This is a genomic window from Desulfobacterales bacterium (genome assembly GCA_021647905.1).
Taxonomy (GTDB): domain Bacteria; phylum Desulfobacterota; class Desulfobulbia; order Desulfobulbales; family BM004; genus JAKITW01.
The window spans coordinates 1-46,465 of sequence record JAKITW010000014.1 but is presented as its reverse complement, the minus strand read 5'-3'; the positions used below and the strand labels follow the sequence as shown (position 1 = coordinate 46,465).

Annotated in this window: 43 protein-coding genes; 15 read left to right on the top strand and 28 right to left on the bottom strand. The window is 58.1% G+C overall.

What is annotated here, in order from left to right; translation table 11 throughout:
- Positions 1–85 precede the first annotated feature (85 nt).
- From L3J03_04090 to L3J03_04075, 4 genes are all read right to left on the bottom strand, one after another.
- Positions 86–2,005, bottom strand: coding sequence for a molybdopterin biosynthesis protein (locus L3J03_04090; GenBank protein MCF6290159.1), 1,920 nt, complete (start codon positions 2,003–2,005; stop codon positions 86–88).
- Positions 2,006–2,094: 89 nt separating this feature from the next.
- Positions 2,095–3,402 (bottom strand): molybdopterin molybdotransferase MoeA, encoded by a 1,308-nt coding sequence (locus L3J03_04085; protein ID MCF6290158.1) that lies wholly within the window; start codon positions 3,400–3,402, stop codon positions 2,095–2,097.
- Positions 3,386–4,204: a formate dehydrogenase accessory sulfurtransferase FdhD gene (gene fdhD, locus L3J03_04080; GenBank protein ID MCF6290157.1), complete on the bottom strand. Its 819-nt coding sequence runs from the start codon at positions 4,202–4,204 to the stop codon at positions 3,386–3,388. The genes L3J03_04085 and fdhD overlap by 17 nt, the downstream gene beginning before the upstream one ends.
- Positions 4,205–4,214: 10 nt before the next feature.
- Positions 4,215–4,433, bottom strand: a complete 219-nt coding sequence (locus L3J03_04075) for a hypothetical protein (GenBank protein ID MCF6290156.1) — start codon at positions 4,431–4,433, stop codon at positions 4,215–4,217.
- A 138-nt stretch (positions 4,434–4,571) separates the two neighbouring features.
- On the opposite strand from L3J03_04075, the gene nrfD reads away from it, so the two are divergent.
- Entirely contained in the window at positions 4,572–4,835 is a 264-nt protein-coding gene (gene nrfD, locus L3J03_04070; protein ID MCF6290155.1) for a polysulfide reductase NrfD, read from the top strand.
- Positions 4,836–4,900: 65 nt separating this feature from the next.
- Complete coding sequence (locus L3J03_04065) at positions 4,901–5,713, top strand: radical SAM protein (protein MCF6290154.1); 813 nt, start codon at positions 4,901–4,903, stop codon at positions 5,711–5,713.
- 137 nt (positions 5,714–5,850) lie between these two features.
- On the opposite strand, the gene hybB is transcribed toward L3J03_04065, so the two are convergent.
- The 7 genes from hybB to recN form a co-directional block, all read right to left on the bottom strand.
- Positions 5,851–6,981 carry a Ni/Fe-hydrogenase cytochrome b subunit gene (gene hybB, locus L3J03_04060; GenBank protein ID MCF6290153.1) on the bottom strand — a complete coding sequence of 377 codons (1,131 nt, stop codon included), beginning with the start codon at positions 6,979–6,981 and terminating at the stop codon, positions 5,851–5,853.
- Positions 6,982–7,024: 43 nt separating this feature from the next.
- The gene (locus L3J03_04055) at positions 7,025–7,582 is read right to left on the bottom strand and encodes a HyaD/HybD family hydrogenase maturation endopeptidase (GenBank protein MCF6290152.1); all 558 of its coding nucleotides are present in this window, start codon (positions 7,580–7,582) and stop codon (positions 7,025–7,027) included.
- A 39-nt stretch (positions 7,583–7,621) separates the two neighbouring features.
- A complete protein-coding gene (locus tag L3J03_04050) occupies positions 7,622–9,322 on the bottom strand; it encodes a nickel-dependent hydrogenase large subunit (GenBank protein ID MCF6290151.1) in 1,701 nt (566 codons plus the stop codon).
- A gap of 68 nt (positions 9,323–9,390) precedes the next feature.
- A complete protein-coding gene (gene hybA / locus L3J03_04045; protein ID MCF6290150.1) occupies positions 9,391–10,377 on the bottom strand; it encodes a hydrogenase 2 operon protein HybA in 987 nt (328 codons plus the stop codon).
- 1 nt (position 10,378) lies between these two features.
- Positions 10,379–11,500, bottom strand: coding sequence for a hydrogenase small subunit (locus L3J03_04040; protein MCF6290149.1), 1,122 nt, complete (start codon positions 11,498–11,500; stop codon positions 10,379–10,381).
- Positions 11,501–11,943: 443 nt separating this feature from the next.
- Positions 11,944–12,963, bottom strand: a complete 1,020-nt coding sequence (locus L3J03_04035) for a thiamine biosynthesis protein (GenBank protein MCF6290148.1) — start codon at positions 12,961–12,963, stop codon at positions 11,944–11,946.
- Between the two features lie 29 nt (positions 12,964–12,992).
- Entirely contained in the window at positions 12,993–14,675 is a 1,683-nt protein-coding gene (gene recN / locus L3J03_04030; protein MCF6290147.1) for a DNA repair protein RecN, read from the bottom strand.
- Positions 14,676–15,037: 362 nt separating this feature from the next.
- Here recN and L3J03_04025 point away from each other — a divergent pair, with 362 nt between their 5' ends.
- From L3J03_04025 to L3J03_03975, 11 genes are all read left to right on the top strand, one after another.
- Positions 15,038–15,544 (top strand): metal-dependent transcriptional regulator, encoded by a 507-nt coding sequence (locus tag L3J03_04025; protein MCF6290146.1) that lies wholly within the window; start codon positions 15,038–15,040, stop codon positions 15,542–15,544.
- Complete coding sequence (locus tag L3J03_04020; protein MCF6290145.1) at positions 15,541–15,774, top strand: hypothetical protein; 234 nt, start codon at positions 15,541–15,543, stop codon at positions 15,772–15,774. Before L3J03_04025 ends, L3J03_04020 begins: the two co-directional genes overlap by 4 nt.
- Before the next feature lie 231 nt (positions 15,775–16,005).
- Positions 16,006–16,293 carry a hypothetical protein gene (locus tag L3J03_04015; GenBank protein MCF6290144.1) on the top strand — a complete coding sequence of 96 codons (288 nt, stop codon included), beginning with the start codon at positions 16,006–16,008 and terminating at the stop codon, positions 16,291–16,293.
- Positions 16,294–16,313: 20 nt separating this feature from the next.
- Positions 16,314–17,972, top strand: a complete 1,659-nt coding sequence (locus L3J03_04010; protein MCF6290143.1) for a hypothetical protein — start codon at positions 16,314–16,316, stop codon at positions 17,970–17,972.
- 211 nt (positions 17,973–18,183) lie between these two features.
- Entirely contained in the window at positions 18,184–18,966 is a 783-nt protein-coding gene (locus tag L3J03_04005; GenBank protein MCF6290142.1) for an ABC transporter permease, read from the top strand.
- Positions 18,967–19,039: 73 nt separating this feature from the next.
- A complete protein-coding gene (locus L3J03_04000; protein ID MCF6290141.1) occupies positions 19,040–19,711 on the top strand; it encodes an ABC transporter ATP-binding protein in 672 nt (223 codons plus the stop codon).
- Between the two features lie 15 nt (positions 19,712–19,726).
- Positions 19,727–20,992 carry a glycosyltransferase gene (locus L3J03_03995; GenBank protein MCF6290140.1) on the top strand — a complete coding sequence of 422 codons (1,266 nt, stop codon included), beginning with the start codon at positions 19,727–19,729 and terminating at the stop codon, positions 20,990–20,992.
- A gap of 142 nt (positions 20,993–21,134) precedes the next feature.
- Positions 21,135–21,482: a hypothetical protein gene (locus tag L3J03_03990; GenBank protein MCF6290139.1), complete on the top strand. Its 348-nt coding sequence runs from the start codon at positions 21,135–21,137 to the stop codon at positions 21,480–21,482.
- A gap of 101 nt (positions 21,483–21,583) precedes the next feature.
- The gene (locus tag L3J03_03985) at positions 21,584–22,954 is read left to right on the top strand and encodes a hypothetical protein (protein MCF6290138.1); all 1,371 of its coding nucleotides are present in this window, start codon (positions 21,584–21,586) and stop codon (positions 22,952–22,954) included.
- A 131-nt stretch (positions 22,955–23,085) separates the two neighbouring features.
- Positions 23,086–25,374, top strand: a complete 2,289-nt coding sequence (locus L3J03_03980) for a DUF2079 domain-containing protein (protein ID MCF6290137.1) — start codon at positions 23,086–23,088, stop codon at positions 25,372–25,374.
- A gap of 56 nt (positions 25,375–25,430) precedes the next feature.
- A complete protein-coding gene (locus L3J03_03975; protein MCF6290136.1) occupies positions 25,431–26,708 on the top strand; it encodes an aminotransferase class I/II-fold pyridoxal phosphate-dependent enzyme in 1,278 nt (425 codons plus the stop codon).
- An 89-nt stretch (positions 26,709–26,797) separates the two neighbouring features.
- On the opposite strand, the gene L3J03_03970 is transcribed toward L3J03_03975, so the two are convergent.
- The 9 genes from L3J03_03970 to nifH all read right to left on the bottom strand — a co-directional run bounded on the left by L3J03_03970 (position 26,798) and on the right by nifH (position 34,133).
- Entirely contained in the window at positions 26,798–27,019 is a 222-nt protein-coding gene (locus L3J03_03970) for a Nif11-like leader peptide family natural product precursor (protein ID MCF6290135.1), read from the bottom strand.
- A 123-nt stretch (positions 27,020–27,142) separates the two neighbouring features.
- Positions 27,143–27,574, bottom strand: a complete 432-nt coding sequence (locus tag L3J03_03965) for a hypothetical protein (GenBank protein MCF6290134.1) — start codon at positions 27,572–27,574, stop codon at positions 27,143–27,145.
- 144 nt (positions 27,575–27,718) lie between these two features.
- Positions 27,719–28,024, bottom strand: coding sequence for a (2Fe-2S) ferredoxin domain-containing protein (locus L3J03_03960; protein MCF6290133.1), 306 nt, complete (start codon positions 28,022–28,024; stop codon positions 27,719–27,721).
- A gap of 64 nt (positions 28,025–28,088) precedes the next feature.
- On the bottom strand, positions 28,089–29,255 hold the full coding sequence (locus L3J03_03955; GenBank protein ID MCF6290132.1) for a hypothetical protein: 1,167 nt from the start codon (positions 29,253–29,255) through the stop codon (positions 28,089–28,091).
- Between the two features lie 93 nt (positions 29,256–29,348).
- Positions 29,349–30,722, bottom strand: a complete 1,374-nt coding sequence (locus L3J03_03950) for a nitrogenase molybdenum-iron protein subunit beta (protein ID MCF6290131.1) — start codon at positions 30,720–30,722, stop codon at positions 29,349–29,351.
- Positions 30,723–30,828: 106 nt separating this feature from the next.
- The gene (gene nifD, locus L3J03_03945) at positions 30,829–32,466 is read right to left on the bottom strand and encodes a nitrogenase molybdenum-iron protein alpha chain (GenBank protein ID MCF6290130.1); all 1,638 of its coding nucleotides are present in this window, start codon (positions 32,464–32,466) and stop codon (positions 30,829–30,831) included.
- Positions 32,467–32,486: 20 nt separating this feature from the next.
- Positions 32,487–32,861, bottom strand: coding sequence for a P-II family nitrogen regulator (locus L3J03_03940; protein ID MCF6290129.1), 375 nt, complete (start codon positions 32,859–32,861; stop codon positions 32,487–32,489).
- Complete coding sequence (locus tag L3J03_03935) at positions 32,858–33,214, bottom strand: P-II family nitrogen regulator (protein MCF6290128.1); 357 nt, start codon at positions 33,212–33,214, stop codon at positions 32,858–32,860. The genes L3J03_03940 and L3J03_03935 overlap by 4 nt, the downstream gene beginning before the upstream one ends.
- Before the next feature lie 94 nt (positions 33,215–33,308).
- The gene (nifH, locus tag L3J03_03930; GenBank protein MCF6290127.1) at positions 33,309–34,133 is read right to left on the bottom strand and encodes a nitrogenase iron protein; all 825 of its coding nucleotides are present in this window, start codon (positions 34,131–34,133) and stop codon (positions 33,309–33,311) included.
- 530 nt (positions 34,134–34,663) lie between these two features.
- On the opposite strand from nifH, the gene nifA reads away from it, so the two are divergent.
- The gene (gene nifA, locus L3J03_03925) at positions 34,664–36,244 is read left to right on the top strand and encodes a nif-specific transcriptional activator NifA (GenBank protein MCF6290126.1); all 1,581 of its coding nucleotides are present in this window, start codon (positions 34,664–34,666) and stop codon (positions 36,242–36,244) included.
- Between the two features lie 25 nt (positions 36,245–36,269).
- Here the strand turns inward: nifA and L3J03_03920 are convergent, their stop codons facing one another.
- From L3J03_03920 to L3J03_03885, 8 genes are all read right to left on the bottom strand, one after another.
- Positions 36,270–37,907: a sulfite exporter TauE/SafE family protein gene (locus L3J03_03920; protein ID MCF6290125.1), complete on the bottom strand. Its 1,638-nt coding sequence runs from the start codon at positions 37,905–37,907 to the stop codon at positions 36,270–36,272.
- Positions 37,908–37,960: 53 nt separating this feature from the next.
- Positions 37,961–38,182 carry a hypothetical protein gene (locus tag L3J03_03915; GenBank protein MCF6290124.1) on the bottom strand — a complete coding sequence of 74 codons (222 nt, stop codon included), beginning with the start codon at positions 38,180–38,182 and terminating at the stop codon, positions 37,961–37,963.
- A gap of 67 nt (positions 38,183–38,249) precedes the next feature.
- The gene (locus L3J03_03910) at positions 38,250–38,522 is read right to left on the bottom strand and encodes a hypothetical protein (GenBank protein MCF6290123.1); all 273 of its coding nucleotides are present in this window, start codon (positions 38,520–38,522) and stop codon (positions 38,250–38,252) included.
- A gap of 12 nt (positions 38,523–38,534) precedes the next feature.
- The gene (locus tag L3J03_03905) at positions 38,535–38,711 is read right to left on the bottom strand and encodes a hypothetical protein (protein ID MCF6290122.1); all 177 of its coding nucleotides are present in this window, start codon (positions 38,709–38,711) and stop codon (positions 38,535–38,537) included.
- 20 nt (positions 38,712–38,731) lie between these two features.
- Positions 38,732–39,064, bottom strand: coding sequence for a metalloregulator ArsR/SmtB family transcription factor (locus tag L3J03_03900; GenBank protein MCF6290121.1), 333 nt, complete (start codon positions 39,062–39,064; stop codon positions 38,732–38,734).
- A 158-nt stretch (positions 39,065–39,222) separates the two neighbouring features.
- The gene (locus L3J03_03895; protein ID MCF6290120.1) at positions 39,223–39,894 is read right to left on the bottom strand and encodes an ABC transporter ATP-binding protein; all 672 of its coding nucleotides are present in this window, start codon (positions 39,892–39,894) and stop codon (positions 39,223–39,225) included.
- Entirely contained in the window at positions 39,884–40,588 is a 705-nt protein-coding gene (locus L3J03_03890) for an ABC transporter permease (protein MCF6290119.1), read from the bottom strand. The genes L3J03_03895 and L3J03_03890 overlap by 11 nt, the downstream gene beginning before the upstream one ends.
- A gap of 79 nt (positions 40,589–40,667) precedes the next feature.
- On the bottom strand, positions 40,668–41,561 hold the full coding sequence (locus L3J03_03885) for an extracellular solute-binding protein (protein MCF6290118.1): 894 nt from the start codon (positions 41,559–41,561) through the stop codon (positions 40,668–40,670).
- A 630-nt stretch (positions 41,562–42,191) separates the two neighbouring features.
- Between L3J03_03885 and fdhF the strand changes: the two genes are divergently transcribed.
- Entirely contained in the window at positions 42,192–46,307 is a 4,116-nt protein-coding gene (gene fdhF / locus L3J03_03880) for a formate dehydrogenase subunit alpha (GenBank protein ID MCF6290117.1), read from the top strand.
- Positions 46,308–46,465: the final 158 nt, after the last annotated feature.

Below are 46,465 nucleotides of genomic sequence, written 5' to 3'. Positions count from 1 at the left end.
GCCTGACAATAAGTCAAACTTTATAATTTACTCTGACCCCTGACCCCTGACCCCTGACCCCTGACCCCTGACCCCTGACCCCTGACTATTGCTCATACATTACCCGGCCGCAGTCGCGCAGGTCATAGCCGCCCAGGCCGGTGACCGTGTTGCGGAATTTTTCATTATGACGGATGGTCTCCAGCAGGGCCCGGACCCGCGGGTCGTCCTGATGGGCAATCGGCATGATCAGGTCGTAGCGCTCGCTGGCAACCGGGATAAAGTCCAGATCAAGGGCATGGGCCGCGGCGCGGATGGCCAGCCCGGTATCGGCCGACCCGCTGGCAACCGCGGAGGCGATGTTCATGTGGGTATACTCCTCCCGGTCGTAGCCGTTGATCCGCGCGGCCGGGATGTTTTGTTTCTTGAGGTTCAAATCAAATAAAATCCGGGTGCCGGACCCTTGTTGCCGGTTGATGAACCGGACATCGTCCCGCGTCAGGTCCTCAAAATCTTTGATATTTTTCGGGTTGTTGCGCTGTACCAGAAATCCCTGCTCCCGGTAGGCGAGGTTGATGAGCTTAAGCGGGATTCCGGCCAGATATTTTTGAATAAAGGGGATATTGTATTCACCGCTCTCTTCATCGACGAGATGGGTGCCGGCAATATGGGCCTCGCCCCGGCGGATGGCCATGATCCCGCCCATGCTGCCCACATGGGCCGAGGAAAGGCGGATAACCGGCCGCAGTTTATGGAGCATATTGGCCAGCACATCGAGGATATTGTCGTGGCTGCCGATGAACACCAGGGTGTTGTCCACCTCGTCCAAGGGGCGGAGCAGCTCGACCGGGACTGTTTCACCACCACCGATTCCCTCGCTGCCGGCCGGAATGGTCAAGATGCCGTCGGCCTGGACCAGGGTCATCACCGCGCCGGCGCCGCGGCCGGTGGGGGTTGCGATCAGGGTGTCGTTGACCCGGCCCAGTTTGACCCGGATGAAATCCTCCACCCCCATCCTTGAGGAGATGGGCCGGGAGAGGACCGCCGGATGCAGATCCGGCGGCAATGAGGCCTGGCCCAGGGCGGTATGGATCAGTTCCTTGACAAAGAGCCGTTGGGTGAGCACCGCTGATACCGGATAGCCGGGCAGGCCGATAACCGGTTTCCCCTGAACAATGGCCAGGATCACCGGTTTACCCGGTTTTATATTGACCCCGTGGACGATCACCCGGCCGATCCCGGCCAGCACCGACGCGGTAAAATCCTTGGCCCCGGCCGAGGCCCCGGCATTGATGATCACCAGGTCATGGTCTGCCACCCCGGCGAGCAGGGCCTCTTTAATGGCCAGGGGATCGTCGGCAACCACCTGGCCGCGACGGGCTTCGGCGCCCCATTCCTGGAGATATCCGGCCAGAATCCTGGAGTTGAACTCGATAATCTTGCCGGGCTCAAGCTCCTCGCCCGGCTGGACCACGTCGCTGCCCGTGGGGATCACCAGCACCGACGGGACGGCATGCACGGTGACGGTATCAACGCCGGTGGCCAGCATGGCGCCCAGGTCGATGGGCCGGATGGTATGGCCCTCGGGCAGGATCAGCTCGGTGGCCACGATATCCTCGCCAATGGTGCGGACATGCTGCCACGGGGTGGCGCCGGCAATGATCTCCACGCCGCTGTCGTCGGTGCGTTGGATATCCTCGATCATGATCACCGCGTCAAACCCTTGCGGAACGGCATTGCCGGTGTTGACCTCGATGAACTGTCCCGGGGTCAGCCTGATCGGCGCGGCTTCACTGGCGCCGACAGTGTCGCGGAAACGTACACAGATACCGTCCATGGCCGCGGCATTATAGAATGGGGTGGAGCGGGGCGCAAAGACCGGTTCTGCCGTGACCCGGCCCAGGCAGTCATCCACTGGGATTTTTTCCACCTGCCGGCCCAGGCCAAGATCGGCCAGGGCCTGGTGCCAGAGATCAAGGGCCTCGGCCAGGGGTGTGTTGCTGATGTAGATGTCGCGTGATTTCATTATACAGGGGTCAGGGGTCATAGGTCAGAAAAAGATTATATTCCAAGCAACGGCCATTGCTACATGTTTTTTCCGTCCACAGTCCTCTGTCAGTAGAGATACACCTCCACCAGGTCGCCCTCATACACCCCCTGGCTGCTCTCCTTGATAATGAAAAAACCATCGGCCTGGACCATGGTGGACAGGGCGCCTGATTTGCCCAGCACCGGATGGGCGGCAAAGCCGGGCGTTTCTTTAATTTCTTCGAGCCGCACCCGGATGAAATCGGTGCGGCCCGGGGCTGAGTTGAGGTTTCTTTGCAACCGGGCCCGGACCATGGGCCGGTCCGGCAGGGGTGAGACCTTGCGGCCCGAGAGATGGGCGATGGCCGGCCGGACAAAGAGATCAAAGGCCACTGCCGCTGATACCGGGTGGCCGGGCAGGCCGAACAGCGGTTTTTGCCCGGCAAAACCGATGATCACCGGTTTGCCCGGTTTGATCGCCACCCCGTGGACGATGATCCCCGGATCGGCGATCCGGTCGATGATCTGTTCGCCAAGGTCCCGGACCCCCACCGAACTGGACCCGGAAAAGAGGACCAGATCATTCTCCGCCAGGGCCTTTTCCAGGAGCGCGGCAAAATCCGCTTCCCGGTCGCGGACAATGCCGTAATAGCGGCAGCGGGCGCCTGCCTGGCGGCCCAGGCCGTTGAGGTTGATACCGTTCATGTCGCGGATCTTGCCCAACGGCGGGGTCTGGTCAGGGGTCACGATCTCGTCGCCGGTGGAAAAGATGCCGACCCGCACCTCTTTATGGACCAGGATGGTGGTCTTGCCAAGACCGGCCAGCAGGCCCAGCTCCTGGGGCCGCAGAACAACACCAGGTTCGAGAAGTCGGGCCCCCTTGCGTACGTCATCGCCCTTGCCCAGGATATTGCCCCCTGGTGACATCGCTCTGGTCACCTCGATCAGGGTGCCGTCAATATCAACGGTATGCTCAAGCATGATCACCGCGTCGGTGTCCGGCGGCAGATAGCCGCCGGTGGCTATCTGGAAACACTCCTGGTTTCGCGGGCCGCGAGCGACTATCTCCCCCATCCGGACCGCGCCGCTGACCGTGAGATAGACCGGCATGGCTTCAGTGGCGCCGAAGGTTGCCGACGCCTTGACCGCATAGCCGTCCATTGTCGAGCGGGGATGGGAGGGCAGGTCCTGATCAGCCCGGATCGGCCCGGCCAGCACCCGGCCGAGTCCCTGTTCGAGATTAACGGTTTCCGCCTCAACAGGAGGGCAGCGGCCCAGGCTCTCCTTCAGGCGGGCCAGGGCCGCGGCCAGGGGAATGACCTCGGCCCGGCCCAGCATGTCGCGGGGGGCGGCGGGCGGTTGTTGAAGCTTGGATTCTTTATACGATTTCTTCATTATCATCGCCGGTCAGGTTGTCCAGCACCACTCCCAGGGGGTGGGTGTAGATGTTCATTCTATTGCCCCGGGCAAAGCCGATCAGGGTGACGCCGTGGTCCTCGGCATGGGTGACGGCCATGCAGGTCGGGGCTGTTCTGCTGATCAGGACCGGAATCTTGTTGCGCACCACCTTGGTCATGATCTCAGCGGAAATCCTGCCGCTGGAAATCAGGATTTTGTCCCGTAGCGGGATCTCCTGGAGAAATGCCTTGCCGATCAGCTTGTCCACCGCGTTATGGCGGCCGATATCCTCGGCAAACAGTAGGATTTTCGTGCTGTCGGCCAGGGCCGCGCTGTGCACCCCGCCGGTGCTGATGAACAGTTGGGAGCGGTTTCTGAAATCAGCGAGAAAGTCCTGGATCCGTCCGGTAGTCAGATGGATAGGCTTCCGGTCCGCGGGCAGGGAAGTGAGACTGCCCGGGTCGGTGAAGGTAATGCCCTTGCCGCAGCCCGAGGTGACGGTCTTTTTATGGAAGCGGTCCTGCCAGTCAGTGGGCAGGTCCGGCAACTCTACCCGGACCACGGATTTTTCTTCATCCACCCCCATTGCCGGCAGGGAATTTCGTTCTTCCAGCAACCCTTCGGAGAGGAGAAAACCCAGGGTCAGGGCCTCGAGTTCCGTGGGGGTGCAGAGAAGGGAGACCAGTTCCCGGTTGTTGACGACCAGGGTACAGGCAATCTCCGCGGCCACGAGATCGACCCGTTCCTCCGCCCGGTCGCCGGTTACCCGGATGAGCAGTATCTGGTTGGCCGGTTTCATCGTGGCGCCTTTAAAAGCAACCCAGTTGACATTGGCTGATGCGGATCTGCAACCGGTCGGCGGTCCGGCCGACTGCCAGGAAGGGTACCTTGAGAGATTTGGCGATCGCCCAGGCCCTGGCGCAGGGCAGGCGGCCCGTTTCGGCATTTTCCAGGATCATTTTTTCGATCCCCCGGCGCTGTTCCGCCGGCAGGGCGGCATCGTCTGAAGTTGTCTTGTCCTTACGCATGATCAATTCCCATTGGTTTGATTTGGATATGGAGTTGTGAAAAGGGATAACAAGAGGTAACCAGTTTTTTTCAGCCACGGCAACATCTGATTGACACCAACCCCCGGGAGGTCTGAAAGTTTCGTAATGTTCGGGGTGATGCTCTCCGTGCTCCACCAGTCTTCCCTGGGCGCGCTCTACCTGATCGTGGCTGATAAATTATCGCCCCTCTGGTATAATTCATTTATTCCCTTTTTCTTCCTGATTTCGGCCGTGGCCATGGGACTCAACATGGTCAGCCTGGAATCGATTATCAGCGCCAGGGTTTTTAAACGCGAGCTGCATATGGACGTCCTGCAGGGACTGGCCCGGGGCACGATAGTCACCCTGGCCCTCTTTCCGGAAGCGGAGATGCCGGGTTAATGTTTATCCGGACCTGAAACAGGACGGTCCAAGCGGTTCAAACGTTCATATGATTTGTTGAGAAGATGCTTGTTGATCCCTTTGGCCGGAAAATAAATTACCTGCGCATCTCGATTACCGACCGTTGCAATTACCGTTGCGTCTACTGTCTGCCCGAGGGCGGGGCCCCACTCAAGCCCTATGCGGAGATCCTCCGCTACGAGGAGATCGAACAGATCGCCCGGGTCGCGGTGGGCCTGGGGATCACCAGGATCAGGCTCACCGGCGGCGAACCGCTGGTCCGCAAGAACATCACCTGGCTGGTGGAAAGGCTGGCCGCGATCCCCGGGCTTGCGGAACTCTCCATGACCAGCAACGGTTCTCTCCTCACCCCGGAACTGGCCCGGGGGTTGAAAGGGGCCGGACTCGACCGGATCAATATCTCCCTCGATACCCTGGACCAGGACCGTTTTGCCGGGTTGACCCGGGGCGGGAATATCGATGAGGTGCTTGGCGGGATCGCTGCGGCCAAGGCGGCCGGACTTGAGCCGGTCAAGATCAACATGGTGCTGATGGATGCCACAACCGTCAAGGAGATCGAAACCATGGAACTCTTTTGCCGGCAACAGGGGCTCCGGCTGCAGACCATCAAGCATTTTGTCCTTGCCGACCACAAGGACCCGCAGGGGGCGATCAGCGCCGACCGGCCGCCGAAGTGTCTCTCCTGCAACCGGCTGCGGCTCACTGCGGACGGTTATCTGAAGCCGTGTCTTTTTTCCAGTCACGAGATCAGAATGGACCTGGGAAATATCAAGGAATCAGTTATGACCGCGGTCCGGGCCAAACCGGAAAACGGTCTTATGTGCGAGAACCGCAGCATGCGTCAGATCGGCGGTTGAGATTTTTTTGTGCGGAGTCGTCTTGCCGGCTCGCCCGCGGGTCTGGCTGACAATTGTAGCGCCGAGTTACCACCCACGAAAAAAGCGGGTCCTGGCCAGGACCCGCTTTCTTTTTTTCGTAACAGGGGCGAGTGAACTCAGGCCTCGGCAAAAAGCGGCAGATGTTTGGCCGCCAGCTTGAAGAGCAGGAGCCCGAAAGAGATGATCCCCAGGGTGATCATGAATTCCATTGCCGAGGGGAAATAATCAGCGCCCCGCTGGGTGGCGTTGTACTCCTGCATACTGAACAGGCAGACGTTCAAACGGTTGACCAGCACCCCGGTGATCACCAGGATATTGACCGAGAAGATACCGGTCAGGTTGGTGCGGATCTGCTTGATCCCCAGCAGGACCAGGGGGAGGACCACTCCGCCGGCCATCTCCAGCAGGTACATGTTGGCGCCCAGGCTGCCGTCGAATGCGGCGCTGATTCCGGTATTGGTGATCAGGAAGTAGAGCTTCAGCAGAAAATAGATGGTCAGGGTGATAATCAGGCCCCGGGCCAGGCCGAAGAAGATTTCGTCATCCACCTTGTGGTTGAAGGCCTTGGCGCTCAGCATCGCCTCGGCGCCGACCATGGCCAGCCCCATGGCAACGGCCGAGATCAGGAAGAAATAGGGCAGGAACCAGGTGAACCAGAGGGGTGACATCTTGGAGGGCGCGATCAGGAAGAGCGCGCCCAGGGAAGACTGGTGGAGCACGGAGAACATCACCCCCAAGATCACCACCCCGATCATGATCCTGTTCAACGTTTTCCTGGTCTTGTTCCACTGCAACCGTTCCAGGAGCATCGGGCTGGCCTCGATGGTCAGGATGATGGTGTAGAGGATGACCAGGATGGCCACCAGCCACATCACCGAGTGGCGCTGCCACATCACCGCCGGGTGCCAGATCCGGAACGGATGGCCGATGTCCAGAAATACCGCGAGGATCTCCATCAGGTAGCCGAGAAAGGCGGTCAGGAGCGCGGGCCTGATAATGGGTTGGTATTTTTTCCAGTTAAACAGGTAGATGGCCGCGGCAATGATGAAACCGCCGGCCGTCATGGCCACCCCGCCGAGCACGTCGAAACCGAGCCATAAGCCCCAGGGATAGCTGTCGTTCAAGTTGGTGGCGGCCCCGAGTCCCTGGCTCAACCGGTAGAGCGCCACCGCCCCGCCGATGATGATGAACAGGAGCAGCCAGGCCGTATTCAGGTTCCAGGTCTTGATCTCATGGTCAGATGTCATCTCTTTCTCCTTACACTCAAAACGCCGTCCGGCCGTCCGGCCGTCAGCTCGGTTCCTTGCCGGGACAGCAGGCGTTACCATTATGCAGGCTGTAGGCCCAGGGGCTGGGAGTAATTGTCCTGGTCTGCGGCTGGATTTCGTCGCAGCCGAGGCGGCGTAACTCGTCGAGCACCGCGGTGAGCAGCTTTTCGAAATTCGCCGTCACTGCCGGGGACAGGGAAAAACCCGCCTCCAGGAATTGGGGCTCGACCCCGAAGAGCACCAGATGCCCGGGCAACTCGTCGGTGAGCATGGCCGCGGCCAGCAGGTCGGACAGCCCGAGCTGGTGGGGCGATATCCTGGTCAGGAAGGCGGCGGGAACATCGCGGCCCTCGACCCTGCCAACGCTGCCGGGCCGCCGGCCCCAGGTCATCGCATCAATGATGATCACCGCATCCCGGTTGCGGATATGGGTGAGCAACTCAATGCCCGAGGTGCCGCCGTCCAGCAGCTCCACCCCTTGGGGAAAGCTGTAGCGCCGGTCCAGTTCCTCCACCGCCTTGACCCCGACTCCCTCGTCCATGAGCAGGACGTTGCCGATTCCCAGTACCAGTATGTCCACAACCGCCTCGTTTGCTTCGATTATCAGCGTGATGCCCTGCTACAGCGCCCTGACCTTGACGATCTCCTTGTTCTCCTTGTCCACCAGGTGAATGGCGCAGGCCAGGCACGGGTCAAAGGAGTGAATGGTGCGGAGCACCTCCAGCGGTTTTTCCGGATCCGCCACCGGGGTGCCCAGCAGGGCCGACTCGTAGGGGCCGAGAGCGTCCTTGCCGTTGCGCGGCCCGGCGTTCCAGGTGGAGGGTACCACGGCCTGGTAGTTCTTGATCTTGCCGTTCTCGATTATGATCCAGTGGGAGAGGATGCCGCGCGGCGCCTCATGGTAGCCGAACCCCTGTTGGATTCCGGAGGGGAAGGTGGGCGGGTTGAAGGTGGTCATGTCGTTGCTGGCGATATTGTTGACCAGGGCGGTCCACTGTTCCTTCATGGTATCGTTCAACACGGCGCAGCGCACGGCCCGGGCCGCGATCCGGCCGATGGTCGAATGCAGGGCCGGGATCCCGACCTTGGACCCGACCAGGGAACTGACCCTATCCAGCATCTGGGTGGTATACTTCTGGGTCGGCTTGTGGCCGGCGGCGAACATGGTAAGCACGTTGGCCAGCGGGCCCACCTGGGCCGGCTCGCCCTGGAAGGTCGGGGCCTTGACCCAGGAGTACTTGCCGTTGTCCTGGAAGTCGGTGTACTTGGGCACGGTCTCCCCCTGGTAAGGGTGCCGGGTCCAGTCGCCGTCGTACCAGGAATGTTTGATCGATTCCTGGACATTGTCCTCAAAGAACTTGTCCTGGAAGCTGGTGATCTCGGTGAACCTGGAGATATCGCCGTTGGGAATGTAGCCGCCGGGCAGGGAAAAGGTGGTGCCCCTGGTATCCATCGGCATGTCCGGCGCGGCCAGGTAGTTGGTGACCCCGGCGCCGATTGCGGTCCAGTCGGCGTACATCGCGCCCACCGCGGCCACGTCCACCAGCAGCACCTTTTTGATAAAGTCGTTCGCCTCGTCGATCAGGGTCTTGACCTTGTAGAGCCGTTCCATGTTCAGGGTGGAGGGGCTGTCCAGGTTGATCGCATTGGCCACCCCGCCCACCGCCATGTTCTGGATATGGGGGGTCTTGCTGCCCAGGATGGCCACCACCTTGTTGACGTTGCGCTGGTATTCCAGGGCCTGGAGATAATGGGTGGCGGCCAGCAGGTTGACCTCGGGCGACAGTTTCATCGCCGGATGACCCCAGTAGCCGCTGCCGTAAATACCGAGCTGGCCGGAATCGACCAGGGTCTGGAGCTGTTCCTGGGCCCCCTTGATCTCCTGGTAGCTGTTGCGTTTCCAGTCGGACAGGGACTGGCCCAGCTTGGCCGTGGCCCGGGCGTCGGCGGAAAGGGCCGAGACGATATCCACCCAGTCCAGGGCGCAGAGATGGTAAAAATGGACAATATGGTCATGGATCCCGTGGGCGGCCATGATCAGGTTGCGGATGTACTGGGCATTGAGGGGGACCTCCATGCCCAGGGCATTTTCAACCGTACGCACCGAGGCCAGCGCGTGGACCGTTGTGCAGACCCCGCAGATTCGTTGGGTGATGACCCAGGCGTCCCTGGGGTCGCGGCCCTTGAGGATCAGCTCGAATCCGCGCCACATCTGGCCCGAGGACCAGGCATTGGTCACCTTGCCCCCGTCGATCTCGCAGTCGATGCGGAGATGTCCTTCGATCCTGGTGATCGGGTCAATTACTATTCGCTTCGCCATGTATTGTTTCCTCCCGAAATCATTAATACCGAGTGGATGAACTCACCATTACGCCGGCTTGTCCGGCCTTATTCGTTCGTCTTGTCCCTGGTCAGCAGATGAATCCCCGCCCCGCCGAGCAGCAGTAACGCGACCAGGGCCGGGACCTTGGCGATATATTCCCAGGTCAGCTCCGGATAGGCCTGGCCGGTGATCCGCGGGTTGAATCCCAGTTTTTCAAATCCCACCCCGGCCAGGAGCATGTACTGGGTACCGCCGGCCTCGGTGAGTCCGTAGATGTGATCGTTGTAACCGCTTACCTTGGTGGGGATGGTTCTGCCAGCGTTGAGCCGGTTCAGCGGATAGTCGTAATAGCTGCCCGGCTTGAGGCCCAGCCGTCGCATCGCCTCCTGACGGAGGTCAATTACCTTGCCGAACAGCGAGGCCCCGGTGGGACAGAATTCGCAGCAGGCCGAGTAGCCGCCCTTGGCGATCCGGTGCCGGCAGAGCTGACACTTGACGATCTTGGGCGAACTCTCGCCCCATTCGAACCGGGGCACGCCGAATGGACAGGCCACCTGGCAGTAACGGCAGCCGATGCATCTTTCCGCGGCATAGGCCACGATCCCGGTGTCCGGCTCCTTGTGCAGGGCTGCCACCGGACAGACCGACACGCAGGCCGGGTCCAGGCAGTGGAGACAGTGCTGACTGACAAAGGAATAACCGTTTTCTTCCCGGTCCTTGTTCAGCCCGGTGCCGCTCCGGTAGGCCTTTATGATGTTCAGGGTCTTGTCGGACAGATCCGTGGGTGCATCGTAGATCCGGGCCGCGGTTTGATATTCATAAGGAATGGTGCCGTCCTTGCGGTGCAGGGCGCCGCCCGGCATGCTGTTGTACTTCTTGCAGTTCACCATGCAGGATTTGCAGCCGATACAGAGGGTGGCGTCGTAGAGGATTCCCACCGCGTCCGGAGGCAGCGACCTGGGAGCGGCGGCCAGGCCGGGCGATATATCGGCGGCCAGCAGTAATCCGCTCCCGGCGGTTACTTTCAAGAAATCGCGCCTGTTGATACCCATCCTAGCTCTCCTTGTCTTCCCCGTTGTGGGATTTGTTGCCAAGGTTCAAGCCGACGGCCACCGTGCCGGCGCCCACCGCTGCGCCGATCACTGCCGCGGCCAGGGTCGATGCCCCCTTGCCCTGCTCCGGCTCGGCCGGGGCAAACTGGACCGGCGGGGTGACGTTGAGTACCTCGGCCGGGGAATAGATCGGGGTGACAAAGCCCACTCCCTTTTCAGAGCAGCCGAAACAGGGGTGGCCGGTGCCCACCGGCCAGGTCCCGGCGCCCATGTCGTTGAACTGCAGGGACGGGCAGTTGTTGTATGTCTCCGGACCCTTGCAGCCCAGTTTGTACAGGCACCAGCCCTGGCGGTGTCCATCATCGCCGAATTGTTCGGCAAAGCGGCCGGCATCGAAGTGGGGCCGCCGTTCGCAGTTTTCATGGATCAACCGGCCGTAGGCGAACTTGGGCCGCAGTTTGTCGTCCAGTTGCGGCAGCTTTTTAAAGGTCAGGAAGTAGAGCACCGTGGACAGGAAGTTATAGGGGCTGGGCGGGCAGCCCGGGATATTGATCACCGGGATGCCGGTGCCGGCCAGAATCTTGTGCGCCGGGGTGGCGCCGGTGGGGTTGGGCGGGGTCGAGACCACCCCGCCCCAGGAGGAGCAGGAGCCGATGGCGATCACCGCCGCTGCCTTGGGCGCGGTCTCTTCCAGGATCTGCAGCACCGGCCGGCCGGCGATCTTGCAGTAGACGCCGCCGTCCTTGACCGGGATCGACCCCTCAACCACCAGGATGAATTTGCCCTTGTTCTCCTCTATCATCTTGGCCCGGTACTCCTCGGCCTGGTGGCCGGCCCCGGCGTTCAAGGTCTCTGAATAATCAAGGGAGATCAGGTTGAGGATCAGGGATTCCAGGGTGGGATGGGTGGCCCGCAACAGGGTTTCGATGCAGCCGGTGCATTCCTGGCCGGAGAGCCAGATCACCGAGGGCCGCCTGGCGGCCGATGTGGCTGCCTCGGCTATTCTGGGTCCGAAACTTGCCGGCAGGCCCATGTAGACTGCCGCGGCGGTACATACCTTGAGAAAGTCCCGCCGTGACACCCCTCCGAAACCGAGACTGTTGTCTGACTCTCTGCTACGCATACGCTCCCCCTTGTGCTGATGTGGTTTTTAAGGAGTTGTTGCTCGTGGTTGGACAGAACCCGTGTGTACTCTTAGTACTTCCAAGGGATAAAAAATCAAGGAATATATGTGATCTTTTCAGTGGTAAGGGCGTTGGCCGGGGAAAATAAGGCGTTGGCCGGGGGGGAGTGAGGGAAAGGCGCGCCAGCGGTGGAAAAAAAGGAAAGGATTGCCAACGGTAAAGCAGTACCTTTGGAAAAGGGAACAGTATGTAAGCGGCCTGCTGGGGATGCATTGTTTACCCTCAGGCAAAAGAGGTAACACATCAACTGCCGTGCACAAATGGTACTCCTGAAAACTACCACGAAAGGGGAGGGCTTGTAAATGTCAATCTGCTGATTTTCTGAATTCGTGACGCTTTGGGGTGATATTCCAGCTTGCCGGTCTTCCCGGTCAGGGGCGGGTCAGCGCTGCCAGGCGAGAAGTTCCGCATCGGCCGGGGCGTGGCCGGTCAGGCTGATGATGTTATCAGGGGGTGTTGTCTCCACCTCCACCCGGGTCCCGGCCGGGAGGCCGGGACCTTTTTTTGCGTAGCGGGCCATGATCCCGGCCGCAATGTCGAGATCGTCCCGGCCGCCGCAACGGCGCAGGAGCCCGGTGGGGCCTGGCCGGTCAACGCAATTGAGGATAAGGTCGCCGGGCCGGCGCAGTTCGTCTACCCGCTGGTTTTCCGCCTGGTTGCGGCCCATGGCCAGCCAGCCGCCTTGGGGAAGGACAAACTGCCGGCCCACCAGGAGCAGCCGGATGTCCTCGGCCCGGACCGTGTCGTTGGCTTGGTAATAGCGCTTGATCCGTTCGCCCAGGACCGGATCGGTAAGGGTGCAGCCGCCGGCCGGGCTCGGATAATCGCTGATCCCGAGGTCGGCCGCCAGTTGCATCTGGGCCGACCGGCCCCGGCCGCTGAAGCCCAGCAACTGTTCCCGGTTGATCAGCCCCTCCAGTTCCGGTCTGGTCGGGGGCAGATTTTTGGCGCAGAGCGGCCGGACCAGGATCTCCTTGCAGCCGCTGTCCCGCTGGATCAGAAACAGGGTGTCGCGGCGCTGGGACATGGGCCGCTGGCCGATCACCTCGCCGGTGATCAGGAAGGAGGCCTTGAACCGGTCCATCATTCGCCGGGCCCGGGAGAGAAGAAATATCTTGCAGTCCACGCAGGGATTGAAATGTTTGCCAAAGCCGTGGACCGGGGCCCGGAGCAGCTCCAGGTAGGGCCCGGTAACGTCGATCAACCGGAGATCGATGTCATATTTCTCTTTTACTTCCTGGATGTACTCTTGTTCGCGGGCCAGGAGATCGTAGCCGAAAAAAGGGGTAACGAATTTCAGTGCCTGGACCCGGATTCCCTGGGCCATCACTGTCCGGCAGGCGAGCAGGCTGTCCAGGCCCCCGGAGAAGAGGGCCAGGGCGGTTATCGAAGATGAACTCATGGTCGGTATGTTCCTTCAGGGGTAAGGGGTCACTGTTCACTGTCCCTTGCCAGCAATTCCCGGGCATGGTCCAGGGTCGGTCCGGTGATTGTTTCACCGGCCAGCATCCGGGCTATCTCGTGGAGCCGTTGTTGCCGGTCGAGCCGGGATATCCCGGTCCTGGTCCGGCGGTTGCTCTGTCCCTTGCTCACCAGGAAATGGCTGTCGGCCCGGGCCGCGATCTGGGGGAGATGGGTGATACAGAGCACCTGGTGGTGGCCGGCCAGTTCCTTGATCTTTCCGGCCAGGGCCCCGGCGGCCCGGCCGCCGATTCCAGCGTCAACCTCGTCAAGCAGCACCGTCTCCACCTGGTCCTTGCGGGCCAGGATACATTTCAAGGCGAGCATCAACCGGGAAAGCTCGCCGCCCGAGGCGATCTGGGCCAGGGGTTTGACCGGTTCGCCGGGATTGGCCGAAAACATGAACTCCGGCAGGTCCCAGCCGGTGGGGGTGAGTTCCTCCAGTTGGTTCGCGCCCGGGGCAAAGGCCACTGCAAAGGAGGTATGTTCAAAGCTGAGCGAGGCCAGCTCGCGCTCCATGGCCGCGGCCAGTTTACCGGCCTGTTTCCGCCGGGCCGCGGAAAGCCGGGCCGCTTTTGCCCGCAGGATCTCTTCCGCCTTGCCCAGCTTACCGGCCAGCTCCGCCCTGGTCCGGTCCATGGTCTCCAGTTCGTTCAGTTGCCGCGCGCAGGCCGACCCGTGGGCCAGGACCTGTTCCAGGGTCGGCGGGCTGCCGCCGTACTTTCGTTTCAGCCGCTGCAACTGGTCGATCCGGGTATCCACCTCCTCGAGCCGGGAGGGATCGTCGGGAATCGTGTCAAGGTAGCCCCGCAACCGCTCGGTCAGATCCTCGACCTGGAAACTGCTGTCAACGATCGCCTCAACAAGTTCTCCGGCCGAGCGGTCGATCTCGCCGATCTGCTCCACCTTGCGCCGCACCTGCCGCAGGGTATCACCAACCGTGTCGGCCAGCTGGTGGTAGGATTCCCAGCCCAGCTGTTTCAGGGTATCCGCTGACCTGAGCCGGTCCTTTTCATTCTGCAGTTCCTCGTCTTCCCCGGGGAGGAGACCGGCGTCCTTGATCTCGTTGCACTGAAAGGTGAGAAAATCACGGCGCTGCTCCTTTTCCTGCTCCTGTTTGAGCAGCCGCTGGTAGCGGGTCTTGAGTTCGCTCCAGTCTGCGAAAAGCTCGGCCAGTTCCCGGCGCAGGCCCCAGAGGTCGCCGGCCGCGTCGATGAAATCAAGGTGGTGGGCCGGGGCCAGTAACCGTTGCTGGTCGTGCTGGCCGGCGATACTGACCAGATCGGCGACAATTGCGCTAACCTGTCTGGCAGTGGCTGCGCTGCCGTTTAAATAGTACCGGCTTTTGCCGCTGGCGGCGAGAACCCGTTTTACGATCAGGGCGTTGTCACACCCAACCCCCTGGTCGTTGATCTTTTTCAGGAGATGATCGCGTTCTTGAGGAATCTCAAACAGCGCCTCCACGCCGGCCCTGTCGCAGCCGCTGCGGACCCAGGCGGCCGAGGCCCGGCCGCCGGCCAGCAGGGTCAGGGCCTGGAGGATGATCGACTTGCCGGCCCCGGTCTCACCGGTGAGTACCGTCAGGCCGGGATCGAAACAGAGATGAAGCGAGTCGATCAGGGCCAGGTTTTTGATGATCAGTTCGCGCAGCATTCAGGTCTCAAGGGCAAGGGGAAGAGGCGTTGCCGGCCCGGACCGGAGGGCGCGGCAGGCTCCATGGAATGACATCTATACTGGAAATTTTCAAGAATGCAAGGATGAGACCAGGGAAATCCGTGGGCGCGCATCCGGTTCCCCGGACCCCGGGCCGGCCATTCGGGCTTGACTGGAGCTTGAAATAGGGTAAATTGCAGCTGTTTCAAAGAAAAGGGAACCTTGGGTCAAACCTTGCCCGCCCGGCGATTGTCACGGTGAGCGGGGTTATTTTTTTTCGTGACTTGGTCAACTGTTTTCTCTGCGTCCTCAGCGGTAAAATTTTTTGTTACGAGCCCATCAACCATGGAGTCTCTGGTGAAATGACAGCGACAAATACATCGCTCAGCGCCAGCCTCGAGGATTATATCGAGGTCATTTTTCATATAATCGCCGAGAAGAAGGTGGCCCGGGGCAAGGAGATCGCCGGCCGGCTCAAGGTGAGCCGCGCCTCGGTGACCGAGGCCCTGCAGACCCTGGCCAGAAAGGGGTTGATCAACTATGCCCCCTACGAGGTGATCACCATGACCGGGGCGGGCAAGGAGGCGGCCAGGGACGTGATTCGCCGCCACAGGGCCCTGAAGGATTTTTTCATCAAGGTATTGGCCATTAACGAAAAAATCGCCGAACAGGGCGCCTGCCGGGTCGAGCATGCGGCCCCGCCGGAGATCATCGAGCGGTTGACCAGGTTTGTCGCCTTTATCGAGGAGTGTCCGCGCGGCGGCGCGGACCTGCTCCGCTGTTTTGCCGAGTACCGTGAAAAGGGGCGGGCCGGGGAGCAATGCCGCCGGTGCGTTGCCGCTACCCTTGAGCGGAGCAACAAGGGGTGACCTTATTTGCCGGTGAGCAGGGCGACTATCTCGCCGTCATCCGGGAAGCGGCCCCGGCCGGCCTTGGAAAAGACCGGCCGCCCGTCGGCCTCGACCTCGAATATGCCGCCGGAACCGGCGACAAGGGTTACCCGGGCATTGAACTCCCGTTGCAGTTCTTCTTCCAGCCTGGAAGCGCGGGGGCGATAGTTTCACTTGGCACAGTAGGTGATGGTGATCTGCATGGCTGAACCTCGTGTTTCTTGAAGTCGTACGTTGAATTATCGGCAAGAACTTTACCACCCGGGACCAGGGGTGTAAAGTGGAGCCGGCAAAAAGAGGGGGGTAAGGTTTCGATAAACCCCGTACGTTTGAGGTTGGACCGGGAAAGGGGTTTTCTTATACCGAACGGTGTAGCGGATCCTGAGCCGCGGCCGTGACGGCAAAAGCGGAATTTGAAACAACTTCGGCAGGATATGCTTATGGCTTCCGAATCGCCGTTGCGGCGAAGCGAGTTCCTGCTTGATAGCCTGTTTATGAACAGCCGGCCCTTCTCAATGGAGCGGCTGTCGGTAGAAGAAGACCCCTTTCCCGACAGGAGGGGGTTACTGAATGTTTACCGCTCCACGGACGTGATTCGTTTTGTACTTGTTGATTTTATTGGGTGGCATTTGAAGCCTTTCGGGTTGTTACGGGTTCATCAAATATTGATGGGTGAAGGGCCGGGCCAGTTGTCGGCGGGAGGAGACCTCTCGGCCGTTGAAAAATGAAAAACGTATCCGATGAAAACATGAAGGACATATCTGGTAAGTGCCGCCGCGATCTCTGGTATGTGCTCTCCGCGGCCTTTTTTGTCTATGTCGTCTCCCATTGGAGTGCGATCAGTTCACCCTATGTCATTAATGACGATGTCAGACAGCAGATTTTCTGGATGCAGCAGTGGCAGGAGCCGGGGTTGTACCAGGGCGACGTCCTGGCCCGATACGCCAGGAATTATGTGTCGTGGGGCGTACAGGCCATATATTGGCCGGCATCACATTTCATGAATCCGGTGCAATTCACCAAGGTGCTGGCCGGCCTGCTCTATGTTCTGACGGCCGGGCTTCTTTACTCTCTGGCCCGCGGCATGTTCCGAGATAGACTGACTCCACTTCTTGCGGTATGCGTTTATTTTCTCTTCGGCGGCTTCATGATGAAGATATCCGGCGGTCTGCCCCAGTCTTTTGCCTATCCTTTGCTGATCGGGTACCTGCTTTTCCTGGCCAGACAAAGACTGGTGGCCGCCGGGGGAGTTATATTGCTGCAGTCGGTATTCAATCCCTATATCTTTCTGCTTTGTCTGCTGACCCATGCCCTTTATATCGCCCACAACCATGGTGGATTGATTGGGAACAGGATTTTGCGTCCGCAAGCGGCAACCGGTGCACAGCGGAAACAGTTCAACAGACTCTTCCTGGCAAATCTTACGGTTGGGGCGGGAATTGTATTGATGGCCCTGAAATATGTTTTCTTCAAATCTCAGGAATTCGGCAACCTGGTCACCCGGGCGGAGATGAAGGGACTGGCAGAGTATTCGGCCGCCGGCCGCTATGAGCTTCTGCCGCAGCCGTCATTTTTTTACGAGTTGATCCGTCCCTGGATTTTCAACCTGCCTTTTCGGGAGTGGGGACTGACGGCCGGTTTGTTCGGTGTGGTCTTGGTGGTTGCGCTGGTTGGTTTCGCCGTCACTCGGCGATGGAAGGATATCGACATTACGGATTTTCGTGTTTTTGCCTATCTTTTTGTTGCTTCGCTGATACTCTATCTTTTTGCCAACTTTTTTCTGCTGAAACTGTTTGTGCCCCGGCGGTATCTCCAGTTTTCTCTCAACCTTTTCTACTGTCTGGCCCTGGCAACCTGCCTCAGGATAACCATCGAGGAGTTAAGGCTGAAACATCTCGCCTTCCCGTTGTTGACCACCCTTTTTATCCTGTTCGCCGCCTTCAGGTTGCAGGGGGTGGGCATATACGACTACTCCGCCCAGGCCCCTCTGTACCGTTTCATGGCAACAACCCCGATAGACAGCCTGGTCGCCGGGCATCCGGGATTGATGGATAATGTGCTTACCTTTTCCCGGCGCCGGGCATTTGTCACCTATGAACTCTCCCATGCCTGGATTCAGCCCTACTGGTCGATGATCAAAGACCGGACCTCCGCCTTTTTCAAGGCCTATTATGCTGCGGAGCCGGACGATGTCCGCGAGTTCTGTCGGAACAACTCCATTGATTATCTGATCGTGCGGGAGCAGGATTTCAGGATCCTGCCGGATAAAGAGCGCTATTATTTTGAGCCGTTTAACAGCGAAATACGTAAGATTCTCGGTTCAAAAAACAACTTCGCTGTTCTGGATGAGGAACAATTCCCGTCGGTCTACCGGGCGGGAGGCGTCCGGGTCATCAAGTTATATTGAAAGGAAATAAGGTGCGCCTGGAGAGCGGCCCTCTTCCGTGCCCCGGTGTCGTCTCGTTTCGCTCAGCGAGGTCAAGCAGGCGATGCTCGCCGAGACCTGTTCGACTGAGCAGGGGGCAGGAAAATGTTTTGTTTAACAATGTTGACGTGTTATAAGTGCCAAGGTTGAAGTGGAGTTGAGGGCGGTCTTTCTGAAAGGATTCTATATCGCTATGAGATTGGCAAAGCGTGCATCTTCATATCAGTACTATCTTGACCTTATCCGGGTTCTGGTAGAGAAGGAACTGAAGATACGGTACAAGGGCACCGTTCTGGGCTATGCCTGGTCCATCCTTCATCCCCTTGTTTTCGCTCTGGTTTACTTTGTCGTGTTCAAGATCGTCATGCGCATCAAGATGGACAACTATGCGCTTTTCCTGATCTGCGGCCTGTTCCCCTGGCAGTGGTTTTCAAACTCGTTGGCCGCATCCAACTTCTTTTTCCTCGGCAACAGCAGCCTGATAAAAAAGGTCAGGTTCCCCAGGGAACTGCTCGTATTCTCCGGGGTGCTGAACGACCTCATCCACTTTGTCGCCGCGATTCCGGTTATTATCGTTTTCATGCTCTATTACCGTGTCTATCCTTCGTTTTCCTGGTTCTACCAGATTCCGCTGCTGATAGGAGTTCAACTGGCCTTCACCTACGGGCTCTCCTTGACGCTGGCGACCTGGAACCTGTTTTTTCGTGATTTGGAGCGCATCTCGTCGCTGGTACTCATGCTCTGGTTTTTCCTGACCCCGGTTCTTTTCCCGGTGGAGATGGTCCCGGAACAATATCACTGGGCCTTGTATCTTAACCCGCTGGCAGCGACCACCATCTGTTGGCGCAGTGTTTTTCTGGATGGGGTGCTGCCAATTGATTTTTTCAGTGTAAGTGTTGCTTATGCGATCCTTACATATTTTCTTGGCCAAACGGTATTCAAGCGCCTGGTATGGAGGTTTGCCGAGATTGTCTAACGAGGTGATTCAGTTTAACCGGGTCTGGAAAAGTTATTCCTTAAAGGATAACAGCTATTCCGGGTTTAAGAATATGCTCCTGCATTTTCCGCAATACCTGCGGGCCCTGCGGCAACAGCAAGGCTTTGTGGCCCTGCGGGATTTTTCGTTTTCCGTGCACAAGGGGGAGACCTTCGGGATCATCGGCAAGAACGGCTCCGGCAAATCCACCACCCTGGGGCTGATTGCCGGGGTGCTCAAGCAGTCCGGCGGCAGCATCCGGATTAACGGCCGGGTCTCGCCTCTGCTAGAACTGGGCGCTGGCTTTCATCCGGAACTCACCGGCCGGGACAATATCATATTGAACGGTATTCTCCTCGGAATGACCCGCAGACAGGTTGAAGAAAGGCTGGACGATATCATCGAGTTTTCGGAAATGAGAGAGTTTATCCTCCGGCCCTTGAAAACATACTCGTCAGGCATGGTGGCCAGGCTTGGTTTTTCGGTGGTGGTCCACCTCGACCCGGAAATTCTTCTGATTGATGAGGTCCTGGCAGTGGGTGATGAGGAGTTTCAGGATAAATGTCAGCTGAAGATGGAAGAGTTCCGTTCTAAAGGCATTACAATCGTTTTTGTCAGTCATGACCTGGACGACGTGGAAAGGATCTGTGACCGGGTCCTGTTTCTCGATGAGGGGCATAGTAAAGTGATCGGACCTCCCGTCGAGGTGGTGGCGGAATACCGAAAGCAGGTCAAAAGGTATTAAGGGGAATACAAGGTTATGGATTTAGCAGGAAAGCATGTTCTGGTGGATGGCGATAACCTGCAGCTCATGCATGGCACCGGGATCAAGACCTATGCCCTGACTCTTGTCCGTACCCTTGTCGATTTGGGAGCACGGGTCAGTATCCTCTGGAGTTCCCGGTTCTGCGCCACTTCCGTTGACCGGGAATCTTTGTTGTACAAGCAAGACCAGCAAAAGAAAAGAAGTTGGCTGGAGAATGTCGGGGCAATGGGGCGGGTGGCAGCACATGTACTCGTTAGCGGCAGAACCGTCAATGCCGGCGGGCAAGGCCCCTCAAAACAGGTTGCATCAAGCCGGGCGAATGATAATATCGCCAGCTTGGTGCATCGGTATTATTTCATCCCCCGGGATATTACCAGGTTGTTCTCCCGCCTCGGCATGTCCCTGCAGGTCAAAGTGCCTGATCAGGTAGATTTCTGGCATGCAACTTATCCGCTGTTAATTGGCGTGAAAGGCGCCAGAAGCGTGATCTCGATCCACGATCTGATTCCGTTAAAGCTGCCATGGACCTGTTTGGATAACCGGCGTTTTTTCCGTAATTCAGTTAAACAAAGTCTGGACAGATCGGATCTGGTGATAACGGTGTCTGAAAACACGAAGCAGGATCTGGTCGAGATGTTTAACGTGGATCCGGAACGGGTACGGGTAACCTACCAGCCTCTACGCAGTGTGTCTCCTGACCTGTCCGAGGAGGCGATTGATGCGCTTCTTGCCAGTTACGGCTTAAGGAACAAAGAATATTTTCTTTTTGTCGGGGCCATTGAACCCAAAAAAAACATCAAGAGACTGGCCCGGGCTGTCAAATCGCTCCGGCTCGATATTCCGCTGGTCCTTGTCGGCAAAAAGGCCTGGCTCTGGGAAGGTGAGTTGCAGAAGACGGACGGTCTTATTCTGCTGGATTTCGTGCCGACAGAGCACCTGCAATGTCTTTATAAGGGCGCCCTCTTTTTTGTTTTCCCGTCACTCTACGAAGGATTCGGCCTCCCCCCGCTTGAGGCCATGGCACACGGCTGCCCGGTAATTACCTCCAACGTCTCGTCCCTGCCCGAGGTCTGCGGCGCGGCGGCCCTGTATGTCGATCCGTATAATGTATCGGACATAGCGGAGAAAATTCAATGCATGTATGACGACCCCGGTCTCAGGCAGCGATTAAGTGAACAGGGCCGGGAGCGGGCTCGGTTTTTCAGCATGGAGAATTACCGGAAGAGACTGTCGGATGCCTATTCGATTCTTCTTGATTAAATTCTTTCCAGGTATGGAGCCGTGATCATGTCTCGGCCGGCCTGCATACCGGGAAGCCATCTGGAGAATCACCAGTACCTGGTATGGCCTTTGGAAAAAATGTCGTTGTCTTGGTGCCCGGATTAATATGAGAGGTTAAAGGATGACTGATCATTATCGCCTGGCGGTTGTAACCATAAATCATGGTGCTTTTTTATGTGACAATGCCCGGCAGAGCTTCAAGGCCGCGGCGAAACGATGGGGAGCCGCCTATGTCGAGCTTACCCGGGAAGACGGTCCTGCCGGCGTCACTCCCCTTGAACACAAATTACTCCTGTTCGAACAGGTTGATGCTGATCGGATATTTTATATAGATGCGGACGCGATCATTCGCAATGACGCCCCCTCGCCCTTTGATATCTGCCCTTCGGATAAATTAGGCGTTTCAAGCCGGCATCCAGGAAAGGTTGTCCTGCAAGGCTATGGGATCAGGAAAAAAGGGCGGGCCTGATAGAGCAGTGAACAACCGCTGGGCTCCATGATCGGCGGAAAGGATGTTGCTTTTATTAACCGTTTTGAGGGGAGGCCTTGGCTGCTCGGGCTGGTGAAAAGATGAAGACAGACAGGGTGCATGTAGTCTTTGCCATTCTGTTCCTTGTTGCCGTCGGAGCATTGCTCCGGTTCCAGCATCTGGGTATCCCCATCTACGGAGATGAGGCTTTTTATTTCTATTTTTCGAAAACCCTGGGCTTACAGCCGACAGTGGTGGAAAACACCGGCCCCTATGCGCCGCACCTGGCGGCCCGGCCCCTTTTTTATCTCCTGCATTTTCCCGCGGCCCAGATTTCATTGGCTGCCGCGCGCACGGTAAATCAGATCCTCAGCTGCCTCCTGGCTCCGGTAACATTCCTCATCGCTCTCCGTGTCGGGATTCCGTTGCTCAGCGCCACCGGCGGCGCCCTGCTGGTGGCAATCCACTATATCGGGCTCAAGTACTCGCTTCATCTGTTTCCGGATATCACTGCCGTACTCCTGGGGAGCCTTGGGGTACTGGCTTTCTTTTATCAGAAACGATTCTGGACCTTTGTTTTTCTGGCCGCCGCATGCCTGGTGAAGGAAATCTATCTGGTCGCGGTTTGCGCCCTGTTACCGCTGTGCCTGCGCCGCGGCGGTCGTTTCGGTTTCCAGTTTTCTCCCATGGCGCCCTGGGTCGCCGCTTCGCTGGTGCCGGTTCTTTCGTGTATTGCCGTCTCAATGTTTTTTCTTGGTGGAAAGATGCAGGGCTGGAGTTCCCTGCCGCCATCCCGGAATTTCTGGTTCTTGCTGCTTATTGGCTATGCCTTTATTCCGATGTACATGCTTCTTGTAATAGGAAGGCGTTGGAAAGAGCTGTATCTCTTTTGTATCTTCCCGCTGTTCTACCTGGGGTGGTGGGCAATTCTGGGCCGGGGAGTCACCGGCTGGTATACCCTGGTAGGGATACCTTTCTGCGGGTTGGCTGTTGCCGGTGCCTTGATGCCCATTGAGCAAAGCCTGCGCCGGCTGTCCCGGAAAAAACAGTGGCTTGCAATATCAGGGGGCATCGTTGCCCTGTTCTGCATCGTCATCGTGTACCAGGGGAAAGTAAATCGTCTTGTCGAATATTATTCTTTCAGGGGGCAGGGGCTTGATTATCTGCGGGAGTACCAGGGGTTGGAAGAAACCGTGCAGGACGTTGCCCGGCTCCATCCCAAAAGACTTGCCTTGATCGACTGCTTCTGGACGTTTGGCTACTATCCGTTCGGCGATCACGCCCAATCAATTGTTACTGTTTTCTCCGGCGGGAAACAATTGACTCCCGAGATAAGCAAACAGATAAGGACCGTGGATGTGGCTGTTTTAGGCCCCCGGTCCAGCGAGGACCTTCGGGCGCAATTCCGTCCCTGTAGTGTCTCGGAGCGGGAAAACTACATGGTCATGGAATCCCCGGGATCATGCCAGTAATACCGCCCCTGGCGTGATCCTGATTCTTTTGTATTGGCAAACCCCGTCCGGTGCGTGGTCTTTCCACGGGCCGGAGCATTTTCGTATTGATTGGCAACCTTCGCTCTCCGAACGAGGACCATGATATGAGGATGGATAAAGAATATTCAGCTTTGGTTTTATTGCTGCGAACACTCCTTGCAGCTGTTTTGTTCTATGAAATAGCCCTTTCCACCATGTGGGCGGTGAACGGCGGGATCTTCTGGCCCCAGGACCAGGGTATTTTCAGCCAGGTGATGTGGAAAATCCTGCATGGCCGGCTGGACAGTTCGATTTATTCCGAGAGAAATTTTTTCGCCTCCCATTTTACCCCGATCTTCATTCTGCTTGCTCCGTTCACCAAACTGTTTGGCGGCCTGCCTCTCCATTATCTCATTGTCGATGCAGGCCTGGTCCTGTCGGTGTATTTCATCTATCTGGCGGGAAGGCGTTTGCAGGTGGCTGATCATCTGATTCTCATGATGCTCGTTATCCATGTGACAACACCGGTGTTCTTCCACATGATGACTTCGGGATTCCGTGACGCGGTGGTGTCGGTTCTGCCGGTTTCCATGGCAATATATTTTTTCATGGCCAACAGGTGGCGATTATTCTTGATGAGTTTGGTTCTTGCCATGTTATGCCGGGAGGACACCTCCCTTGCCCTGGTTGGCTTTGCTTTTGCCTCCTGGTGGTTCAAGCGTGAAAAAAAATGGATTTTTGTCAGCCTGTTTCTGCCGCTGGCATACTTTGTTATTGCCGTAAAGTTTGTCATGCCATGGCTGGCCGGTGATTTGACCCGGACCGGCGGTCTCGGCTTTGACAAGTATGGCTATCTGGGAGAGTCGCTCTCGCAGATAGTCATTTCAATCGTCACAAAGCCCGGTATCGTTCTTGCCCAGCTCTGGAGCAACAAGGCTTTTATCTGGGATCTTCTGGTACCCTGGCTGTTTCTGCCCCTGCTTAACCCGGTGACCCTGCTCATACCTGTTGGTAATTTTGCCGAAGTGCTCCTTGCCAAGGGGACACTTCCCGTTGCCTCTGTTAAGTATTGGTACATCGCACCGGCCACCCCCTTTATTGCATTTGCCGCAATAGGCGCACTTGCCCGGCTTGAACGGTTTCCCCTGTGCAGAAGGCGGATGGTCATGATTGCCGGCTTTATTACCCTGGCGGGCCTGTTGATCAACATCCTGGGATTTGATTCTCTGAAAAGACCGCTCATGGATAGCAGATTGTTTACCCGTGGCAACAGGGTGGAAGATGTGAAACTGCTCGCCAGATATGCCCGGACGTATCCGGATGCGACTGTATCCGCTTCCTATAATACAATACTTTTTTTCGCCCAGCGGCACACGGTCAGGCTTATCGGAACGAAAGAGGATGGCTGGCAGCCGCCTGATCTGATCGTCGCGGAAAGATCGAGCGGAGCAAAGGGATACAATAATATTTCCGACCAAGTTTCTTCCTGGCCAAGAAGCTACCAGTTTCTTGATTACTACCTGAAGTCAAAGCTGGCCTCGAAACAGTACAGTGTTGCAGACCGGACCGGCAGGGTAATAATTCTTAAAAAGAATATCAGGAGCCCTGGGGAAGGAGAGGAATATTCCTATGAGGATTTTGTCTCTGATCTGGAAATCAATATCCATGACCAGCGCAGCGATATTTCGCCAAGCAAAACCTTTAGAAAGGAAACCGGGGGCAATTATTACCGCTGTTTTAACGATGCCACAGGGACCGTTGTTTACGGCCCATACATCTATCTTCCGCCCGGACGGTATACGGCAACCGTTTCAATTGACGAGCAGGAAGACAGGGGTCTGGCCGGTACCCCGGTTTTTCAGGTTTACAGCAATAAAAACGGCGAACTGGCTTCCACCACAATCTTTACCGGCAGAGGAACGGATAGCAGGATCACAGTGCCTTTTTTGAGTAATGGGGAGGATGATATTGAATTTCGAATTCTTGCACCGGAAGAGAATGATCTCTGTGTCAGCCATATCACACTGAAAAGACTTGAATCGGTTCCGGCGGCACTGCCTGTCTACAGTCTTGACACGGGATCGGTCGCCGCCCCGAAAAAAAATGGCACCCCGTGGGATGCCAGGGAGAATTATACCGTTAGAGAGACCGGGATAGTCTTTGCTTCGGGAAAAATGGTGGTGGCGGAAAAACTGGAGATATCCGCTGATAACAATGATCGGTATCTCCTGCAATTTTACAGTGATGAACTTTTTATAGGGGAAATGATGGTGCCGGCTTCCATCAATGGGGGCGGCCTCCAGATCCGGAATCTGGAACTGCCGGACAGCGTTCGCGGCCGGGCCTTTAACCGGGTTGTGGTGACGCCTGGAAAAGGTGATGGAATGTATAGCATCGGCCATATCATCTTTCGTAACTGATTATGTGGTGTGCATCTCCGCGCTTACATTGATCAAACACCAACAGGGAGTGAACCATGATTATGCCTGCACTGAATCCCCTGGTCTTGAGCCTCAAGGAATCGGCAACCCTGGCCATCAACCTGGAGGCCCTGCGGTTGCGAAACCAGGGCCGGAGAATATTCCACTTTGGTTTCGGCCAGTCGCCCTTTCCGGTGCCTGATACCATTCAGGCGGCGCTGCGGGACAATGTTGACAAGAAAGACTACCTGCCCACCCAGGGGCTGCCGGAGCTGCTTGACGCGGTGGCCGGCTTTTATAACCAGCAGTTCGGCTATGATTTCAAGGCCGGCAACATCTGTGTCGGCCCGGGCAGCAAGGAGTTGATCTTCCAGATCCTGTACCTGATGGAGGGGCCGCTGCTGGTGCCGGCCCCGAGCTGGGTGAGCTACGGACCCCAGGCCGCCCTGCGCGGCAAGGAGATCGTGCCGATTATCACCAAACGGGAGAACAGTTACCGGTTGCAGCTGGATGAGCTGGACCGTACGGCGCACGCCATGGGACAGCAGCAGAAGCTGTTGATTTTGAACAACCCCAACAACCCCACCGGCGCGGTTTATACCCGGGACGAGATCAAGGAACTGGCAGCGATCTGCCGGGCTTATCAGATCATCGTCATCTCGGACGAGATCTACGCGATGATCGATTTCACTGACAATGCCCAGGCCAGTCTGGCCCATTACTACCCGGAAGGGACCATTGTTACCGGCGGACTGTCAAAATCCTTTGCCGCCGGCGGCTACCGGCTCGGGGTGATGCTGCTGCCCGAGACCCTGGAAATCATCCTGAATGCCCTGAAATCGGTGATCAGCGAGACCTTCAGCGCGGTCAGCGCCCCGATCCAGTATGCGGCCCTGGAGGCATACGCTAACTTTGCCGCGGTCCGCCCCTTTATTGAAAAAACAAACGAGATCTACGGGTTCGTGGCCCGATACCTGCACCAGCGGTTTGTCGGGATGGGGCTGAACTGCCCCAGGCCGGAGGGTTCTTTTTATCTGTTTCCTGATTTTGAGAACTTCAAGGAGCAGCTCAACCGCCGGGAAATCCTGACCGGCATGTCACTGTGCAAGCATCTGCTGGAACAGTTCCATGTGGCCCTGCTGCCGGGCGCGGACTTCTACCTGCCGGCCACCAGCTTCGGCGTCCGGGTGGCTGCGGTTGATTTTGACGGACAGGCGGTGCTCGACGCCTGGACAGGCCCGCTTGACATGGATGAAGACAAAACCCGCCGGCTGTTCCCCAACCTGGTGGACGGCTGCGACAGCCTGGAGGAGTTTGTCAGGGGACTGGCTTAACCCGTTTTTCCAGCACAACGCAGCAGGCGCAGGTCATTGCTCTGTTACAGTAGATCGCTGGTGAGAAATGCGGGTTAAAACAACGGTTCTCAAACCCACCAGATCTGGCGTTTGGCCGGGTTGCCGATCAGGTCGAATGAATCGCCCGACTCCCTGAGCACATCGTCAAACTCTTCAATGGTGAAGTCGTAATCATCGGTGTTGGCCAGGGCAACGAACTCCTCCCTGGTCTTGATCACGTCATACCTGGCCCGCAGCTTGTGGTCTTCACCGCCAGCGATCAGAAATTCTTCCACGTTTTTCTTGGACATGCTTTTTCTCCTGTGATGATGATATTTTCTAGTTTTCTTAAATCAATTCGCCATATTTCATCCATCGTAACCAATCACGGGCTGAACACCATCCCTGAATTACAAGGAAAGAGTTGCGAGTGATCAACACAGACCGGCCGGTCCGGCTGCAATCTTTCCCGGGCCAACGACATGTTCGGCAACAAACACCTTGACCTCATGGCCGATGGCCAGAATCATGACAATGTCTTCAGGGGTCGGCTTTCTGATATTATAGGTGTCCAGATCACAGATCTCCTGAAAGGAATCCAGCACAAGCAGCCTCCCGGCAAACCCCGGGGTCACCTCGATATGCCGTTCAACGGACCGCAGCAGATCAGCCATGGTGTGGTTGTCGGCCATATCGCCGTGGTACATCAGAAATCCCATCAGGAACTTCTCAATGGCCATGGCGGTGAGGTTGTAGAGAATCTCCGGGGTGAAAACCTCGGGCCGGTCCCGGGCCGCGTTGACCGCGGTGTTCAGGTACTGACCGCCTTCCTTGATATATTGCCGCCAGTCCTCGAGTCCAAACATTTTTTCCTCCCGGTTATTGTAACCGTTCACCTGAAAATTGATGAACTCGTAACAACCCGAAAGGCTTCAAATGCCACCCAATAAAATCAACAAGTTACAAGACGAATCACGTCCGTCGAGCGGGTTGTTGCGAGACCGACAAAATTAACCGATCAGGTAATCCGCGGCCGGCTCGCCATCCTCAAGGCCGTCCAGGATAGCGTCAATGGCCTCTTCACTATCCACGCCCTTGAACCACCAGTTCTCGGGCTGGATCACCATGATCGGCCCGGATTCACACTGCTTGAGACAGGTGGTGGCGGTGAGCAGGCAGTCCAGGCCGCGATCAAGGATCTCTTCCTCAATGTACGGGAGGAAGCCGTCGGTCTGTTTGTGGCAAAGGCCCTTGGGATCGCCGCCGGTGGCGCGAAAGCTCTGGCATACAAGTATCTGTCGTTCAGGGGTGGCCATGATCAATCTCCTTGAAAATGTGAACCGTTTGAGCGTTTGAACGCTTGAATATCTATCTGGTTTGTCATGCCTTCTTTTTCTTCCTGCCGCCGCCATAAAGCAGATCAACCGTGCCCTCGATGTTCTCTTCAACGATGAGCACGGCAATGGACCGGCGGCTGAGAATTTCCCTGGGGCTCTTGCCGGCGCTGGCGGCGAGCAGCACAAAACAGTCGTCCAGGGTATCTGCCAACTCCTCCCAGCGCGAGCTGCCCTTGCCGGGTTCCGGCGCCGGCCGGGTTTCGAGCAGGCAGGCCAGCCCGTCTTCCCGGGGTCCGTAGATCAGTACCCGGATCGCATGGCCCAGGTGGAGATCAATCTCTATGCCGTTGGAGCTGACCACCGCCACATTGGGCCTCTCCTTGCTCGGTTTGGGCAGCGTGGTTGCCTTCCGTCCGCAATCCGCGGCACAGAGGGCCGGTCCTTTTTCAGGCCCGAGTCTTTCCGGATCAGCCTTGATTTCAATATATTTTGCCGCCTGATCACGCAGCGTGGCCATGAGTTCTTCCCCGGGCGCCTCCAGCAGGGTATGCTCCCCGCCGGCCGGCCTGTACGGGACCAGGGTCATGCCCTTTGCCCCCAGCGCGGCCATCCGCTGGGCGATCTTTGCCACATGGTCGTGGTTATAGCCGGGATAAACAGTGGTTCGGACCCGGACCGCCAGCCCGGCCCAGGTAAAGGCGACAACCGCCCGGGCCTGTTCACTGATAAGAATCTCGACCCCCTCGGCCAGGGGCACGGTCTTTCTGCCGGGCCGGATCCAGGCATAGAGCAGCTTGGCCGTCTCGGGATCAATGCTATCCACCAGCAGGGTGACCTGGCGGACGCCTTTTTCAGCCAGGAGTTCAACGTACTGGCCGCCGCCGATACCCAGGGTGGTGATACTCAGAGTGATCCCGGGATGGTTCCGGCCGAGCAGGGAGATGGTCTCCATGGTGGGCCCGGGCACGGCCAGGGGGTCGCCCGGCCCGTCTATGTCCGCCATGTCCACCGCAATCCCCCGGCCGAGCAGTTCGTCCAGCCAGGCAATCGCCTCGGCCGGCAGCATCGCCTGCTGCTGCTCCCCGGTGGGGGCAAAGCGGATCCGGCTGTTGGCCCGCGGCGCCACCGGCAGGCTTATTGATCCCGCCGGCCCGGGACTGTCCGCGTTGCAGCAGGGATTACTTTTTCGGGGGAAAGGGATTACGTCCATCAGCTGCCTCGGATATGGGAGTTACACCTCACTTGAACCACGGGATATCGAACAAGGAATCATTTTCAAACCAAGATGGTCCGGCCATGCCGGTTAATAGACCAGTTCGAAGCTCTCCTCCGGTGCGTCACGGTCCATCCGGTCCATGAGCGCGTTGAGGATTTTTTCAAGCAGTCTGAGCCCGCCCTTGTAACCCACGGTGGGGAAATACTGATGTCCCTGCCGGTCCAGGATCGGGAAGCCCCAGCGGACCAGCGGGATATCCTCGTCACGGGCCATATGCTTGCAGTAGGTGTTGCCCATGATCAGGTCCACCGGCTCGTTCTTGATCCACTGGTGGAGCAGGAACATGTCGCCCTTGGCCTTGACGTTGACCTCAAAGGGCATCTCCTCGGTGATCTCCCTGATCCGTTTTTCGAAGTTCTTACCCGGGGTGCCGGTGACAATGTGCACCGGGCACATGTCGATGGACACCAGGAACTCGGTCATGGCAATGAGCTGGTCCGGATCACCCACCAGGGCCACCTTTTTCCGATAAAAGTACTGGTGCATGTCCGAGATCATGTCCACCAGCTGGCCGCGTTCAAGGGACACCTCGTCAGGCACCGGCACCCCGGCCACGGTGCGCAGGGCATCGATGAACCGGTCGGTGGCCTTGAGGCCGAAGGGCATGTCGAGCACCTTGCAGGGGACCTTGTGTCTGCTGTCCAGCTCGCGGGCCGCGGCAGCCGAGCACCACTCACCCAGGGCCAGGGTGCCGATTGAGTCAGCAGTGGATTTCAGTTCGGCAATGGTGGTGCCGCCGTCCGGGAACATCTTGTACTCGCCGGACAAGGGGCCGTTCAGCACGCCCGAGGTGTCTGGAAAGAGGATGGTCTTGACGCCGGTCAGGGCGGCCAGCCGCTTGAGCTCTTCCATATCAGCCGGTTCGACCCAGCCGGGGATGATGTTCACCTTGCCGTTCTTCTTGCCGGTGGGTTCGGCGAGCCCGGTCATTGACTTGACCATGGTGGAGAAACCGGTCACGTGCGAGCCGACATAGCTCGGGGTGGAGGCACTGATCATGTACTTGCCCTTGGGCAGCTTGCCTTCCTTGATCGCCTTCTTTCTGATCTGGGGCAGATCATCGCCAATGGTCTCGGAGAGACAGGTGGTGTGGACGGCGATGATCTCAGGCTCATATACGGAAAAAATATTGCTGATCGCCTGGAGCAAGTTGGCCTGGCCGCCGAACACCGACGCGCCCTCGGTGAACGAACTGGTGCCCGCCGGGACCGGCTCCTTGTAGTGGCGGGTCAAGGTGCTGCGATGATAGGCGCAACACCCCTGGGCGCCGTGGCTGTGCGGCAGGCAGCCGTGGATGCCCAGGGCCGCGTACATGGCCCCGATGGGCTGGCAGGTCTTGGCCGGGTTGATGACCAGGACGCTGCGCTCGGTTACTTCCTTTGGTGTATGTCGTAGTAACATTGTCGTATCCTTTTTAGATAACTGTTTAAACCGTTTAAACAGTTTGAGCCGTTCGAACGGTTATCATTAAAAACCGCTTAAACAGTTTGAGCCGTTTGAACGGCTATCATTCCCAGACATAAGCGGCTGAAAGCTGGGGATTCTCCTGCCAGGGGGCCTTCATGTAGCTCCAGACCCTGGAGTTGACCAGCCGGTCGATTTCCTTGTAGAAATTGACCGCGCCCTTGAACCCGGCATAGGGGCCGCCGGAGTCATAGCTGTGCAGCTGCTTCATCGGCACGCCCAGCTTCTGGATGGAAAACTTCTCCTTGATCCCGGCGCAGAAGATATCCGGCTTCATCAGTTCCACCAGCTTTTCGGCCTCGTACTGGTTGAGGTCGTCAATGATCAGGGTGCCCTGGTCCATGTCCGGATTCAGGCCGTCGTAATGTTTGAACCGGTACCCGGCTTTCTCCAGGGCCTTGATCTCCTCCGGGGTCTTGCGCGGTTTGAACCGGGTCTCGTCGGGCTCGACCACCAGTTCCTCGATGTTGCGGCTGTCCGCATCCAGCTTCAGGTCGGGGATCACCTGGCGGCCCTCGTAGTCGTCCCGGTGGGCGAACTCATAGCCGGCCGAGATGGTCTTCATCCCCATCTCGTTGAACAGTTCCTGGTAATGATGGGCCCGGGAGCCGCCCACGAACATCATCGCGGTCTTGCCCTCGGTGCGGGTCCTGACCTCTTGGGCCGCCTCCTCCACCGCGGGCATCTCCTCGGCGATCACCGTTTCCACCCGGTCGATGAGCTTCTGGTCGCCAAAGTATTCGGCAATCTTGCGGAGCGACTTGGCCGTGGCCCCGGCGCCGATGAAGTTGACCTTGATCCAGGGGATCCCGTACTTGGTCTCCAGCATGTCGGCCACGTAGTTGATCGAACGGTGGCACATGACCGTGTTCAGATCAGCGGTATGGGCCGAGGCAAACTGGTCATAGGTGGAGTTGCCGGAAAAGGTGGCAATGTTGGTGATCCCGCACATCTTGAGGATGCGGTCGATCTCGAATCCGTCACCGCCGATGTTGTACTCGCCGAGCAGGTTTATCTTATAGTCTCCCGGCTTGACCGCATCGTTTTCACCGACAATGTGGCGGAACACCTGGTTGTTGGCAATATGGTGACCGGCGGACTGGGAGACGCCCTTATAGCCCTCACAGGAAAAGGCATAGACGTTGCAGTCGCCGAACTTTTCCTTCATCCGCCTGGTCACCGTATGGATGTCGTCGCCGATCAGCCCCACCGGACAGGTGGCGAACACGGCGATCGATTTGGGGTGGAACAGGTCATAGGCCTCCTGGATCGCCTTTTCCAGTTTCTTCTCACCGCCGAAGATGATGTCGGCGTCCTGCATATCGGTGGAAAAACAGTAGGGCATGTAGTTCTCGCCGTCCGGCCCGGCAGCGGTCTGGTTGCGCCGGGTCAGCCAGGAATAGAAGCCGCAGCCGATGGGGCCGTGGGTGATGTTGACGATGTCGCGGGTCGGACCCATGATAACGCCCTTGCAGCCGGCATAGGTGCAGCCGCGCATGGTGATGATCCCCGGGGTGGCCCGCACGTTGGCGGTGATTTCCGGGGTCTCGTTTTCCAGGGCCTCGTTGATCATTATCTGCTTGGCGCGCTTGCGGGCGACCTTGGGTGGATATTTCTTCAGTAACTCCGCCTTGACCTCGGCCGGGTCCCACTGCACCAGCTTTTTCGCTGTTGTTGCCATTCTTGTACTCCTTTATAAGTTTAGACAATGGAACTGACGCCCGTTTCACCGGTCCGGATCCGGACGGCATCGGAGACCGGCAGGACAAAGATCTTGCCGTCCCCGGGCTTGCCGGTTTTGTTGGTCTTGATAATCGCCCGGACCACCTCATCGACCTGGTTGTCCTTGATTACCACCGTGACCAGGCGCTTGGGATAGAGTTTGCCCTTTTCGCCGAGCAGGGAGGCGGCCTCCTCATAACCCTGGGTCGCGCCTTCAAGGACCTCGGGGTTGACAAATCCCTTGCCGCGGCCCTGGGCCTCGTGGGCAAAGAAGGCGTCAACACCGCTGTCGGTCAGGGCCTGCTTGGTCTGATTCATCATGTTTATTCGCACCACCGCGATCACTTCCTTCATGCCGCATCCTCCTCAGGGGCGCCACCGTTCTCCTTGATGCCGGAACTGATGGTGTAGGATTCCTCAACCTCGCTGACAAATATCTTGCCGTCACCAAAGGCGCCCTTGCCCGGCGAGCGGGCGGTGTCCATGATGGTCTCGATGACAAAATCCTTGTCCTCGGCCTTGACCACGCTCATCAGCATGGTTTTCGGGATTTCATCATAGGTGACCTCGCCGATTTTGATGCCGCGCTGCTTGCCGCGGCCGGCCACCGAATACTTGGTTACCGCGGGAAAACCGGCGTCCATCAGGGCCGCGAGGATATTATCCGCCTTTTCCGGCCTGACAATTGCTCTAATCATGATCAGCATATTATTATCTCCAGCTTTGAATTTTGAATCTTTTGAGCTGTTTGAGCTGTTTGAACTGTTTGAGCTGTTTGAGCTGTTTGAACCGTTTGAACGCTTAGTTCATCAGGCCGAAGTCCATGAGCAGCTGCTCCAGTTCCTTGATCTCCAGCGGGGTGGGGATCACGAACCTTTCGTTGCCGTCAATGGCCCTGGCCAGGCCGCGGTATTCCTCGGCCTGCGGAACTTCCGGGTTCCATTCGATGACCGTCTTCCGGTTGATCTCGGCCCGCTGGACATCGTTGTCCCTGGGAATAAAGTAGATCATATGGGTGCCCAGTTTCTTGGCCAGTTCCTCAATCATCTCTTTTTCATTGTCCACGGCCCGGGAGTTACAGATCAAACCGCTAAGGCGCACCGAGCCGGACTGGGCGAACTTGGTGATCCCCTTGCAGATATTATTGGCCGCATACATGGCCATCATTTCGCCGGAAACAACGATGTAGATCTCTTCCGCCTTGCCGTCACGGATAGGCATGGCAAAACCGCCGCAGACCACGTCGCCCAGGACATCGTAGAAGGCGTAGTCCAGTTCTTCGCTCTCGGCGTAGGCGCCAAGGGATTCCAGCATGTTGATGGAGGTGATGATGCCGCGACCGGCGCAGCCGACTCCCGGCTCCGGGCCGCCGGACTCAACACACCAGGTATCGCCGTAACCCTTTTTGCGGATATTTTCGAGTTCCACCTCTTCACCTTCCTCGCGCAGGGAGTCCAGGACCGATTTCTGGGCCAGGCCGCCCAGGAGCAGCCGGGTGGAGTCAGCCTTGGGGTCGCAGCCGACCACCATGATTTTCCGGCCCATCTGGGACAAGCCGGCCACCGTGTTCTGGGTGGTGGTGGATTTGCCGATCCCGCCTTTTCCGTAAATTGCTACCTTTCTCATCTTTTTCATCTGGTATTCCTCCTTGTATGATGGAAGTGATAAAAAAATAAAAATTCTTTCCCGCACCCTTTGGGTCCCGTGGCGCCGCAACTCTTTCCAGCTCTAAGGGCAAACAGCGTGCCAGGAGGCTACTGTTTATTTTTTATGATTAAAAATCAGTATGTTGCTGAGGAATAAGCTGTCGGCGGGAGAAAAAACAGGGGAAAGAAACAAACGCCCTTAATGTGCATAATGCGACAAAAATGAAGAGATCTCGTCATCTTTGTCAATCAGCCCGGCCAGGTAACAAAATGACAATATTGTAGTTTTTGTGGTCCCTTGAAAATCATTTTGTTACATTTTTGGAGTAAAATGATTAACCGCCGGCCGGGCGAAGTTATACTGCCGCCTGGTCCGGACAATGGATAACATGATGAAAAACCGGGGATAATCTGTCCGGTGAAAAAAAGAATCCCTGGTTCCACGTTTCGGAATGGATTTTGCAAGCCAGGATGGTGACTTATCGTTAAAAATATATAAAAGGCCAGGCAATGATTCAGCACAACAGTGACAAGACACCGAACATCGAGGCCCAGGAAATCCAGGCCCTTTATCAGATTGCCCAGATGATCGGCTCGGCCCTGGACCTGGACCGGGCCCTGGGCGAGATCCTGGGCATCCTGCACGAGACCCTGCGGATGGAGCGGGCCACCCTGGTGCTGATGGATGAAAAAGACCGGCGGTTGGTGATCAGGGCCTCGTACGGGCTCACTGCCAAGGAGAGGGAACGGGGTATCTACCGGGTGGGCGAGGGGATCATCGGCAAGATATTCCAGGAGACATACCCCTGCGTGGTGCCGGATATTGCCGAAGAGCCGCTTTTTCTGAACCGGACCGGGGCCAGGGCCCGCTTTTCCAAGGGCGAAACCTCCTTTATCGGCGTTCCGGTCATCCTGCTTGAGGAGCCGGTGGGGGTTCTGACCGTGGACCGGCTCTTTGGCCCGGAGATCTCCTTTGAAGAGGACATCCGGTTCCTCACCGTGGTGGCCATGCTGATCGCCCAGTTTCTCAACCTGCACAATGCGATTAAAAAGAAAGAAGAACGGTTGGTGGCCGAGAACCTGTCACTCAAGGAGGAGTTGAAAAAGAGGTTCGGTCATCATAATATCATCGGCCAGAGCAAGCCGATGCAGGAGGTCTTCCGGACCATTGACAAGGTGGCCCCGAGCACGGCCAGCGTGTTGCTGCTGGGCGAATCAGGCACGGGCAAGGAACTGGTGGCCCGGGCCGTACACCTGGCCAGTCCCCGGCGGGATCGGCCCTACATCAAGGTCAACTGCGCGGCCCTGCCGGAGAACCTGCTTGAAAGTGAACTGCTCGGCCATGAAAAGGGGGCCTTTACCGGGGCCACTGGAATCAAGCTGGGCCGTTTTGAACTGGCCGACCAGGGTACCTTGTTCCTGGACGAGATCGGCGAGTTGCCGCTGGAGCTCCAGGCCAAGCTGCTCCGGGTTCTGCAGGAGAAGCAGTTCGAGCGGCTGGGCGGCACCCGGACCATCCGGGTGGATGTCCGGATCATTGCCGCCACCAACCTCAGCCTGGAACAGGCAGTGCTTCAAAACACCTTCCGGGCCGATCTCTATTACCGGCTCAACGTGGTGCCGATCATCCTGCCGCCCTTAAGGGACCGGCGCGAGGATATTCCCTTTCTGCTCGAACATTTTCTCCAGTTGAGCAACCGGGAGAATAAACGGAGGGTGGCCCTTTCCCGGGAGGTATTGGAGTTTCTCCGTACCTACCGCTGGCCCGGCAATGTCCGGGAACTGCAGAACCTGATCGAACGGCTGGTGATCATGGCGGACCGCAACCTGGTGAAAATGGCGGACCTGCCCTCATTCATGAAGGCGGAGCCGGAAGAGCGGATGGTGCCGCTGGCCCCGGCCCCATCCCTTGCCCAGCCGGCAATGGGCGCCCAGACCCAGTCCCTGCAGGCGCTGGAGAGGCAGCAGGTCGAGGCCGCGCTCAACCGCCATGGCTGGGTACAGGCCCGGGCGGCCCGGGAACTGGGACTGACCCAGCGCCAGATCGGTTACCGGATCAAGAAATTCGGTCTGCGGTCACCCTTTGCATGAGGCTTTCCTTGTTACTGGACGGAGATCAGCGCAGAAAGGGCAGCGCTCCGGTGTATTTCATAAATACTATGATCAACGCCAGGGCCAGCATCCGCTTCAGAAAGACCTCGGGCAGCCGTTTCTGGATCTTCGGCCCCACCATGCCGCCGCCGATGGCGCCCACGGCAATACAGGCGGCCATCAGCCAGTCCGGCGAGTACCCCATCATCGTGTACCTGCTGATCCCGCCCAGGGAGGTGGCAAAGGTGCCGGCCAGGGCGATGGGTACTGCCAGATACATGGGATAGCCGAGAACAGAGGCCATGAACGGCATGAACATGAAACCGCCGCCCACCCCGAAGGAGGAGGCGATCATTCCCATGAACACCCCGCTGACCAGCATGAGCAACGGCCGGGCCACAAAGGTCTCGCCCCAGAACTTCATGTCGAACCGGGTCAGGCTGAATTTTTCAAACTCAACCCTGCCGATCTGGATGGCGGTGCCCTCTTGCCTGGCCTTTTTCATGGCCCGGTTAAAACGTTCGACAATCGCCTTTGTTTGTTTCTTCCTGGCAATGGCGCTGGGCAGGCTTTCCCAGAACAGCTTGATGCCGATTATCAGACAGACAATACCGAGATAGAACTTGTAGGCCTTCATGGGCAGGTATTTGGCTGAATATTCCGGGCCCAGCCAGAAGGCGCCAACCACAATGCCGGCGGCAAAAAAGAGGCCGAGCGGCCAGGCAAACCGTTTTTCGCGAAAATAGTTGCCCAGCCCGGTGACCGGTGACAACAGGGTGAGAAAAAGATTGGTTGGTTTGATGGTATTGGCGGCGTTCACCCCCAGGGGGCCCATGGTGCCGAGGATCGTAATCTGAAAAGCAGCGGTAAAGAGACCGCCGGCCGCGCCCATGATAACAAAAAGCACGCCGATCAGAAAACTGCCCAGCACGACCACCAGGGGATTCACATAGGTATTGGCAATGGAAAAATAAAAACCCGAAGGCTTGATGACAAACCCGCCGGCCCGCTCGCCGTTCACGTAAACCGCCATCTCGGTGCCTGGCGCAAGGTTGCCGTAGGGGGTCATGGTAATGGAAAAGGCCCCGCTTTTCTTATCCAGCGAAACAGTGACACCCCGGTTCCATGGTTCGGGTTGCCGGCTGAAATCGGCAAGCACCATTCTGGCGTTGCCGCCGCCGGCCTGTTTCTCCTTGGTAATGGTGTTGATCCCGAACCTGGTTTCATGGGCATAGGTCAGAAACTTCCACTGCTCGCCGGTGGTCACCGGCCCGAGCATGGTTTTCACCCCAGGGTCGATCTCGGCCCATTTTTTTATTTTATTGACCCCCACCGTATACCTGAAGGGCGGAAAGGCGAACAGACCTTCTTCCTGCCCCTTTTCAACCGATTGCGGCAGGGCAAGGGTCTGCGGGTCGCTTGACAGGACGTAATAAACCGGCGGGATGGTTGTGTCCTGGAAAAGCGCGGCCAGTTTTTTCTTTTCCGTAATACCCGGCGAGTCTGCGGCCTTGAACGTCTGTTCCGTACAGACAACCACGTAAAGCTCCCGGCCCGGTTCGATTGAACCGGTTACGGTAACCGGATCGCCGGCCACGATATCCCGGCCGGACAAGGTGGCCTCCATTGCCGCTGCCCCGGGCAGCGGGGGGAAAAACAACATTCCGATAACAAGGCTCAGCAAAAACAGCGGGTTACGGTTCAGGAGCGCCCTTTTCACGGCTGCCCGTCCCCGGCCTCTGCAAGCTGCAACCCTATCGCGGCCGCCAGCTGTTCCTCGCTGATATCCGCGCCCGCCACAATGACCCGGTCGCCGATCATAACCGCTGGCGCCCTTGGCAGGCCGAGGGCGTCATGGTCAAGCGACTGGAACTCGTGGCGCGGTTTTGAAATAACCGTAATATCGATGTCAAACCGTTTGCCCAGCCTGGGCAGCATTTCCTCGAAATGGCGTCAGGTTTTCCCCTGCGGTTCGTTGAGAAAAAAGCGTACCAGCAACATGGCGTCATTCTCCTGTTTGAATTTTTCCTTCCCGTTTGAGCTTGCTGAGCATAAAATGCGCCCCGGCGCGCGACAAACCGATACCCTCGGCCAGGCCATTCGCGGTTACGGGATGATTATCCCTGGCAAAGGAAAGCACCTCGTTTTCCAGCTCCTCGAACCAGTCCTCGAACAGGGGCAGGATCTCCGGGTCGGTGACCGCCTGCAGCTGTCTGGATTGGGCCACCTTGTCCACCAGGCTCTGGCACATACGCGTTGGATCGACACCTTCGTCCATGCATTCAGCCAGTCAGAGATTGACCATGCTCGATATCTTGTCGTTGCCGGAATCACCGATCAGGGAGACAACAAAGTCAAGCTTGGCATTCTCGTCAATATGTTTGAAAAGGGTGGACACGGCGCCGGCAAGCGCGGTCATCGCCTCTTTTGGGTCCATTTTTTCAACTATCTGCAGAAGTTCCTTCATTGGTACTCCTCCCTTTGACGTTAAAAGGTGGTTCGGTTGGTGAGTAGATCGGTTGCCAGCCGGCTCAGGCCGCTGAGTATTTCAGTGACCCGCTGGTCGGTCAGTTCATAGTTGATAAAGGGGCCGTTCCGTTCAACCTTGACCAGGAGCGAACGCTTGAGTTCCTTGAGGTGATGGGATACCAGGGGCTGGGAAATCCCCAGTTCCTCGACAATGCGGGAGACCGGTTTTTTGCCTTTGTGCAACGATTGAATAATTCGCAGGCGGTTTTCGTCGGCCATGGTCTTGGCCAGAAAGGCCGCGGCCTGGAGATTTACCTCTTTGCTTTTTGCTTGCCCGGTTTTTTTTCGCAAGGGTTTCTCCTTGGGTGGAAGAATATGCTCCGGGTTTCCGTCAAACCCGGGCCCTATTAAGTTTAAAAACATATAAACATATATTTATATGTTTTGTTGCTGATTGTCAAGGTAACCGTTCACCAGGGGCTACAAATTTACGGAAACCACCGGGCGGGTCAGAAAGGGGGAGAGGCGCTCTTCGCGGCCAGGCGGCCGTTATCCAGATAGAGTTTGTTCCGGGCCAGCCGCTCGGCCAGGGGCTGGTCATGGCTTGAGAATATTATCGATGTCCGCTGCAGGGTGTTAATCCGGCCGAGGATGGCCAGAATCCGTTCCTGGTTCCCGGCATCAACATTGGCAAGGGGTTCGTCGCAGAGCAGCACCTCCGGCTCAAGCACCAGGGCCCGGGCCAGGGCGATTCTTTTTGTCTCGCCGCCGGACAGGGTCTGGCCCCGGGCATGGATGAAGTCCTGCATATCGACCATCTCCAGGGCGGCCCGGATCTTTTTATCGCGAACCTCTTTCCTGATCCTGCGGATCTTCAAGCCGAACTCGAGGTTGGCGTACACCGACGCGGTGAAGAGGATCGGGTGTTGATCAACCAGCACAACCCGGCGCCGCAGGGGCAGTAGAAAGGACTCGGTGAAACGCACCGGGCCGGAGCCGAAGGAGATGGTCCCGGCGGTCGGCGCGTCGAGAAAGGCGAGCAGGTTGAGCAGGGTGGTCTTGCCCGAACCGTTGGGCCCCAGCAGGGCATGGATCCGCCCCTTTTCCATGGTGAGGTCCGGGATGTCGAGGACAGTCCGGCTGTTAAAGACCCGGGTCAGTCCGGAGAGTTCATACAGCATTGGATTGCAGCCTGCCCTGGAAAAAGTGAAACAGCAGATTAATGCCAAGGGCCAGACTGAGCAGGACGATTCCCAGGGCCACCGCCAGGGTGAACTCGCCCTTGTCGTATTCAAGGGCCATGGCCGTGGTCATGGTGCGGGTAAAGCCCCGGACATTGCCGCCCAGCATCATCGAGATGCCGATCTCGGCGATCACCCGGCCAAAGGCGGCAATGATTGCGGCGATGATCCCGTACCGTGCCTCCTTAAAGATGACCAGCGCCATCTGCAACCGGTTGGCGCCCAGGGTCAGGGCGGTATTGCGGTAGCGTTTGTCGATCCGGTTGACGGCGGCAATGGTCAGGGTGGTCACCAGGGGGATGATCAGCAGCACCTGGCCGATGATAATCGCCTTCCGGGTGTAGAGCAGTTCCATGGGGCCGAGGATGCCCCGGCGGGAGATAAAGGAATAGACCAGCAGTCCGATAACCACTGTGGGCATGGCCAGCAGGGTGTTCAGGCAGGTGATGGTCAGCCGCTTGCCCGGAAAGGTGGAAAAGGCGATCAGGGAGGCAAGGGGAAGGCCGATCAGCGAGGCAATGACCGTTGAACTGCAGCTTACCCAGACAGAGACCCCGACGATGATGAAAAGCTCGGAATCCAGGGACAGGAGCAGATGAACAGCGGATGCCAGACTGTCAAGGAGAAGGTCCATGGGCTCGGTTCGCGGCTTGATCGGCGGTCATTCGGCAATGCGGAATCTCAGGCCGGGCCGCCGGGTCTGCAAAGTTTTTTTATCTTGCGTCCGGATAAAAGAGCTGCCTGCCGATCAACCGGTAGTTGTTGATCAGCTTCTGGCCCCGGGACGAGGTGATCCAGCGGGCGAAGCGCTCGGCCAGATCGTAATCCACATGGGGATGCCGGGCCGGATCGACCGGGATGATCCCGTAGGGGTTGGCCAGGGCCGGGTCCCCTTCAACCAGGGGGACCAGGTCGATGGCCGGGGTCCGGCCGTACCTGTACTTGATGTAGGTGCCCCGGTCGATCAGGGTGTAGGCCTGCTTCTCATCGGCAAAGGTGGCGGTCTTGCCCATGCCCTGGCCGATGGACAGGTACCAGCCGTTGGAACCGGCCGGCCGCTGAGAGGTTATTTTTTTCTCTTTGCCCTTTTTGACGATGGTTTGATGCTGTTCGGCCAGCCTGACTCCGGAAGCGCGCCAGAGTTGCTGCTCCTTGGTATGGGTGCCGGAATCGTCGCCCCGGGAGATGAAAAGGGCCCGGGCCGTAGCGATCTTTCCCAGGGCCGCGGCGGCATTTTTCATCCCCTTGATTCCGGCCGGGTCGTTTGCCGGGCCGATGATCAGGAAATCGTTGTGCATCACCGCATACCGCCTGGTGCCGAAACCCCGGACGACAAACTCCTCCTCCCGGTTTTTGGCATGGACAAAAATGATATCCACGTTGCCGTCCATGCCGTCGCGGATGGCGGCGCCGGTCCCCTTGGCAATCACCTTGACCTTGATGCCGGTATCTTTTTCAAACTCCGGCAGGAGCCGGTCGAGCAGCCCCGAGGCCTGGGTTGAGGTGGTGGTGGACATGGTGAGGATCTTGTCGGCTGCTGTTACCGGTCCGTTAATCATCAGGCCCAGGAGCGTCAGGCCGAGATATGTAACCAATAGTTTTTTCATTTTTTGTATTGTGCTTTTTTCCGTAGCCGCGAAATGATTCCGCGGGATTCATGGGCAAAGACTCCATGGCTGCCGGGTAAGCGCGTTTTGCCGAGGGCATTATTTACCCGGGTGGGTTGGAAGATGTCAACCGGGATACTTATACTTTCTTATACCTGCTTAACATAACCAGAACAATGGTAAAGATGGATAAAGGGCCGGCTGCCGGACAGACACCTCTCCGGCAGCCGGCAAGCGCTTGCCAGGCAGGAGGCAACCCGGAGTCCGGCGGGTGATTTTTGCTCTACCCCAGGTGCTGAAAGCAGGATTCCGGCCGCTGTTTTGGAGGAGGCCCGGCCAGAAAATCTATTGACTATAATCGGTTGATCGTATAGAGATAACAGGCAAAATATATACTTTTATGAGTACGCATTAACAGGACGTACCATCTGGACAACATTGCGGTCTCCGGACCAGTTGTTCCAATCTGCCCGGCATGGGTTGCATCAATATCCGGCAGTCTGTCTTCCGTTCCTCCCCCTCCCAACTTCCTGTTTTCTTAAAGAAAGGAGCCTGTTTTCATAGGCGCTGGGACGGGTTTCGGAAATATCTGCTTAATGTGTGACAACAGTTGACCGTAAGGCTGAAACAATGACAGAGAACAGTTCCATTGCTGCCGGCCGCGGGCTGGTATCAGTGACGATAAACGACCGGGAGGTCGGGGTTGCCGCTGGCTGCTCCATCCTCGAGGCGGCCGGCCAGGTCGGCATTGATATTCCCCGCCTCTGCCACCAGGAAGGAAAACCAGACTCGCCGCGGCCCTGCCTGATGTGTCTGGTCGAGGTGGACGGGGAACGGAAGCGGGCCTGCCGGACCACGGTTGCCGCCGGAATGGTGATCAAAACCGAGACCCCCGAGTTGACCGCGCACCGCAAAAAGCGGCTGCAGGAACTGGCCGGCCATCATTATGGCGACTGCAAGGCCCCCTGCACCCTTACCTGCCCCGGCGGCATCAATGTCCAGGGCTATATCAATCTGATTGCCAAGGGTGAATTCGAGGCGGCCCTGCGGTTGATCAAGGAGCGCAACGCCCTGCCCGGCATTGTCTGCCGGGTCTGTCCCCGTTTCTGCGAGACCCGCTGCCGCCGGATCCTGCTCGACGAAGCGCTCTCCATCAACCACCTCAAGCGTTTTGCCGTTGATCAGGCCAATCTCAAGGGTGGCTTTACCGAGGAGGTGGGCGAGCCCAGCGGCCACAAGGTCGCCATTATCGGCGGCGGCCCGGCCGGTCTTTCCTGCGCCTATTATCTCCGCAAGCTGGGACATGAGGTCTATCTCTTTGAGGCTGATACCCGTTTGGGCGGATTGGCCCGTTACGGCATTCCCAATTTCAAGATGCCGGATTACGAACTGGACCGCGAGATCGAGATCATCATCGGTATGGGGGTCCAGGTCAGGACCGGCAAGGAGTGGGGCCGTGATTTCAACCTGGCCGACCTGCGCAACGACGGCTTTGAGGCGATTTTTATCGCCTGCGGCATGGCCCGGCAGATCCAGTTGGATGTGCCCGGCAAGGCGCATATCTGGGACGGTCTCTCCTTTCTCCGGCGCGCCAACAGCGGCGAAAGGATCAATGCCGGCCACAAGGTGATGGTGATCGGCGGCACCAAGATTTCCATCCATGCGGCTCGCAGCGCCCGCCGTCTGGGGGATGTTGAGGTCACGGTTCTTTATCCCCGGGCCAAGGTTGAAATGCCCGCCTCACAGCGGGACATCGATGAGGCGGAAAAAGAGGGCGTCCAGTTCTTTATGATGGCGACCCCGCTTGGCCTTGCCAAAACCGACAGCGGTGGCCTGCGGATGGAGATCGCCCGTACCGTGCTGAGCGAGCCGGATAAACGGGGCAAGCGCAAACCTATTCCCATGGAGGGCTCGTCCCTGATCTGGGAGGGCGACCTGGTGATCAACGGCCTTGGCCAGATGTCGGACGGCGCCTTTGCCGGCTTTGGCGAGATCGAGGCCCGGTTGAACCTGTCCCCCAAAAAGGCGATCAAGGCCAATCCCTCCACCATGGCCACCAATGTCCCGGGCATCTATGCCGGCGGCGAGGCGGCCACCGGGGCCAGGAGCGTGATCCAGGCAGTGGATTCGGGCCGGCGCGCCGCCGAGGCCATTCACAAGGAAATGACCGGCAACCCGGTGCCCAAACCGGCTGATGGCCGGCTTAATTTCTCCAAGGGCAAGAAGTTCGAGGACGTGGACATGGCCAACTTTGCCGGCTCCTCCGTTGCCCTGGCCGAGGCGATGCCGGCCCGGCCGCCGGAACGACGGATCCGTGACTTTGACCAGGTGGAAACCGGTTTTTCCGTGGAAATGGCGGTCAGGGAGGCCAAAAGATGTTTGCAGTGCGGCTGCACCGGTCTGTCCAAATGTACCCTGCGGCCCCTGGCCATTGAGCATAAGGTGCCGGCCAAGCTTGCGGCCAAGAGGCTGCAGTGCCACGAAAAAAGCGATCATCCATCGATCCGGATCGATGCCAACAAGTGCGTCCTCTGCTATCGCTGCGAACGGGTCTGTCCCTACGGGGCGATAACCCTGTCCTTTAAGGAAGAGGACGGGGTGGTTACTGACAAGGATATCACCATTAATGATAAATGTGTATCCTGCGGGGTCTGCGTTGATGCCTGTCCCACCGGCACCCTGATGAAGAATCACCTGGTGCTGCCGCTGCTGCCCGGCGAGGCCGAGATGACCAACTCGGTCTGCACCTATTGCGGCACTGGCTGCGCCACTGAGATCTATACCAAGAACAACGTCATCTTTGAGATCAAGGGCGATGCGCATGGCCCGTCCAACCACGGCGAACTCTGTGTCAAGGGCCGTTTCGGCTTTGATTTCTACAACTCTCCGGAGCGACTGACCCAGCCCCTGCTCCGGGAGAGCAACGAGGCCCCCTTCAGGAAGGTTTCCTGGTACGAGGCCCTGGGCTTTATCGCCGACAGACTCAAGGACAACCAGGGCGAACAATTCGCCGCCCTGGCCTCGGCCCGCTGCACCAACGAGGACAACTACCTGCTGCAGAAGTTTACCCGCGCAGTGATGGGGACCAACTCCATTGATCATTGCGCCCGTCTCTGACACGCCCCAACCGTGACCGGTCTGGTCACAACTTACGGTTCGGCCGCCATGACCAACTCCATTGATGAGATCGGCGAGGCCAGGGTGGTGATGGTCATTGGCTCCAATACGGCGGAGAATCACCCGATCATCTATCACCAGGTGCTCCGGGCGGTAAAGAACCGCGGCAAGCTGATCGTTATCAACCCCCGCCGGGTCGGGCTCTGCACCCATGCCCACCTCTGGCTCCGTCTCAACCCCGGCACCGACGTGCCGCTCCTGATGGGCATGGCCCGGGTGATAGTTGACCAGGGGCTGCTGGACCGGGATTTCATTGACAGCCGCTGCGAGAATTTCGAGGAGTTCAGGCAATCCCTGGCCGGCTTCGGCCTGGCCGAGGTTGCCGCGCTCACCGGGGTGGATGGTGATAAGATCGTCGAGGCGGCCCGGATCTACGCCAGCGAGGGACCGGGAACGATCCTTTACGCCATGGGTATCACCCAGCACTCCAAGGGCACCGACAATGTCAAGGCCATTTCCAACCTGGCCATGCTCACCGGCAACATCGGCAAGCCCTCCTCCGGGGTCAATCCCCTGCGCGGCCAGAACAATGTCCAGGGGGCCTGCGATATGGGGGGACTGCCCATTTACTATCCCGGCTACCAGCAGGTCGCTGATCTCGCGGCGCGGCAGCGGTTCGAACAGGGCTGGGGCGTGCGGCTGCCCGAGACCCCGGGGTTGACCCTGACCAGGATGTGGCCGGCGGTTGATGCGGGAACATTAAAGGCCGTTTATATCATGGGCGAGAATCCGGTGTTGAGCGACCCGGACGCCAACCATGTGGAAAAATGCCTGAAAAGCCTTGACCTGCTGATTGTCCAGGATCTCTTCCTGACCGAGACCGCCCAGCTTGCCCACGTGGTCCTGCCCGCGGCCTGCAGCTATGAGAAAGACGGGGTGTTTGCCAATACCGAGCGGCGGGCCCAGAGGATCCGCAAGGCGGTCAACCCGGCCGGCGAGATCAAGGCCGACTGGCAGATTATCTGCCAGATTGCCCAGCGGATGGGCGCGGACGGTTTTGATTTCAACCATCCCGCCGAGATCATGGACGAGATCAGCAGCCTGGTGCCGTCCTATGGCGGCATCAACTACCAGCGGCTGGAGCAGGGCAGCCTGCAGTGGCCCTGTCCGGATACCGATCATCCAGGCACCCGGTATCTGCATGCCAACGGCTTTCCGCGCGGCCGGGGCAGGTTCATCCCCCTGGCCTACCGGCCCGCCCTGGAGCTTGTTGACGAGGAGTATCCCTTTATCCTGACCACCGGCCGCAACCTCTACCATTATCACACCGGAAGCATGACCCGGAGATGTGAGGTACTGCGCAATATCGTTAATCAGGAGTTTGTGGAGATCAACCCGGAGGACGCCGTTGGTCTCGGGATCGAGGATGGCGAGGTGGTGGTGGTCCTGTCGCGGCGGGGCGAGGTCACGGCCCGGACCCGGATCACCGACAAGTCCCCCAGGGGGGTGGTCTTCATGACCTTCCACTTTAGCGAAACCCCCACCAACCAGCTGACCAACCCGGCGACGGACCCGGATTGCGGCATCCCCGAACTCAAGATATGCGCGGTCAAGATCAAGAAGACCTGAGTTGCGTTTTAATCATATTCAAAAAGGCCGCCCGGGGATCAACCCCGGGCGGCCTTTTTTTGTGGCCTGACAATAAGTCAAAATTTATAATTTACTCTGACCCCTGACCCCTGACCCCTGACCCCCGACCCGCGACCCCTCACCCCGCACACCCGCGC

Coding starts and splice junctions, on each gene's coding strand:
- L3J03_04090 (MCF6290159.1), bottom strand. CDS start 2,005: ATGAAATCACGCGACATCTACATCAGCAACACACCCCTGGCCGAGGCC.
- L3J03_04085 (MCF6290158.1), bottom strand. CDS start 3,402: ATGAAGAAATCGTATAAAGAATCCAAGCTTCAACAACCGCCCGCCGCC.
- fdhD (MCF6290157.1), bottom strand. CDS start 4,204: ATGAAACCGGCCAACCAGATACTGCTCATCCGGGTAACCGGCGACCGG.
- L3J03_04075 (MCF6290156.1), bottom strand. CDS start 4,433: ATGCGTAAGGACAAGACAACTTCAGACGATGCCGCCCTGCCGGCGGAA.
- nrfD (MCF6290155.1), top strand. CDS start 4,572: ATGCTCTCCGTGCTCCACCAGTCTTCCCTGGGCGCGCTCTACCTGATC.
- L3J03_04065 (MCF6290154.1), top strand. CDS start 4,901: ATGCTTGTTGATCCCTTTGGCCGGAAAATAAATTACCTGCGCATCTCG.
- hybB (MCF6290153.1), bottom strand. CDS start 6,981: ATGACATCTGACCATGAGATCAAGACCTGGAACCTGAATACGGCCTGG.
- L3J03_04050 (MCF6290151.1), bottom strand. CDS start 9,322: ATGGCGAAGCGAATAGTAATTGACCCGATCACCAGGATCGAAGGACAT.
- hybA (MCF6290150.1), bottom strand. CDS start 10,377: ATGGGTATCAACAGGCGCGATTTCTTGAAAGTAACCGCCGGGAGCGGA.
- L3J03_04040 (MCF6290149.1), bottom strand. CDS start 11,500: ATGCGTAGCAGAGAGTCAGACAACAGTCTCGGTTTCGGAGGGGTGTCA.
- L3J03_04035 (MCF6290148.1), bottom strand. CDS start 12,963: ATGAGTTCATCTTCGATAACCGCCCTGGCCCTCTTCTCCGGGGGCCTG.
- recN (MCF6290147.1), bottom strand. CDS start 14,675: ATGCTGCGCGAACTGATCATCAAAAACCTGGCCCTGATCGACTCGCTT.
- L3J03_04025 (MCF6290146.1), top strand. CDS start 15,038: ATGACAGCGACAAATACATCGCTCAGCGCCAGCCTCGAGGATTATATC.
- L3J03_04015 (MCF6290144.1), top strand. CDS start 16,006: ATGGCTTCCGAATCGCCGTTGCGGCGAAGCGAGTTCCTGCTTGATAGC.
- L3J03_04010 (MCF6290143.1), top strand. CDS start 16,314: ATGAAGGACATATCTGGTAAGTGCCGCCGCGATCTCTGGTATGTGCTC.
- L3J03_04005 (MCF6290142.1), top strand. CDS start 18,184: ATGAGATTGGCAAAGCGTGCATCTTCATATCAGTACTATCTTGACCTT.
- L3J03_04000 (MCF6290141.1), top strand. CDS start 19,040: ATGCTCCTGCATTTTCCGCAATACCTGCGGGCCCTGCGGCAACAGCAA.
- L3J03_03995 (MCF6290140.1), top strand. CDS start 19,727: ATGGATTTAGCAGGAAAGCATGTTCTGGTGGATGGCGATAACCTGCAG.
- L3J03_03990 (MCF6290139.1), top strand. CDS start 21,135: ATGACTGATCATTATCGCCTGGCGGTTGTAACCATAAATCATGGTGCT.
- L3J03_03985 (MCF6290138.1), top strand. CDS start 21,584: ATGAAGACAGACAGGGTGCATGTAGTCTTTGCCATTCTGTTCCTTGTT.
- L3J03_03980 (MCF6290137.1), top strand. CDS start 23,086: ATGGATAAAGAATATTCAGCTTTGGTTTTATTGCTGCGAACACTCCTT.
- L3J03_03975 (MCF6290136.1), top strand. CDS start 25,431: ATGATTATGCCTGCACTGAATCCCCTGGTCTTGAGCCTCAAGGAATCG.
- L3J03_03970 (MCF6290135.1), bottom strand. CDS start 27,019: ATGTCCAAGAAAAACGTGGAAGAATTTCTGATCGCTGGCGGTGAAGAC.
- L3J03_03965 (MCF6290134.1), bottom strand. CDS start 27,574: ATGTTTGGACTCGAGGACTGGCGGCAATATATCAAGGAAGGCGGTCAG.
- L3J03_03960 (MCF6290133.1), bottom strand. CDS start 28,024: ATGGCCACCCCTGAACGACAGATACTTGTATGCCAGAGCTTTCGCGCC.
- L3J03_03955 (MCF6290132.1), bottom strand. CDS start 29,255: ATGGACGTAATCCCTTTCCCCCGAAAAAGTAATCCCTGCTGCAACGCG.
- L3J03_03950 (MCF6290131.1), bottom strand. CDS start 30,722: ATGTTACTACGACATACACCAAAGGAAGTAACCGAGCGCAGCGTCCTG.
- nifD (MCF6290130.1), bottom strand. CDS start 32,466: ATGGCAACAACAGCGAAAAAGCTGGTGCAGTGGGACCCGGCCGAGGTC.
- L3J03_03940 (MCF6290129.1), bottom strand. CDS start 32,861: ATGAAGGAAGTGATCGCGGTGGTGCGAATAAACATGATGAATCAGACC.
- L3J03_03935 (MCF6290128.1), bottom strand. CDS start 33,214: ATGCTGATCATGATTAGAGCAATTGTCAGGCCGGAAAAGGCGGATAAT.
- nifH (MCF6290127.1), bottom strand. CDS start 34,133: ATGAGAAAGGTAGCAATTTACGGAAAAGGCGGGATCGGCAAATCCACC.
- nifA (MCF6290126.1), top strand. CDS start 34,664: ATGATTCAGCACAACAGTGACAAGACACCGAACATCGAGGCCCAGGAA.
- L3J03_03920 (MCF6290125.1), bottom strand. CDS start 37,907: ATGTTGTTTTTCCCCCCGCTGCCCGGGGCAGCGGCAATGGAGGCCACC.
- L3J03_03915 (MCF6290124.1), bottom strand. CDS start 38,182: ATGCTGCCCAGGCTGGGCAAACGGTTTGACATCGATATTACGGTTATT.
- L3J03_03910 (MCF6290123.1), bottom strand. CDS start 38,522: ATGGACGAAGGTGTCGATCCAACGCGTATGTGCCAGAGCCTGGTGGAC.
- L3J03_03905 (MCF6290122.1), bottom strand. CDS start 38,711: ATGAAGGAACTTCTGCAGATAGTTGAAAAAATGGACCCAAAAGAGGCG.
- L3J03_03895 (MCF6290120.1), bottom strand. CDS start 39,894: ATGCTGTATGAACTCTCCGGACTGACCCGGGTCTTTAACAGCCGGACT.
- L3J03_03890 (MCF6290119.1), bottom strand. CDS start 40,588: ATGGACCTTCTCCTTGACAGTCTGGCATCCGCTGTTCATCTGCTCCTG.
- L3J03_03885 (MCF6290118.1), bottom strand. CDS start 41,561: ATGAAAAAACTATTGGTTACATATCTCGGCCTGACGCTCCTGGGCCTG.